Source organism: Actinocrinis puniceicyclus (genome assembly GCF_018283645.1).
GTDB lineage: Bacteria > Actinomycetota > Actinomycetes > Streptomycetales > Catenulisporaceae > Actinocrinis > Actinocrinis puniceicyclus.
Genome location: NZ_JAGSXH010000026.1, coordinates 1 through 57,671, shown reverse-complemented (window position 1 = coordinate 57,671; position 57,671 = coordinate 1). Strand labels below are relative to the sequence as shown.

Here is a 57,671-nt window from a genome sequence, read left to right as displayed (position 1 = left end):
GCGCCCACCCGCTGGCCGCGGTGATGCCGGTGCTGCGCGACCTGCTGGGAGCAGTTGCCGACGACGGCGAACACGTGCTCGCCGTGTGCGACGCCGAGGGCCGGCTGCTGTGGGTCGAGGGCCACTGCGGGGTGCTGCGCAAGGCCGAGACGATGAACTTCGTACCCGGCGCGAGCTGGGACGAGGCACACGCGGGCACGAACGCCCCCGGCGTGGCCACCGCCGTCGACCACGCGGTTCAGATCTTCGCGGCCGAACACTACAGCAGCCTGGTGCAGCGGTGGACCTGCGCGGCCGCCCCGATCCACGACCCGCGCACGGGGATCCTGCTCGGCGCGGTCGACATCACCGGCGGCGACCACCTGGCCAGCCCGCAGAGCCTGGCGCTGGTGCGGGCCACGGCGCGCGCGGCGGAAGCGCACCTGGCCGGGCTGCTGCCGCCGCAGTCCGCGCGGGCGAACCCCGGCGCAGGCCGCACCGAGGGCAGGCGAGCCTTCCTGCGCGCCTTGGGCCGTGACGAGGCGCTGCTCGACGCCGGACGGTGCTCGCTTCGGCTCGGACGACGACACAGCGAGATCGTCGTGCTGCTGGCCGGGCGGGGCGACCTGTCGGCTCGCGAGGGCCTGACGGGCGACCGGCTCAGCCTTGAGCTCTACGGAGAACGCACAGTCAACCCGGTTACGCTGCGCGCCGAACTTTCGCGGCTGCGGCATCTGCTGGGTCCGGAACTGCTGGACTCGCGGCCTTACCGCCTGCGGATGCCCGTCGAGGCCGACTACCTCGACGTGGCGCGAGCGCTCGACCGCGCAGCGGTGGCCGAGGCGGTGCGTGCCTATCGCGGTCCGCTGCTGCCGGAGTCCGACGCTCCCGGGGTTGCCCGGCTGCGGGACCGGCTGGAGGCGCAGTTACGCGCCGCGTTGCTGGCGCAGCGGGAAGCTGGACCGCTGGACGCCTGGACCAGGACGCCTTGGGGCGAGGACGACCTACAGGCGTGGGAGGCGCTGCTTGCCGCGCTGCCCGACTCCTCGCCTCGCCGGGCGCTGGCAGCCGTGCGCGTGGCCGAACTGCGCCACGAGTACGGTCTACCGGCGCCGGGTGTGCCCGTACGGCAGGACCCGCCGCGTGCAACGTGGTTGCAACGTCGCCGGTTCTAGCGTGCCGTTACCGTGTCCGCCCACGAAGGAGTGGGCGGCGAAGCCTGTGCGGAAGGCAGTGCGATGACCCGGTACGTCTCCCCGGGGCAACCCGGAGCGAAAATGAACTACCAGCCCCGCTACGACCACTGGATCGGCGGCGAGTTCGTCAAGCCGCACGGCGGGCAGTACTTCGAGAACCCGAGCCCGGTGACCGGCCGGACCTTCACCGAGGTCGCCCGCGGCACCGCCGAGGACGTGGAGCGCGCGCTGGACGCCGCGCACGGCGCCGCGCCCGCGTGGGGCCGCACGTCCGTGGCGCAGCGCGCGGAGGTCCTCAACAAGGTCGCCGACCGGATGCAGCAGCACCTGGAGCAGTTGGCCGTCGCGGAGAGCTGGGAGAACGGCAAGCCGATCCGCGAGACGCTGGCCGCGGACCTGCCGCTGGCGATCGACCACTTCCGCTACTTCGCCGGGGCGATCCGGGCGCAGGAGGGCGGGCTGGCGCAACTCGACGAGGACACGGTCGCCTACCACTTCCACGAGCCGCTCGGCGTGGTCGGGCAGATCATCCCGTGGAACTTCCCGATCCTGATGGCGACGTGGAAGCTGGCCCCGGCACTGGCCGCCGGCAACGCGGTGGTGCTCAAGCCGGCGGAGCAGACCCCGGTCTCGATGCACTATCTCATGAGCCTGATCGCGGACCTGCTGCCGCCGGGCGTGGTCAACATCGTCAACGGTTTCGGCTTCGAGGCGGGGAAACCGCTGGCGTCCAGCCCGCGGGTGGCGAAGGTCGCGTTCACCGGCGAGACCACCACCGGCCGGCTGATCATGCAGTACGCCAGCGAGAACCTCAAGCCGGTGACGCTGGAGCTGGGCGGCAAGAGCCCGAACATCTTCTTCGACGACGTCAGCGTCGCGGACGACGAGTTCTACGACAAGGCCCTTGAGGGCTTCACCATGTTCGCGCTCAACCAGGGCGAGGTGTGCACGTGCCCGTCGCGGGCGCTGATCCAGACCGGACACTACCGGCGCTTCCTGGACGCGGCGATCGCGCGCACCGAGAAGATCGTGCAGGGCCACCCGCTCGACACCGACACGATGATCGGCGCCCAGGCGTCCAACGACCAGTTGGAGAAGATCCTGGCCTACCTGGAGATCGGCCGCCAGGAGGGCGCCAAGGTGCTCACCGGCGGGCAACGGTCCGACATGGAGGGCGAACTGGCCGGCGGCTACTACGTGCAGCCGACGATCTTCGAGGGCTCGAACAACATGCGCGTGTTCCAGGAGGAGATCTTCGGCCCCGTGGTCTCGGTCGCCCCGTTCAGCGACTTCGACGACGCGGTCAAGATCGCCAACGACACCCTGTACGGCCTGGGCGCCGGAGTGTGGACCCGCGACATCAACACCGCTTACCGCGCCGGGCGGGCGATCCAGGCGGGGCGGGTGTGGACGAACTGCTACCACGCCTATCCGGCGCACGCGGCGTTCGGCGGCTACAAGCAGTCCGGGATCGGCCGCGAGAACCACAAGATGATGCTGGACCACTATCAGCAGACGAAGAACCTGCTGGTCAGCTACTCGCCGAAGAAGCTCGGCTTCTTCTAGACCCGGGCGGAGGCGCGAGAGTCCATGGGCGAGCCCGCATACGCGCGGGTGGACGTCACCGAGGCCGCTGCGCGGGTCCTGCGGGACCTGCGCGCGGCCCACGGGCCGCTGATGTTCCACCAGTCAGGGGGCTGCTGCGACGGCAGTTCCCCGATGTGTTTTCCGCTCGGCGAGTTCCGCACCGGCGCCTCGGACGCGCTGCTGGCCGAACTGCGGGTCGAGGGCGTGCCGGAGCCGATCGGCTTCTGGATGTCGGCGGCGCAGTTCGAGCTGTGGCGGCACACGCATCTGACCGTGGACGTGGTGCCGGGGCGCGGCAGCGGCTTCTCGCTCGAAGCGCCGTCCGGAGTACGTTTCCTGACACGCTCGCGGTTGCTGACCGACGAGGAGGACACTGCGCTCAACACGGCCACGGGCCGGATCGTGAGTTGACATCCTCCGCCGCCCCGAGGGGCAGGGACACCGCCCCGGCGACGCGCTCTCTCGCAGGCAACGCACACCGACGTACCACGCCGGTTGCTATAGTCGAGGCCCGGCTCCGCAGCCGCCCCGGTCCGTGAGGTGAGTCGTGCACGCTCCCCCCGGGATGTTCGATCCCATGCGCGATCAGGATCCCGTGCAGGTCGGCGGCTACCGGCTGCGCGCCCGGCTCGGTGCGGGCGGCATGGGAGAGGTCTTCCTCTCCTTCGGCGCGTCCGGGCAGCCCGTCGCCGTCAAGGTTCTGCGTCGCGAGTTCGCCGACGATCGCACCTTCAGATCCCGGTTCGGGCATGAGGTGCGGGCCGCCCGGCAGGTGGCCGGGCCGGGAATCGCGCCACTGCTGGACGCCGACCCGGATGCCGAGACGCCGTGGCTGGCCACCGAGTACGTCGCGGGACCGACGCTCGACGACGCGGTCTCGCTGTACGGGCCGCTGCCCGTGTCCGCTGTCATCGTGCTGATGTCCGCGATCGCCGCGTCTCTCGCGACGATACACGGGGCCGGGATCGTGCACCGGGATCTCAAGCCCGCGAACGTCGTGCTCGGCGCGGACGGACTGCGCGTGATCGACTTCGGTATCGCGCGCGCGGCCGACGCCACGCCGTTGACGCTGACCGGGATGATGGTCGGCTCCCCGCAGTACGTGGCGCCCGAGCAGGTCCTCGGCGAGCCGCCGGCCGCCCCCGGGGACGTCTTCTCCCTCGGCGCGCTCGCACACTACGCGGCGACCGGCCGCGCCGCGTTCGGCGAGGGGCCGAAGTACGGGGTCGTATACCGCATCGTCAACGAGCGGCCCGACCTGGCCGGCTGCCCGCGGCAGATACGCTCCCTGATCGAGTCCTGCCTGGCGAAGAACCCGCACGAGCGGCCCACGATCGCGGAGATCCTGGAAACCTGCACACCCGACGAGCCGCCGCGCGGCGCCGCGGATTGGCTGCCGGAGCCCGTCGTCTTCGCGATCGGGTCGTACCAGGACGCGCTGAAGCGCCTGGTGCCGACCGGCCGTGACGAAGGCGGCCGGGGCACCGACACCGACCGCCGGGGCGGAGGCGATCGCGTATCGCAGAACTCGGCGTCGCGATCGTCGCGATCGCGCGCGGTCGCGGCGCTGGCGCGTCGTCCCACGCCGCGCACGGCCGTGGTCCTGACCGCCGCGCTCGCCGCCGCCGCAGCGACGGCGGGCATGGTCATCACGCTGGCGCCGGGCGGCGCCACGGCCGTCGGCGCCGCCGGATCGTCGTCCACGGCGACGCGGGACCCCGCCGGCCGGCCCGCGGCTGGTCAGGCTACTGACACGCAGGGCGCGCTGCCTCCGGACGGCACTCCCCCGCCGCTCGGCGCGGCACCGGGCGACGGAGCGCCGCCGGACGCACCGGGCGGCCCGCCGCCCCCCGCGCCGACCGCGGTGATCTGGTCGGGGCAGATCCGGTTCACCGCCGCGGGCCTGTGGTTCGACCCCAAGCAGCCCGTCGCGGCGCAGGGGCAGGTGCACGGGGACATCCGGTTGGCCGCGCCCGCGGTGCCGGCGCAGGTCTCCAGCAACGGCCCGCGGGTTCGCAACCTCGCGCTGTGGACCGCGCCCGGCGCACCGGACGGCGTGCAGTGCCGGGATCTCGCGCGAACAAGCGGAACCTGGCAGGTGCACGTCACCGCGGGCGATGTGGTCTGCGTGCTGACGGCCTACCGGCAGGTCGCCGTCGTGCGCATCGAGTCCGTCCCGGCGGACGGCTCCGGCGTCACCGCGGCCGCGACCATCTGGGGTGCCGCGGCGCGGTGACGCGCGCAGCCGCTACCGACCGGTCAGCTGGCCGGGAAGTTGAAGTAGTGCAGGCTGACGTAAGGCGGGTTACCGCCGGCCCCGGACTGGAACTCCAGGTAGACGTTGTGCGTGCCCGTGGTTCTGGCGATGTTCGCCGGGATCGTCCTCCAGGCCGACCAGCCGCCGGTGTTGCCCACCGCGAAGCTGCCGATCGGCGCGTTGCCCGGGTTGTCCAGCACCACGTTCACCAGGCCACTGACTCCGCCCGCGGCCCCGGAGGCGACCCGCGCGTCGAACTGGGTCGATCCGGTGCTGCCGAAGTTCACGCCCTTGTATTCCAGGTACTCGCCGTTGGTCAGCTGCGGGACCTGGTTGCCGTCGACGCCGGACGGATTCGTGTCGCCACTCGCGGCGGTCACCGTCACCGCGCCCTGCGACGCGTTGTAGCAGTCCGCTGAGATGTCCGAGGTGGCGGTCGTCGTGCAGGACTTGCCGCCCCCGCCGCCGGTGGACGTCGGGCTCGCCGACGCGGAAGCGGAGGGTGAAGTCGAAGCCGAGGCGGACGGGGAGGATCCGGTGGTCTGGTACACCGCGACGTAGTCCACGCTCATGCCCGCGCCGGATGTGGTCGCCGAGCTGGGCGAGGAGCAGCCGCAGATCGCGTTCGGGTATGCGCCGCCCATCGCGACGTTCAGGATGACGAAGAACCCGTGGTCGACCGCGTTCGCCCAGGTGGTGGCGTCCATCTGGTTCTGGTTCACGGTCAGCTGGAGCGCGCCGTCGGTGTAGAAGCGCAGTTGTTCGGCGCCCGCGGTCCTGCGGTCCACGATGACCGAGTACGTGTGGTAACCCGTCTGGCAGCCGCCGCATGCCAGCAGGCCGCTGCCGATGCCGGTGGTCTCGTTGCACGGGCCGCCGGGGTCGGTGCCGCAGTGCAGCGTGTGCGAAACCTCGCTCAGGGCATTGACGTCCTCCATGACGTCCAGTTCCCCGATGCTCGGCCAGTTGGTCGCGCCGACCGGTCGGGCCGCCGCGCCGAGCGCCCAGAACGCCGGCCAGTAGCCCAGGCCGCTGGCCGGGTTCGGCTGCTCGATGGAGGCGGCGATCTCCATCTCGCCGCCGGCCGGGGCGGCGAAGTCGGTGCGCTGGGTCTCCACCCGGCCGGAAGTCCACGAACCGCCGCTCTTGATCGGCTTGATGACCAGGTGGCCGGCGCCGTCCTGGTAGACGTTCGCGGTGGAGTTCGTCACGGTCTCCACCTCGCCGGTGCCCCAGTTCCCCGCCCCGCCGGGGTAGCCGGTGCCGGTGTCGTAGAGCCAGTTGGAGGTGTTCAGGCCGCTGCCGGCGGCCCCGTTGAAGTCGTCGCTGAAGACGGTGGTCCAGCCGGGGGGCGCGGCGGGGACGGCTGCGGAGGCCGCGCCGGGCAGCGCCAGGACGGCGCCGGTCGCGGCGACCGGAACGAGCGCGGCCGTCAGCGCGAGCGCCAGGCGGCGACGACGCGAGACGCCTGGCCGGCCCGACCGATGGAAGAGTGCGGATCGAAGCATCATTGCTCCTACGCGAGGAAACGTGGGTGAGGACGCAGGTCGCGACCTGACTGCCGTCAGGCCGTGACTTCGTTACCGTAAACGTTTACGGCACGGTCAGCAGGAGTATGCGACGCGCGGCGGCGCGCGTCAACGGGAAGCCTTGGCGGGGAGCGTTCAACAGCGTGCGTCACGACGGGGCCGCGGCGGCACGCGTCGACGGGAAGGCGGTGCTTGCGCGGAGACGACCGATCAGCCGTGGTGCTTCTTCTTGTCGTGCCCCGGGCCGCCGTTGCCCGCAGCCGGACCTGCGCCCTTCCCGTCCGTCACCCCCTGCACCGATGCCGCATGCGCCGCGGGGGTCGTCACGCCGGGCTTCGGGGAGTGCGTCGTCGGCACGACCGCGGAGACGACGTGCGCGGGATTCGAAGACGCGGAGGCGGGCGCAGTGCTCGGCGCACTGGTCGTGTTCTGCCGCGCGGCGCCCGCCGCGGCCTGCGTGTCGAACCCGGTCACCAGCCACGCCGTGCCCCCGGCCGCCGCCATCGTGGCCAGCGATACCGCCGCGACGAGAGCCTTGATCTGCCGGCCGCCGGAACGCTCGCGCAGGGCGAGCGCCGGCCCGGACGCCGCGAGCGTCGTGCGCGCGTGCCTGCCGGCCGGGTAGCCGCTCGACCAGAGCCGTTCCGGATGGTCCAGATCCAGCGCGCGCAGCTGCGCCGCGGCGAACGCGCCCGACGGCGGCCGGTCGGCCGGGTCGCGGGCCAGCAGCCGGAAGCACAGCTCGGCCACGGCCGGCGGTATGTGCGCGGGAAGCGGCTCGACCCGGCCGTCCGCGTGCGCGCACAGCATCGCGATCGGCTCGGTGGCCTCGATCGGCAGCCGCCCGCTGAGCAGCTGGTAGAACACGACCCCGAGCGAGTACAGATCTCCGGCCGGGCTGTCCGGGGCACCCGTGATCCGCTCGGGTGCGAGGTAGGCGATGGTGCCGACGATGTTGCCCGTCATCGTCTCGGTTTCCGCCTCCAGCTGCTCGTACGCGCGGGCGCCGCAACCAGCGGCGGGACGGGTCCTGGCGGCTATGCCGAAATCGACGATCTTCACATCTCGGCCGGACGGCCCGGTGAGCATGATGTTGGACGGCTTCACGTCCCGGTGCACGACCCCCGCCCGGTGCGCCGCGTGCAGCGCCTCCGCGCATTCGGCGACGATCCCGACGGCGTCCGCCAGCGGCAGCGGGCCCTCGCGTTTCACCCGGGCGGACAGGCTTTCACCCTGTACCAGCTCCATGACGATGAACGAGCCCTCGCCGGTCTCGAAGTAGTCGAAAACCCGGGCCAGCCGCCGTTCCGTCAAGCCGCTGATCACCATGGCCTCGCGGTGCAGCCTGCGCTCGGCGGGGCCGCGGGCCGCGCCCGCGAGGTCGGTCAGCTTGATCGCGACCTGTCGGCCGAGCAGCAGGTCGCGGGCTCGCCACACGCAACCCATGCCGCCCTGCCCCAGCCGCTCCTCGAGCACATACCGACCGATCAGGGTCACACCGTCTGTAGCCAACACCGTTTCTCACCAACTCCGGCCCTCGTCACGGCCCTCCTGCTTTGCCGCTCGCGCCGGTTCCATTCGCGCAATCGCACGCCGAATTACGGCGCGCACCGCGGAATTCATGTCAACGGGCGTACAGGGTCCTGATTCGCCGGCGGTTCTCGCGGGGCCGTGCCGCGAGCGTGAAACTGCCACGGCTGCGCGACGTCGGCACACAGCGCCACCTGCCCCGGAACCGGGGATCCGGGCGCGCGCGGCCACCGCGGTTGACAGCGGCCGCGCCGCTTTCGACCCTGCTCGTGACCGTCAGGCCGTCGGGAGGGCGTCACGTGTTCGGCATCAGCGGTTCCCGGTTTCGTCGCGTGCTCTTCGTCCCGCTGCTGGTCGCCGTCGGCGCCGTCCTCGCGGTTCTCGTCCGCTCGGCGCTGCCCGCGCGGCCGGTCGACTCCACGGTCGACATGCGGCCGGCCGCCGCGGGCCCGGCGCGGATCATGCCGCTGGGCGACTCGATCACCGGTTCGCCCGGCTGCTGGCGGGCGCTGCTGTGGAACACGTTGCAGAGCAACGGTTACGCGAACATCGACTTCGTAGGCACGCAGCCGCCGCAAGGCTGCGCCATCCCGTACGACGGCGACAACGAAGGGCACGGCGGCGCGCTGGCCACCAACATCGTCAGCCTCGACGAGCTGCCCGGCTGGCTGTCCGCGACCAGCCCGGACATCGTGTTGATGCACCTGGGCACCAACGACGTGTGGAGCGGCCTGTCGACCCAGACGATCCTGAACGCCTACAGCACGCTCGTGCAGCAGATGCGCGCGGACAACCCGTCGATGGTGGTCCTGGTCGCGCAGATCATCCCGATGAACCCGGGCAGTTGCGCGAGCTGCGCGCAGGGCGTCGTGAACCTCGACGCGGCGATCCCGGCGTGGGCGGCCTCGGTGAGCACCGCGCGGTCCCCGGTCGTCGTGGTGGACCAGTGGTCCGGTTTCGACGACGCGACGGACACCGTGGACGGTGTGCACCCGAACGACTCGGGCAACCAGAAGATCGCGAGCCGCTGGTACCCAGCGCTGATCAAGTACCTGACGCAGACCTCGACGCCTTCGGCATCGGCATCGGCGTCCGCGGCCGCGTCGGCTTCACCCTCGGCATCGCCCGCACAGTCCGCGTCGCCCTCGGCCTCGGCCTCGGCCTCGGCGACGCATGGCGCCCCGGGATGTACGGCCACGTATTCGATCACGAATCAATGGCAGGGCGGATTCCAGGGCGCGGTCACCGTCACCGCGGGTACGAGCCCGATCTCCGGCTGGAGCGTGAGTTTCCGCTTCGCCGACGGCCAGAGCGTCACGCAGAGCTGGAGCGCCGCACTGACCCAGTCCGCAACCGCGGTCACCGCGGACAACCTCAGCTGGGATGGCAGCCTAGCGCCCGGTACGTCAGCGTCCTTCGGTTTCCTCGCCAGCCTGTCGGGCGCCGCCAACACCGTGCCGACCGTCACCTGCACGCCGCGCTGAGCCGCTGATCGCGGGTGTAACTTTCGGTGCGCACGGGGCCGCCGCGCCGAGGCCGACCGGGGAGCGGCTGGTCGCGCGGCGGGTGGCGCGCACGCCGCCGAGACCCGATGATCCACGGTTGACTCGCCGCAGCGGATGCGTAGTTTCAGGCCGCCATCGGTTCGAACGCCGTTCGATGCGCACCCCGCGCGACTGCGCGGTCTCCCGCCGCACAGCCGCGTCCATTCACACAGTCCCGAGAACGCAAGGGAGTCGACTTGTTCCCACGAACTGGCCGCCGCGCGACGCGAGGGCTGGCCGCCCTCACGCTGGGCGCCGCGAGCGTGGCCGCCGCGCCCGCCGCGGCGCTGGCCGCGGACGCCCCCGGCGCCCCCGGCCACAGCCTGGCGTCGAACACGCGGTTCTTCGTCCCGCCGCCCTCCTCCGGCGCGATCGCGCAGATCAAGCAACTGGTTCGCGGCGGGGACGGCCGGGACGCCGCGCTGCTGGCACGGATGGCGGCCACACCGCAGGCCGTGTGGTTCACCGGCGGCACACCCGCACAGGTCCGCCAACAGGCGCACGACACGATCCGGCAGGCCGCGTTCGAACGCGCGGCCCCGGTGATGGTCGCCTACGACATCCCCGGCCGCGACTGCTCGCAGTACTCCGCGGGCGGCGCGCTGGATCAGAGCGCTTACGAGGCGTGGATCGACGCGCTGGCCGCCGGGATCGGCCGCGCGAAGACCGTGGTGATCCTGGAGCCGGACGCACTGGGCAACATGCCGTCCAACTGCGGCCAGACCTCGTCCGCCTACCCCTTCACCGACGCCGAGCGCATCTCCGAGATCGACTATGCGGTGAGCGCGCTGGAGAAGGACCCCGGCGCGGCGGTCTACCTCGACGGCACGCACAGCGGCTGGCAGTCGGTGGGCACCATGACCCAGCGGCTGCTCGCCGGCGACGTGCGGCAGGCGCAGGGGTTCTTCCTCAACGTCTCGAACTACCAGGCCGACCCGCAGCTGATCGACTACGGCACCTGGATCTCCGACTGCATCGCGATGGTCACCGACCCGAACAACTGGGCCTACAACCAGCCGTCCGACTGCGCGAGCCAGTACTACCCGGCCTCTCCCGGCGACTTCAGCACGTGGGGCCTGACCACCCAGTGGTACGCGCAGAACATGGGCGACGCGGTCGCCGACACGCACTTCGTGATCGACACCAGCCGCAACGGTCAGGGTCCGAACAACATGCAGGCGTACGCCGCGGCGCCGTACAACCAGCCGGCGAGCGTGATCTCCAAGCTGGTTTCGGGCAACTGGTGCAATCCCCCGGCGTCGGGGCTCGGACTGCGCCCCACCGCGAAGACCGGCGTACCGCTGCTCGACGCGTATCTGTGGGTGAAGATCCCGGGCCAGTCGGACGGGCAGTGTGACGCCGCGGGAGGGGTGCGGGCCTGGGACTACAGCGCGTACACGCAGCCCGGCTGGCCGGTGGACGCGGCGAGCCGGCAGCTGTTCGACCCGCTGTGGGGCCTGAACGACCCCGCGGCCGGGGCGTGGTTCCCGCAGCAGGCGCTGCAACTGGCGCAGGAGGCCCAGCCGTCGCTGTTCTCGTTCGGGCGCGGTTGGTGAGGCGCGGCCCGATTCGGGCGCGTCCGAATCAGGCAACGTTCTGATTCAGGCAGGGTTCTGATTCAGTCGCGCAGGACCCGAGTACGCGCAGCCGCCCCCGGCGTTGCGCCGGGGGCGGCTGTGTTGCCGTGTGCGCCGCAAGCCGGCGCCTACAAGCCGGTGCGGGTCTGATCAAGGAGCATCGGTGGGTGTATATCGGTGTTCGTCGTTAGGCCGTCGGCAGCGCGCCGGCCGGGGGCCCGGGCCGCTCAGCGGCGGCGCGAGTACCAGCCGGTGCCCACGCCGAGCAGGTGCAGGGCCAGACAGGTCAGGCCGGCCAGCATCAGGCTGGTGGGACTGAACCAGGCGTTGGTCGAAGTCCCACTGCCGTTGATGAAGAAGGCTACGGCGAACAAGACTGCGGCAATGGCTCCCATACGGACATCCCTTCGGTCGTTATCGCAGGTCGCGGATAGCGCCAGGTGCCCGTTTTCCCGATATTCATGCGCCTGCCCGCCACGCCGTCGCGACAGCGGCGGGCCTTTACCGCCCGAATCGAGACTTTCCGGTCGCCCAAGCCGGCCGGACCACCGGCCGGCCCGGCCATACGCACCCTCGTCGAACCCTGCCTGCGGCGCGCCGCCGGGTTTTCAGTACGTCTCGCTCACCGAGACCCGGCTCTCGATCCGGCAACCGGCCGGCAGCGTGGAAGGCGGATTGTTGTCGAAGTCGATCTTGCTGAGCGCGCTGCTGCAGGCGGAGTCGGCAAGGACGAGGGTCAGCGTCACCTCCTGATCGACATCGCCCGTCTCGCCGACCGGGGTGTCCACGAAGGGGATCGTCCCGTTCGCCGTGACGACCGGGCCGCCGTTGTCGAGACCGTAGGTGCCGCCCTGATAATCGAAAAGCCAGCCCGTCTCGTCGGCGGTGAGGCCGCAGGCCGCGATCGTGAGCGCGACGCCGGCATGACCGACGATCTTCGCGCCGTCCGCCGGCGAAGTGATGGTCAATGGCTTGATGCACGGCCCGGTGGAAGCCGAGGCCGATGCCGAGGCGACCGCTGATGTCGAAGTGGCGGTCGGCGCGGTGGAGACGGAGCCGACCGGCGTCTGCGAGGCGGAGGGCGGCCCCGCGTGACCGCCCGAGTTCGACGGCCGCAGGAGGAATCCGATCGTGCCGCCGAGCGCCAGGGCCACCGCCACGACCCCCGCCAACACTCCGATCGAGCCGGTGATCCTGATGTGAACCACTCTGGCCAGCGCCAGCACCCCGGCCACGAGCAGGACCAGCACGGCCATCAGGACCACCGTCATGACGGTCGCCGTCTTCCCGCCGTCCGCGAACGGCCCCACCAGCGCGGCCGCGCCGCCGAACGCGGCCACCACGCCGGTCACCGCGACATAGGCAGTCATCAAGAGCCTGCTGATCGCCATCGGCGGGTGCGTTGCGTCACCGGCGCCGCTCGTCGATCCCGCCGCGGTGGAGGCAGCCTCGTCTCCGTTCGCCACCAATGTCCCCTCCCATGTCGCGCGATTTCTCAACGCGCACACTGAACTGACGATGCGTCAGATCATAAGCGGGATAGACACCGCCACTGACTTAGAGTATCCAGAATGTAACTGATCAACACGGTAGGTAGTCGGAATCGCTCCGCCGACGCGCCGAAGAGGGCGGGCCGGCGCCGCACCGGCGCGCGAGGGCCGCCCCCGGCACGATGCCGGGGACGGCCCATTTCCTGCGCGAGTGGCTTGTTACGGGCAGGCGGCGCCGTTCACGGTGAACGAGGTCGGCGAGGCGTCGCTGTTGGCGTACGTCCCGGTGAAGCCGAAGTTCACCGAGCCTCCCGGGGCGATCGTGGCGTTGTAGGACAGGTTCGTCGCGGTTACCTGCTCACCGCTTTGGGTGTAGCCCGCGTTCCACAGCTGGGTGATCTTCTGATCGCCGGGGAACGTCCACTTGATCGTCCAGCCGTTGATGGCGCTCGTCCCGTTGTTGGCGATCGTGACCGAACCCTGGAAACCACCGGACCAGCTGTTGACCAGGCTGTAGGTCGCCACGCAGCCGCCGGCGCCGGTGCCGCTCGACGAGGGCGAGGGCGAGGACGACGGGGACTGCGACGGCGAGGCGGACGGGCTCGCGCTCGGGCTCGGGCTCGCGGACGGCGAGGCGCTCGGCGACGCGGACGGCGAGGACGAGGCCGACGCGCTCGGCGACGGGCTCACCCCGGACGCCAGCGTGGTGAACGCGGCGGCCTGCAACACCGGGGAGGTCCGACCCGCCGCGTCGAGCGCCGCGACTTCGTACGCGTACTCGGTGCCCGCGGACAGGCCGGTGAGCGCGTACGAGGTCGCGCTCGCCGCCGTGGTCGCGATCAGCTTCGGCGTCGGTGAGAGCTGATACACCTGGTAGCCGGACACCGCGGCGCTACCCGGGGTCGAGGCCGACCAGCTCAGCGTCGCGCCGCCGCCGGTCACCGCGGAGGCCAGCAGCGTGCCCGGCGTCGACGGCGCGGTACTCGCCGAGGCCGCCTGCGAGGTGTAGCCGGAGGTGATGAACTGCGCGACGTTCGAGGCCGCGGAACTCTCGCCCTGCGTGTCGACCGCGGTGACGAAGTACCCGTATGGCGCGGTGCGGTTGGGGTTGAGCCCGGCGACCTTGTACGAGGTCGTCGACGCTCCCACGGTCGCGACCAGCGTGCCGGAGGAGGTGTACACGTCGTATCCGGCCAACGGGTTGCCGCCGGGCGTCGCCGCCGTCCAGCTCAGCGTCGCACCGGTCGGGGTGACGACGCCCGCGGTCAGCGTCCCGGGCGTGCCCGGCCGCGCCACGCTGCCGGGCGCGCTGCCCCACACCAGCGTGTTGCCCGAATAGAGCGTGATGTCGCCCACGGTCACCGGGGTCGCGTTCACCGTGGTCGGGATGCCCTGGAACGACCAGTCCTCGGCCGGGTTGTGCGCCGCCGGGAAGGTGATCCGGAACTGCACCTGCGCCTGGTAGTCGATGTTGGTGTAGTCCGCCTCGCCGTCGGGTTCGAGGTTCAGGTTCGAGCAGGAGATCGTGATGTAGTACGTGCTGCCCGAGTACTGCGTCGGTGCGCTGGGCGCCTGGCACTGGTTGTACGAGGACTGGAGGGTGACCTGCGAGGCCGTCTCGCCCGGGTCGAGGGTGAAGTAGTAGCGGAAACTCGCGTTCGGCATCGCGCGCGCCGGCCAGGCCGACTGGTTGTTGATCAGGGCCTTGATCTCGATGAAGTTCGAGCCCTGATTGTTGATCGCGGCCTGCACGTACTGCTGCGGGCCGTCGGGCAGCTCGGCCTTCGGGAATTTCGACACCGCGGTGCCGCCGTACTGCTCGGTCAGCCGGGCCAGCGCGCCGGAGAACAGCGCGTTGTAGTCCAGTGCTCCTTCAGTGTACTGATACTGTGTCCGGTCGTCCGTGAACGCGTCGTTCGCGCTGGTCGGGCCGCCCACGAGCAGGCCGTAGGCCAGGTGCCGGGTCTGCGCCGGGGTGCTCAGGTTGTTCGACCACGGGTCGTGCGCGGTGGAGTGGTGCGGGTTCTTCGGCCAGGCGGTGTTGGCGCCGCCGTTGGTGAAGCCGACCTCGTAGCTCTCGTGGTTGGGATTGTCGCCGAGAATGTAGTTGATCTGCCCCACCGCGAAGCTGTGATAGGTCGCGGCGCGGGTCGGGTCCAGGGACTTGGCGGTCAGGTAGTCGCTGAATTCGAGCGCTGCGAACGCGGTGTCCGCGGCGTAGCGCAGCGAGCCCCACTGGTCGAGGAATGCCTCACCGCCCGGCGAATAGGCGACCTTCGAGCCGCCGACGCCGGTGGTCCACCAGTCCAGGAAGCGCTCCGCGTCCGCGACGTACTGGGACTGGCCGGTGATCTGCGCCATCAGGATGTAGTCGGCGTAGCTCACGTCGTCCCAGTTGATCGTCCAGCTGTACTCGTGCAGCGTCGACTGGCTGGCCAGCGGCAGGTTCGCGTAGTCGCTCTGCGCGGTGGTCAGCCAACTGGCGGTGCCGGTGGCGCGGTAGAGCCAGATGGCGCCCTGCACCAACTCGTCCCAGTAGCCGCTGTACGAGGTGTAGTAGCTCTGCGCGCCGGTGATGCAGTCGCTGTACTTGCCGCGGTAGCTGTTCGCGAAGTTCCACAGGCTCTGCGCCTGGGCGACCAGTTGCGCGGAGTACTTCGGATCCGCCGTCTTGAACGCGACCGAGGACGCGGCGAGCGCGGAGGCGGCCTGACCCGCCAGGTCCGAGCCCGCGCACGACGAGGTGACCGCGTACGAGGGTCGGGTGTTCGGGTTCGTCTCGGCCGGACCCCAGTACGCGTGGTCGGTGCTCGCGTCGCCGACCTGGCCGTAGAACGTCGTCGGGCCGGTGAACGCGGACAGGATGTAGTCGTCGCCCCAGCGCAGGTTCGCCAGCGCGGACTGGGTCTGGCCGGCCGCGGAATAGCCCTGGGCGTAGTCGACCAGGCCCCAGGCCAGCATCGTCATCGAATACGCCTCGGGCAGGCCGAACTTCACCAGGTCGCCGGCGTCGTGGTAGCCGCCGGTGAGGTTGGCCCCGTGGTCGGCGCCGTCGGACAGGTCCGAGTCCCCGCGCCAGTCCACCGGGTTGTCCGGCGGCAACTGCCCGGAGCGCTGGATGTCGTAGAAGAGCATCGAGTCCTGGAGAGCCTCGGCGTAGTTGTACTCGCCGTTGGTGGACAGCGCGTGCGCCGAGGGCACCAGCGCCAGCGCCGTGGCCGCGGCAGTGGCGCAAGCGCACGCGCCGGCGACCAGCATCCGCAGCGCGGGGGTACGCCGCACGCGGGCGGCCGCGCGCGGTATTCGAACTCGCATGACTCCTCCGGACGTTATCGGCCGCGTCTGCTGCGCGCGGCTGTGACGCCGTGAGAGTACGAACGCGGTTTCGTACGTCAACGGCGGTATGCGCCCGCCGTGCGGCCGGAACGCGGCGGCATGCCTGCTCATCAGCGGGATCGGGCGCCGCGGCGTAGGGGGCCGGGCCGGCGGGGACGGAAAGTTGCACGCCACCGGGACCGTTTCCGTTAGGCCGATCGGGGTAGCCGAGATCACTCACACGGCGCAGTAGCCGTTCGGCAGGACGGAGTAGACGAGCGCATGTCAGGCAGCACGCGGAAGGACACCCTGGTCCTCACCACGACGAACGAACCACCCGGCCTGAGCGTGTCCGGCGTGCTGGACATCCCCGACGTGGACGCGTTCAGCCTGGCCCTGCACGAGGCGGCCACGCGGGTCGAGGGCAATGTGTCGGTGGATCTCAGCGGCCTGCGCGCCGCGTGCGCCGAGGGGCTGCTGGCGATGGTCAACGCGGCCCGGCGGCTGGCGAGCGAGGACCGCCAGCTGATCGCCCGCTCGCTGTCCACCCCGCAACGCCAACTGCTCAAACTCGCCGGCTGGGATCGCGCGCCCGGCCTGGTCGTCGCCGAATAGCCCGGTGCTTCACGACCGTCCGAACGAACGAAAGGGGGGCTCGGGCGCATGACGCAGGTATGGCCCGGGTTCGGTTATCCGCTCGGCGCCGTGTACGACGGCGCCGGCACGAATTTCGCCATCTTCTCCGAGGCTGCCGATCGCGTCGAGTTGTGCCTGTTCGACGACAGCGGCGTGAAAGAGGAACGGGTGCGGCTGCGCGAGGTGGACGCCTTCGTGCACCACGCGTACCTTCCCGGGGTCGGCCCGGGCCAGCTGTACGGCTACCGGGTGCACGGGCCGAACCGGCCGCGGTCCGGGGTGCGCTGCAACCCGCACAAGCTGCTGCTCGATCCGTATGCGCGCGCGATCGACGGTGAGGTGCGGTGGAACGAGTCGCTGTACGGTTACCGCTTCGGGCACCCGGAGTCGCGCAACGACGCCGACTCGGCGCAGTACACGCCGCGGTCGGTCGTGGTGAACCCGTACTTCGACTGGGACGGCGGCATGGGCTACGAGCGGCGCCCGCGCACGCCGTATCACGAGACGGTGATCTACGAGGCGCACGTCAAGGGTCTGACCATGCGCCACCCGGACCTGCCGGAGGAACTGCGCGGCACCTACGCCGGGCTCGGACACCCGGTGATCATCGATCACCTGCTCGCGCTCGGAGTCACCGCCGTGGAACTGATGCCGGTGCACCAGTTCGTGCACGACGAACGGCTGGTGTCGGCCGGACTGCGCAACTACTGGGGCTACAACACCATCGGCTTCTTCGCCCCGCACAACGGCTACGCGGCCACCGGGCGGCGCGGCGAGCAGGTGCAGGAGTTCAAGGCGATGGTGCGCGCGCTGCACCAGGCGGGCATCGAGGTCATCCTCGACGTGGTCTACAACCACACCGCCGAGGGCAACCACCTCGGTCCGACGCTCTCCTTCCGCGGCATCGACAACGCCGCCTACTACCGGCTGGTGGAGAACGACCGGCGCTACTACATGGACACCACCGGCACCGGCAACAGTCTGCTGATGCGGCACCCGCACGTGCTCCAGCTGATCATGGACTCGCTGCGGTACTGGGTCACCGAGATGCACGTGGACGGCTTCCGCTTCGACCTGGCCGCGACCCTGGCCCGGCAGTTCCACGAGGTGGACCGGCTCTCCGTGTTCTTCGACCTGGTGCAGCAGGACCCTGTGGTCTCCCGGGTCAAGCTGATCGCCGAGCCGTGGGACCTGGGCGAGGGCGGCTACCAGGTGGGCGGCTTCCCTCCGCTGTGGACCGAGTGGAACGGGCGCTACCGGGACACCGTGCGCGACTTCTGGCGCGGTGAGCACGCGACGATGGCGGAGTTCGCCTCCCGGCTGACCGGTTCCTCCGACCTGTACCAGGACGACGGGCGCCGCCCGATCGCCTCGATCAACTTCGTCACCGCGCACGACGGCTTCACGCTCAACGACCTGGTCTCCTACAACGACAAGCACAATGAGGCCAACGGCGAGGAGAACCGGGACGGCGAGTCGCACAACCGCTCCTGGAACTGCGGGACCGAGGGCGAGAGCGACGACCTGGACGTGCTGGCGCTGCGGGAACGGCAGAAGCGCAACTTCATCGCCACCCTGCTGCTGTCCCAGGGCGTGCCGATGCTCCTGCACGGCGACGAACTGGGCCGCTCCCAGCGCGGCAACAACAACGCGTACTGCCAGGACGACGAACTGAGCTGGGTGGACTGGGAGGGCGCGCGCGAGCACGAGACGCTGCTGGAGTTCACCCGGCGGGTGGCCAGGCTGCGCGCCGAGCATCCGGTGTTCCGCCGCCGCCGCTTCTTCCAAGGCAAGGTCCTGCCGCACACCGGCAGCCCGCTGCCGGACATCCGCTGGTTTACTCCGGACGGAGCAGTCATGGCCCGGCAGGACTGGGAGGCCGGCTTCGCCAAGTCTCTGACGGTGTTCCTCAACGGGCAGGCCATCGCCGAGCCGGACTCCCGCGGCGAGCAGGTGCGCGACGACTCGTTCCTGCTGCTGTTCAACGCGCATCACGAGCCGCTGGCGTTTACGCTGCCGTCTGTGGACTACGGGGAGCTTTGGGAGAGCGAACTGGACACCGCGATGCCGTTGTTCAGCGACCGCCCGACGCTCAAGCCCTCGGCCACGACCATCGTGGAGGCCCGTTCACTGATCGTGCTGCGCCGTGTCGGCTGAGAATCCGGCAGGCACGTACCGTCTGCAGCTCTCTCCCGCGTTCACGTTCGACGACGCGGTGGCCGTCGTGCCGTACCTGGAGAAGCTCGGGGTGACGCACGCCTATCTCTCGCCGATCCTGCAGGCGGCCCCGGGCTCCACGCACGGCTACGACGTCGTCGACCACGGCAAGATCAACGTCGAGCTCGGCGGCGAGGAGGGGCTGCGGCGGCTGGTCGGCGAACTGCGCCGGCACGGGATGGGCGCCATCGCGGACATCGTGCCCAACCACATGGGCATGCCGGTGCCCGAGTCGGGCAACCGCGCGCTGTGGTCGGTGCTGCGCGACGGCCCCGACTCGCCCTTCGCGGCCTGGTTCGACATCGACTGGTCGGCGCAGGGCGGCGCGGTGCTGCTGCCGGTGCTCGGCCGCCGGATCGGCGAATGCCTGCGCGACGGCGAACTGCGGATCGACCCCGGCGGCGACCCGGCCGTGCCAGAGTGCGCGCCGGTGCTGCGGTACTTCGACCACGTATTCCCGCTGCGTCCGGGCACTGAGAAGCTGCCGCTGCCCGAACTGGTGGCGGCGCAGCATTACCGGCTCGCGCACTGGCGGGTCGCGGTGGAGGAACCGGGATACCGGCGCTTCTTCGACATCAGCACCCTGATCGCGCTGCGGGTGGAGGACCCGGCGGTCTTCGACGCGACCCACCGGCTGCTGCTGGACCTGCTGGAGCACGGCGTGCTCGACGGGCTGCGGATCGACCACGTCGACGGGCTCGCCGACCCGCGCGGCTACCTGCGCCGGCTGAACCTGGCCGCGCCCGGGGCGTGGATCGTCGCGGAGAAGATCCTCGCGCCGGACGAGACGATGCCCGAGGACTGGCCGTGCGCCGGCAGCACCGGGTACGACGCGCTGCGCGCGCTGACGGCCGTGCTCACCGACCCGGCCGGCGCGTCGCGGCTGACGGCGCTGCACGCCGGCCTGACCGGCATGCCCGAGGACTTCTGCACCGTGGTGAGCCAGTCCAAGATGTTCGTGCTCGAACAGGTACTGCACGCCGAGGTCGACCGGCTCACGGACCTGCTCGCCGCGATCTGCCGCACCGATGTCGACCTGCACGACCACACGCACACCGGGCTGCGTGACGCGACCAAGGCCCTGCTCACCGCGCTGCCGGTCTACCGCGCGTACGTGATCCCGGGTGAGCCGCCGCCGGCCGAGTCGGTCAAGCTGCTGGAGGCGGCCACGTCGCAGGCTGCTGTGATGCTGCCCGAGGACCGGTACGACACGCTCGCGGTGGTGCGGGATCTGGCGTTGGGCCGCATCGGGCCGCGCGACCGGTTGCGCGACGAGTTCCAGGTCCGGTTCCAGCAGGTGTCCGGCGCGGTCGCGGCCAAGGGGGTGGAGGACACGGCCACGTACCGGTGGAGCGCGCTGCCGATGGCCGGGGACGTGGGCGGCGACCCCGCCAGCCCCGCGCTCTCCCCCGCCGACTTCCACCTGTTCTGCGCGCTGCGGCACGCGCGCCAACCGGACGCGATGACGACGCTGACCACGCACGACACGAAGCGCTCCGAAGACGTGCGGGCGCGGCTCGCCGTCCTCGCGGAGCTGCCCGACGAGTGGGCCGCGGCGGTGGCCGGCTGGCAGGCCCGCGCGGGCGAGCTGGCGCGGGCCCGTCCGGACACCGACGAACAGTATCCTGACACGGAGTTCAAGTACCTGCTGTGGCAGACCCTGGTGTCGTGCTGGCCGATCGGGCCGGACCGGCTGATGCCGTATCTGACCAAGGCCGTGCGCGAGGCGAAGACGCACACCTCGTGGACGGCGCCGGACGAGGCGTACGAGGCGGCCGCGCTCGGCTTCGCCGGGCTGGTGCTCGGCGACGACGCGCTGTGCGGCGAGATCGAGCGCTTCGCCGCGCGAGTGACGCAGTACGCTGCGACGAACTGCCTCTCCCAGAAGCTGCTTCAGCTCACCATGACCGGCGTCCCCGATGTGTATCAGGGATCAGAAACCGACTTCCAGGCACTGGTCGACCCGGACAACCGGCGGCCGGTCGACTTCCCCGGCCTCGCCGCCGCGCTCGACCGGCTCGACCGGCTCGACGCGCGCGGCGCGCTCACGCCCGACCAGCCGATGTCGTTGCCCGAGGCGAAGCTGCTGGTCGTCAGCCGGGCGCTGCGGCTGCGCCGGGAGCAGCCCGGCTGGTTCGGCGCCCGGGCGAATCAGACCCCGCTGTTCTCCAGCGGGCCGGCCGCCGAGCACGTGCTGGCGTTCCTGCGCGGCGAGCGCGTGGCCGCCGTGGCCACCCGGCTGCCGGCGACGCTGGAGCGCTCCGGCGGCTGGCGCGGCACCACGCTCGCGCTGCCCGCCGGGACCTGGCGGTGCGCGCTGACGGGCCGGGTGTTCGAGATGGGCAGCGCACTCGGCGACGACCTGCCGCTGGAACGGCTCACCGCCGCGCTGCCGGTCGCGCTGCTGGTGAGGCAGGACGGGCAGGACGGGCAGTGACCTTCTTCGAGGTCTGGGCGCCCGAGGCCAAGCAGGTCGAGCTGGTGCTCGGCGAGCGGCGCGTGCCGATGGAGCGCTCGGCGCGCGGCGGCTGGTGGGAGCTGGACGAGCCGTCCGCGGGCGCGGGCACCGACTACGTGTTCTCACTCGACGGCGGCCCGGCGCGGCCGGATCCGCGCTCCAGGCGACAGCCGCACGGCGTGCACGGCCCGAGCCGCGTGGTCGAACCCGGCCGGTTGCCCTGGTCGGACGCGGCCTGGAGTGGCCGGGTCGCGCCCGGCGGCGTGATCTACGAGCTGCACGTCGGCACGTTCACGGCGCAGGGCACCTTCGACGCGGCGATCGCGAAGCTCGATCATCTCGCGCAGCTCGGTGTGGACCTGGTCGAGCTGATGCCGGTGGCCGCGTTCCCCGGGCGGCACGGCTGGGGTTACGACGGCGTCGCGCTGTGGGCGGTACACGAGCCGTACGGAGGTCCCGCCGGGCTGGCGCGCTTCATCGACGCCTGTCACGCCCGCGGCATCGGCGTCCTGCTGGACGTGGTGTACAACCATCTCGGGCCGAGCGGCAACTATCTGGGCGAGTTCGGACCCTACTTCACCGGGAAACACCACACACCCTGGGGCGCCGCGGTCAACCTCGACGACGCGGGCTCGGACGAGGTGCGGGCGTTCGTCGTCGGCAACGCGCTGCACTGGCTGCGCGACTTCCATCTCGACGGCCTGCGTCTCGACGCGGTGCATGCGTTGGCTGATACGCGCGCGGTGCACATCCTCGAAGAACTGGCCGCCGCCGTGGACGCGCTGGCGGCCCAGCTGGGGCGCCCTCTTCTCCTCATCGCCGAGACGGACCTGAACGACCCGCGCATCATCACGCCGCGGCAGCACAACGGCTACGGTGTGCACGCGCAGTGGGATGACGACTTCCACCACGCGTTGCACGCCCTGCTGACCGGGGAACGGCACGGTTACTACGCGGACTTCGGGTCGATCGCGGCGCTGGCCAAGACCCTCACCGGGGCCTACTTCCACGACGGAACCCGGTCCTCGTTCCGGGGACGCAGCCACGGGCGCCCGGTGGACACGGCCCTGCTGGGCGCGGACCGTTTCGTGGTCTTCCTCCAGGACCACGACCAGGTCGGCAACCGGGCCGGCGGCGACCGGATCGCCGCGGCGCTCTCCCCGGGCCTGCTGCGGGTGGGCGCCGCGCTGCTGCTGACCTCGCCGTTCACGCCGATGCTGTTCATGGGCGAGGAGTGGGGCGCCGGCACACCGTGGCAGTACTTCACGGATCATCAGGAGCCTGATCTCGCGGCGGCGGTGCGCGACGGGCGGCGGCGCGAGTTCGCCCGGCACGGATGGGAGGCCGGCTCGGTTCCCGATCCGCAGGACCCGGCGACCTTCGCGCGCTCGAAGCTGGACTGGGCCGAGATCGCCGAGGCGCCGCACCGGGCGCTGCTGGACTGGCACCGGCGGCTGATCGCGCTGCGCCACAGCGAGCCGGATCTGTACGACCCGGGCCTGGCGCGGGTGCGTGTCGCGTTCGACGAAGCAGAGCGCTGGCTCGTTCTGACGCGCGGCCGGATTCGGGTCGCGGTGAACCTGGCGGACGCGGCGCGCAGCGTGCCGCTGGACCGACCGGTCGAATCCGTGCTGCTCGCCTCCGACGAGGGCGCCGGCGCGCAGCAGCCGCACGAAGAGCGGACCGCGGCCGTGCGGTCGTCCGGCGACAGCGTGCGGCTACCCGCGGAGTCGGTCGCCATCGTGCGCGTCACGGCGCAATGACATCATGCCCGGATGGCTATTCCGCGTGCAGTCGCCGTGGTCGTCGACGGACCCAGAGTTCTGATCATTAAGCGGTTCCTTCAGCATGAAACGTCGTCGCAGTGCGCGATCTGCGGGGATCGCGGGTGGACGGGACCGCGCTGTCCCGGACATCACTACGCCGTTCTGCCCGGCGGTCACGTCGAGGAGGGCGAGAGCCACGAAGAGGCGGCGCTGCGCGAATTGCGCGAGGAGACGACGCTTGAGGCGACCATCGGCCGCCTATTGTGGACCGGTACACACAACAGCCGTCCGGCCTCGTACTTCCTCATGACCGACGTCCGTGGCGAAGCCGAACTGTCGGGGGATGAGGCGAAGGCCGACGGGCCGAGGAACAGCTACAAGCTCATGTGGGTGACGGCGGCGGATATCGACGCGCTGAACCTGCACCCGGCCGCGATCAGAGAGCCACTCGCCCGGCTCCTGCAGCCGTAGTCCACCTGGCCGCTCCAACGCCGCGAACCTCGTCGTGCAGCAGCGACCCGTAGACGTGCTGCATCGGCCGCCTCGACCGACGCAGCCGGCCGACCTGCCTGTGCGGCCGCGGGCCTAGCGGGAGATAATCGTCGTCGTGACCGCGCATCTCTCCGTCAGCGTCCTCGTCAACGCTCCCGTGCAGGAGGTCTGGGATGCCACGACCGACTGGGAGCGGCAGAGCGAGTGGATGCTCGGCACCCGCGTTCGCGGGACTTTGCACGGTGGGCGCCACGTGGGCGGCGGCATCGAGGCGTGGACCGGGATCGGACCGGTCGGCTTCCTCGACACGATGGTGATCACCGTCTGGGATCCGCCGCACCGCTGCCTGGTCGATCACACCGGCAGACTGCTCAAGGGCACCGGCGCCTTCGAGGTCGCGGATGCGGGAGCCGGCGTGAGCCGATTGACCTGGACGGAAGACATCGAGCTGCCGCTGGGCCTGCTCGGCCGCCTCGGCTGGCCCCTGACGCGCCCGCTGGTCCGGCTCGGCATCGCGCGCTCCCTGGAGAAGCTCGCCGCGGCGGTTTCACACACCGACTGAGCGTCGGCACCGCTCGGGCCCCGGGCGCGCGGCCGGACATTGACGCGGACTCAGTGCTCTTCTACGCTCCCCGCTGACGATCCGCGTGTGTCCGTGCATCACCCCGGCACAGGCACCCGACACCCCGACTCGTCGCCACGCGCTCACTCATGCACGTCCGCACGTCCGGTTGGCACAACTTCAACGCTGAAGGAGTCGTCTCATGACCGCACGTCTACGCGCGCTCTCCACCACCGTCGCCGCGCTCGCGTTCGCCGGACTCGCGGCGCCCGCCGCCTCCGCCGCCCCGATCCAGGATCCGATCGCGGTCGGTCCGAACATGTACTTCACCGCCGCAGTCAACCCCGGCAGCCCCACTTCGGGCACCACGCCGACCATCGAGGTCGTCTGCCCGGGACCGGTCGCCCTGGGCCAGACGGGGCACCCGGTCTCCGGCCAGTACCTCGAGGCGTACACCGTGCTGCCGCCCACCAGCACCGCCGTCGGATTCACCGGTTCGGCCGCCGACCAGATCGACGCGCTGTTCACCGGCACGTCCGTGGCCACGACGGCGAACCCTCCCGTCGTCATCACCTCGTTCTTCGTCAAGGTGCCGATCCCGACCTCGCTGAACCTGCCGTGCGGCGGATCCGGCATCGTCTCCTTCGTGCCGATCCCGACCAGTTCGACCGCGCGCGGGTACCCGGTGAAGGTGCAGTACCTGAACATCGCCGTCTGACCGCGGCGCCCGGCTCGCGGCCAGGGGGCCGGCGGGCGCAGAATCGCTCTGCGCGCCAATCTCGCGGCGCAGCGTTTGTCGATTCGGGCGCGGGCCGTTCGTATAGAGGGTGAAGGCCCGCTCGCAAGACGGGCCGCCGACCCCAGAACAGCCCGCGACCCGAGAACATGGAGCGCCCGCGATGAACAAGTACCTGCTAAGCATCTACACCCCGCACGGCCCGGTGCCGCCGCCGGAGGTCCTCGGCCCGATCATGAAGGGCGTCGCCGACCTGGTCCAGGAGGCCAAGGACGCCGGCGCCTGGGTCTTCAACGGCGGGCTGCACGCCCCCAGCACCGCCACCGTGCTGCGGTACAAGGAGGGCGAGGTGCTGATGACCGACGGGCCGTACGTCGAGGGCAAGGAGTACCTCGGCGGCTTCACCATCATCCAGGCGCCGGATCTTGACGCGGCGCTGGAATGGGGCCGCAAGCTCGCCCGGGTCATCACGCTGCCGATCGAGGTGCGGCCGTTCGTGGCGGAATCCGCGCCCGCCGAGCCCGGGGCAGCGGGCGCGCCGGCGCGGCGCTGAGCGTCGTGGCCGCGCCGGCCGCCGCGCCCAGGACTCTGGTCGAACAGGTCTTCCGGGAGCAGTACGGGCGGGCCGTGGCCGTGCTGGTGCGCGCTTTCGGCGATATCGACCTGGCCGAGGAGGCGGTGCAGGACGCCTTCACCGTCGCGGCGGAGCGCTGGCCACAGCACGGCGCTCCGCCGAGCCCGGCCGCCTGGATCATCACCACCGCCCGCAACCGCGCGATCGACCGGCTGCGCCGCGAGGCCTCGCGCGAGGACCGGCAGGCCGCGGCGGCGCTCGAGCACGCCCGCACCCGAGATCAGGCGCCACACGACGAGCAGGAGGGACCCGTGCAGGACGACCGGCTGCGCCTGATATTCACCTGTTGCCATCCAGCTCTGGCCCCCGAGGCGCGCGTGGCGCTGACGCTGCGCCTGCTCGGCGGGCTGAGCACGGCGCAGATCGCGCACGCGTTCCTCGTCCCGGAGCCCACCATGGCCCAGCGGCTGGTGCGGGCGAAGGGCAAGATCCGCGACGCCCACATCCCGTACCGCGTTCCCGGCGAGGCGGACCTGCCGGACCGGATGCGGGCGGTGCTCGCGGTGATCTACCTGGTTTTCAACGAGGGATACACGGCCAGCAGCGGCGAACTGCTCCTGCGCGAGGACCTGTGCGCGGAGGCGATTCGACTCGGACGGCTGCTGGCCGAGCTGATGCCGGACGAACCCGAGGCCCTGGGCCTGCTCGCGCTGATGCTGCTCACCGACGCGCGCCGGGCCGCGCGCACCGGACCGGACGGTGCGCTGGTGCCACTCGCCGAGCAGGACCGCGGGCGCTGGGACAGAGAACTGATAGCCGAGGGGCACGACCTGGTGCGCCGCTGCCTGAGGCGCGGCCGGCCCGGGCCGTACCAGCTCCAGGCCGCCATCAATGCAGTGCACTGCGACGCGGCCTCGGCCGCCGAGACCGACTGGGGCCAGATCCTGCGGCTCTACGACCAGCTCCTGGAGTTCGCGCCGAACCCGGTGGTCGCGCTCAACCGCGCGGTGGCGGTGGCCGAACTCGGCGGTCCGCGCAGCGCGCTCGCGCTGGTCGAGGCGCTGCCGCTGACTGGCTACCACGTCTACCACGTCGTGCGCGCGGACCTGTTGCGGCGGCTGGGCCGCACCGGCGAGGCCGCCGCGGCGTATCAGGCCGCGATCGGGCTGACGCAGAACGCTGCGGAACAGCGATTCCTGCGCGAAAGGCTGCGCGAGCTGGGATAAGCCGGCCGGTCTCCTGGACCGCGCGGCCCGAACCGGGCTCGCGCGTCGCGGTGCGTATTCAGGCGCTCGACGTCGAGAATCGTCGCATGAGCCTGATTCTCGCGCAACACTCAGCCGCACCCGGTGCGGGGCCGGTCGCGTAGCCGGCCCCGCACTGCGCGGCGCGTCACGCGGCCCACGGCTCCAGTTGCGTGGTGACCCGCTCCCCCGTCTCGGCGGCGCGGTCGATCGCCAGCGCCAGCAGGTGGTCCTGGCAGGCCTCTGCCAGCGGGTACGGCTGCGGTCCCTCGTCGCGTGCCCAGTCGGCCGTCGCGGTCAGGATGCTCGCGATCGCGATCTCCTCGTCCATAAGGCGCAGGCCGAGGAACGGGTTGCGGTACACCACCTCGCCGTCGAACGAGAGATGCTCGGTGTCGTGCCCGTCGAGGTTGAGGTCGTGGCCCAGTTGGGAGCGCAAGAGTTGCGAGCGCAGCACCGTACGCGGGCCGCCCCAGCGCACCACCGTGTCGTCCGTGATCTCGCCGTGGCTGGCGCGGATCACGATGCGCCGGGCCCGCAACCGGTTGTGCCACTGGTTGCTGGTGAAGTCGTAGAGCCCTGATCTGCCGTCGCCGAAGTCCAGCGTGGCGAGCGTGGTCTCGGCGTCCTTGGGCGTCTCGTCCCCGCTCCAGCCGTCCCGGGTCAGCGGGTCGAGCAGCGGCGCGGAGAAACGGGACGCGCTCACGCTCGTCGGCTCGAAACCGGCGCCGAGCAGGCCTCGCATCATGGACACCGCGTGGTAGCCGTGCGTAGAGGAGACCTGAACCGAGGTGGGCCGTCCGATCACGCCGCGGCGGACGATCTCGCGGCGGGCCGCGTGCCCGGGCAGCAACAGGTACTGCTCGGCGATCTGCACCATGCGCCGGGCGCCGACCCGCTGCCACAGCGCGCGCAGGCCGTCCGCGTCGGGCGCGGGCGGGGTTTCCGCCAGGACCCTGATACCGGCCTCGACGGCGGCCTCGGTGACGACCGGCGTGGACGGCCAGCTCACGCTGGCGACCACGAACTCGGGACGCTGCTTGGCGAACAGCTCCTGCGGCGAGAGGTACGCGGGCACGTGCCAGTTCGCCGCCACGTGCTGCGCGGTCTGCTCGCGGCGCACGGCAGCCCCGACGAGCGTGAGCCGCTGGGGCAGCAGCGCGGCGAGCCGTACGAAGAACTCGGCGCGCCAGCCGCTGCCGATGATGCCGAAGGTGGTGGGGGACGTCGTCGTCACGCGCCGATCCTCTCGTGCTCGAAACCCGGCGGCAAGGAACCGATTTCACTGCTCGGCGCCTCACTGCGCGGCGCCGCGGGGACCACCGCGCCGCCGCCGCGTTCGACGCGCACCGCGGCCACCGCGAGCGCGAGGCCGGCGACGGCGAGCAGCGCGGCGACGGCGTTGGGCGAACCGAAGCCGAAGCCGGCCGCGATCGCCAGGCCGCCCAGGTAGGCGCCGAGCGAGTTGGCGATGTTGAAGGCCGCCTGGATGGAGGCGGCGGCCAGGTTGGGCGCGCCGCCGGCCAGCGCGATGATCCGCCCCTGGAGGGTGGGCAGCCCGGCCAGGGAGCACAGCGGGAACAGGAAGATCGCCGCGGCGGCGGTGACCCGGTTGTGGTCCGCGGCCAGGAAGGCGATGGACACCGCGATCTGCGCGCCCAGCGAGAACAGCAGCGTGCGGGCGGGGAAGCGGTCCGACAGCTGCGCGCCGACCAGGTTGCCGACCGTCATGCCGAGGCCGAACAGCGCGAGCAGCCAGGTCATACTGGAGTCGGCGTAGTGGGTGATGCCGGTCATCATCGGGGTGATGTAGCTGAAGGTCGCGAACAGCCCGCCGCCGCCGATCATCGCGACGCCGAGCACCAGCCAGACCTCGGGTTTGGCGAACGCGCGCAGCTCGCCGCGCAGCGAGGGACGCGTGCCGGGGACCACGTCAGGATGCTGCGGACGCACGGCCGCGTCGGCGGGCACGGCCAGCGCGACGGCGAGCACCGCGAGGCCCGCGATCAGCCCGACGATCGCGTAGACCAGCCGCCAGCCGGCGTGCTGGCCGAGGATCGTGGTCAGCGGCACCCCGACGATGTTCGCGACGGTCAGGCCCGCGAACATCACCGCCATGGCGCTGTTGCTGCGGGTCCGCTCCACCAGCGATCCGGCGACCACCGCCCCGGCGCCGAAAAAGGCGCCGTGCGGCAGACCGGTTGCGAACCGCGCCAGCAGCACCAGGCCGAAGCTCGGGGCGAGCGCGGAGAGCACGTTGCCGAGGGCGAACCAGCCCATCAGCACCAGCAGCACGGGTTTGCGCCGGTAGCGCACGGTGGCCGCGGTCAGCAGCGGCGCGCCGACGACGACGCCGAGTGCGTACGCGGAGATCAGTTCGCCGGCGCGCGGGATCGAGACGGACAGGTCGGAGGCGACCTGCGGCAGCAGGCCCATCACGACGAACTCGCCCGTGCCGATGGCGAAGCCGCCGACGGCCAGGGCGAGCAGGGCGCGGCGTACGGCGCCGGAGAGCATGGGATACGTCAACTCTCTTATATCGTGTTCCGGATGGCGGGACCACGACAGCGCTGTCAGGCCAACCTGTTGAGTTCGTGCCGGGTTCGGATCTTGCCATGTGCCGACGCATACGGGAACAGGCGGCCGCGCCGGACCGTCGCGCGGCCGCCTGTGCGTCTGTGCGTCTGTGCGTCTGTGCGTCTGTGCGTCTGTGCGTCTGTGCGTCTGTGCGTCTGTGCGTCTGTGCGTCTGTCAGAAGCTCACGCGGCGTCGAGACGCGCCAGTTCCTCGTCCGAGAGCTTCAGATCCACGGCACGTACCGAGTCCTGGATGGTCTCGGGCCGCGAGGAGCCGGGGATCGGGACGACCTGTGGCGCCTTGGCCAGCATCCAGGCCAGGCACACCTGCTGCGGGCTGACCCCGTGCGCCCGGCCGACCTCGGCGAAGGCGGCGAAGCGCGAGCCGAGGCCGCCCGCGTTCGAGATTCCGCCCAGCGGGCTCCACGGCAGGAACGCGATGTCCATCTGCGCGCACAGTTCCAGCTCCGGCTCACTGGAGCGGAACGCCGGGGAGAACTGGTTCTGCACGCTGACCAGCCGGCCGCCGAGGATCTCGTCGGCCTGCCGGATCTGCTGCGGGTCGGCGTTGGAGACGCCGGCCATGCGGATCTTGCCCGCGTCGAGCAGGTCGCGGATCGCGCCGACCGAGTCCGCGTAGGGCACGCGCGGGTCCGGGCGGTGGAACTGGTAGAGGCCGATCGCCTCGACACCCAGGCGCTTGAGTGAGGCGTCGCAGGCCTGCTTCAGGTACTCCGGAGAGCCGTTCTGCGTCCAAGTGCCGTCTCCGGGCCGCAGGTGACCGCCCTTGGTCGCGATCAGCAGGTCCGAGGTGTCCCCGCCGTAGCTCGCCACCGCCCGGGCGATCAGTGACTCGTTGTGACCCACCTCGTTCGCGTGCAGGTGGTAGGCGTCCGCGGTGTCGATCAAGGTGACGCCCGCGTCGAGCGCGGCGTGAATCGTGGCGATGGAACGCTGCTCGTCCGGCCGGCCCTCGATGGACATCGGCATGCCGCCGAGTCCGATGGCGCCGACCTGGACGTCGCCGATGCGGCGAGTCTGCATGGGACTTCCTCCTGGTCTTTCACGGTACGGTTCCAGCCTCCCTGCCCAGGATTAAGCTGTCCAACAGAAAAAACTGATGCCGTCCATCACATCGGCTGCTCAATGCGGGCGGCCGGGCGGACGCGCCGGCGGAAAGGGCGATGGCCATGGAACTGCGCCAGCTGGAGCACTTCGTCGCGGTCGCGCAGGAGTGCCACTTCACCCGCGCCGCCAAGCGCCTGCACATCGCGCAGTCGGGCCTTTCCGCCTCGATCCGCTCGCTGGAGCGGGAACTGGGCGCGCCGCTGTTCCTGCGCAACACCCGGCAGGTCCAGCTCACCCCCGCCGGGCAGGCGCTGCTCGGCGAGGCGCTGCGCGCGCTGTCGGCCAGCAACGCGGCGAAGGACGCGGTCGCGGCGGTACAGGGCCTGCTGCGTGGCCGGCTTTCGATCGGCTCGCTGCAGTGCCTGCACGCGGTACACCTGCCGACGCTGCTGGCCGGATTCCTCTCCGCGCATCCGGGCCTGGAGATCCGGCTGCGCCAGGGCGGCTCGGACGAGCTGATCGAACTGGTGCGCACCGGGCGGCTGGACATCGCGTTCGTCTCCCGGCCCGGGACGGCCCGCTGCCCGGACGACGTGGTCGTCAACGCGCTCGAGAGCGAGCCGCTGGTGCTGGCCTGCGCGCTTGAGCACAGGTTCGCCGGATTCACGCAGGTCAAGCTCGCGGACCTGGACGAGGAACGCTTCGTGGACTTCCCGCAGGACTGGGGCACCCGCGACCTGGCGGACCGGGTGCTGGCCTCGGCCGGGGTGGAGCGGCGCGTCGCGCTGGAGGTCACCGACGTCCACTCGCTGCTCGATCTGGTCGCCTGCGATCTCGGTGTGGCGCTCGTTCCGCGGTCGTACGAGGTGAAGACCGACAGGGTGCGGTTCATCGAGTTGGCCGGGGAGGTGCCGGCGTGGGAGACGGTGACCGTGACGAGCGATCCCACCAGCGCTGCCGCTGCGGCGCTGCTGGGCGAGGTGAACCGGGTGAAGGCGCGCACAGCGGCCGGCTCGGCGCGGTGAGGCGCGGGTCGCGCGGTACGCCGGCTCCACCGCGAGAACGGAAGTTCACGCGGAGTTTTCCCCGATACATCCGAGTAACAGCTTGAAACGCTCACGATGAGCGGGTGTCACACGAAATCGGGGTTCTCTCCCTCTACGAAGGCTTCTTCCGCGGCGGCGCGCGCATTCTGCACACCGACGTGCTCGCGGGTCTGCACGACCGCGGCCAACAGCACCGTGTGCTGAGCATCCTCGGCCAGGTATACCGCGAGGCCACGTTCCAGTGGATGCAGGATGATCCCTGCTATCGCCGGCTGGTGGCGGCGGGCATCCCGGTCACCGCGTTACGCGACGGCGACCGGGGACCGGCGGCGTTCGACGAACGGGAACTGGCGCTGTTCCGGCAGCAGGCGGCGGCCGCGCACGTCGTGCTCACGCTCAAGGAGCAACCGCTGCGCCTCGTCAACCAGGCGGGGTGGGGCGGACCGGTCGTCACCTGCCTGCACCGCTCGGATCCGGAGAATCAGGGCTCGGCGCTGACGCAGCTGCGCACGGCCGTGGACGCGGGTCGCATCGCGGCGCTGGTGTGCTGCGCCGAGTCGACGAGGTCCGCCTACCGCGCGGTGGGCCTGCCGGACGGCCTGTTGCACGTGATTCCCAACGGGGTGGACCTGCGCCGGTTCCGCCCGGACGGGCAGGCTCGCACGCGCATGCGCGGCGCGCTCGGCATAACGCACGATGCTCTGGTCGTGGCGTTCGCGGCACGCTACGACGCAATGAAGAACGTGTCGCTGTTCCTCGCCGCCGCGGCGCTTTTCCTGGCGGAGCATCCGTCCGCGCACGTCCTGATGTGCGGCACGGGTATGACACCCGGCAACGAGTGGCTGCTGGCCGATCTGCGTGTCGCGGGGCTCGAAGGCTGCGACCGGATTCATCTGCTCGGCGTGCGCGACGACCCCCAGGCGCTGTACGCGACCGCGGACGTGGTCGCACTCACCTCGGCGTTCGGCGAGGCGGCCCCGTTGTGCCTGATCGAGGGGCTGCTGTGCGGGGCGGTCCCGGTGGCCACGGACGTGGGCGACTGCGCGTCGATCACCGCCGGGCTCGGCCTGCTCACCCCGCCGGACGCCGGCGCGATCGCGGCGGCCTGGTCCGAGGCCGCCGCCCGGCGCGGCGAACTGACCCCGGCGCTGCTGGCCGCCCGCGCGCGGTTCGGCCGACGCCGGATGCTCACCTCGTACGCGGCACTGATCCGGCGCGCCGCCGGGGTCGGTGCGCGCCGCCGCGCCGTGCAGGCGCTCGAACCGGTCGGCTGAGCCAAGCGCGAGGCCCGCCTGCCGCGCGGCAGGCGGGCCTCGCCCATGATCAGGATGCGCTGATCAGGACGCGCTGATCAGGACGCGCTGATCAGAGCACGGTGATCGGATTTCTTTCAGGGGGCCGCTACCGCAGGATCGGCACCGACCGGGTCGCGACGTCCTGGTTCGGGTCGTTCACGCCGGGGTTGCCGCGGAAGTCGGTCCACACCGGGTGAGCGTCGAGGTCCGCGCCCATCGCGATCGCCGTGTAGTCGCCGATGAACGCGCCCTGCAGCACGTTGCCGGTCAGCAGGCCGAGCGAGACGAACTGCACCTGCGGGTTCTCGGTCTGGCGAGTCAGCCGCCGCTGCGGGTCGTGCGCGATCGACCAGCGGTTGCCGGAGGTCATCGCGAAGTCCACGCCGATGCCGGCCGGGTCGTAGTAGCGGGTGTAGTAGCTCACGGCGATGTGCCCGCCGTACGCGGCCACGGCCGGGAACACCTCGTCGCTCCCGGCTCCCACGGACACGGCCGCGGACCAGGACGGCGCGGCGGACCGGCGCGCGTCGGCGGAGATCAGGAAGCTGTTCCCGTCGGTGCGCACGGACGCGCCGGACGAGTCGTAGGCTCCGTTGCGGTCGTCGGCCCAGGTCGCGTACAGCCGGTTCTCCACCCGGTCGTAGGCGAGCTGCGGGAAGGAGTTGATCCGGAAGTTCTCCCCGGTCAGCGCGTTGTTGCCGATGTCGGCGTTGACCGGGAAGTCGAAGTCCCTCGCCGCCTCCTGGTTGGTGAAGGTCCGCCCGCCGTCCCGGGAGGCCGCGACGATCACCGCGTCGTGGTCGGCCGGCGCGTTGCACGCCGCGCTCTGGCAGACCGAGTCCTCGTAGGCGACGTACAGGGTGCCGTCGTTCGCGACGACCGGGTTGGTGCCGGTGCCGAACGGGCTGATGCCGGTGGTGAAGCCCGCCAGCGTGGGCGAGATGTGCACGGGGGCGGAGAAGTGCCTGCCCGCGTCCGTGGACTTCGCCTCGACGACCGGCGACTCGAGGTAGTTGCCGGAGGAGTCGAAGGTGAACTGAGTCCACGTCACGTAGACCGCGCCGCTGTGCGGGTCGACTGCGATCCATTCCTTGTCGTTGAAGATGTTCGTGGCGCCCTCGGTGCCGTCGGCGTTGAAGCCGTCCAGGTGCACGATGCTCGGCTGGCCCCAGGTCCGCCCGCCGTCGTGGGAGACCGACACGGTCACGCCGCTGGCGGACTGCGAGCCGCCGTTCGCGGGGGCCGAACGCGAGAAGACCAGGTTCGCGTAGTACACGGTGTTGCCGGGGCCGAAGGCGAGCGCGGGGTCTCCGGCCGCGTCCGAGAGCGAGAGCGGGGCGGTCGCTCCGGTCTGGTAGGTCAGGTGCGGCGCGAGCACGTTCTTCCAGCTCTTACCGCCGTCGAAGCTGGTGTACGCCCAGCCGGAGGCGTCGTTGCGCTGCTCGCGGGTGTTGAACACCCGGTAGTCGTTGGAGGCGGCGACCAGGTTGCGCGGGTTCCACGGGTTCTGCGCCACGCTGGTCTCGTTCTGCGCCGCGTCGCAACCGGCCTGGCTGCCGGTCGGCACGACCGTGTCGCCCTTGATGACGTCGACGTCGGGCGCGAGCGGAGCATAAGGGTTCGGTCCGCCGAGGAAGGACTGGCAGAGCGCTGAAACGGCCGGCGCCTGCGGCATGTCCTCGACGCCGGAGACGAACAGCTCCTTGAGCAGCGCGTTGGGCGTGCTGTGCGTGCGGGTCGCGGCGACGGCGTGGGCGCGCGTGGCCACCTTCGATGCTTCGAGCGGGGCCGGATGGTCTCCGGCCGGCGAGCCCGTGGCCGCCGCGACGGCCGTGCCGGGGCCGGTCGCGACGAGCGCGGCGCAGGCCGCGGCCGCGAGCAGGCCCTGGATCAGGCGTGGTCGGTGCATGTGTGTTCCTACCCTCCCGGAACGCCGCTGTCGGTGGGCGCGGCGCATTGGAGCCGCGGCGTACGCATGTGTTGCGCACCCGGCGACTGACGCGAACGCTATGCGCGGGCTCGTGCGATGGCAATACCCTGCGGAAGCCGCAACGTATCAGGCTGCGCATTCATCGCTTTACGCGCCAACCGGGCGCGAATCAGCCCATGAAGCATATTGAGCTGCGCCTGTCTGCGGCCGCATCCCGGTGATCTACGGCGTGTCGGACGATCGCGGGTGTCGCATCACGGGCCGTCCGGCCGCGAATCGGCGAATGCCGCCGCGAGGGGTTCAGGTTTCTGCCACCATCGGTAGTGATCTGATTTTCCGGCGGTGGGGGGACCGATGACTGTCGATGAGGCTGAATCCGAGGCCGTCTGCGGTGCGCCGGAGGGCACGAGCGGACCGGCGCCCGGGGTCGAGCGGCGCCGTCTGCTCACCGCGGCGGGCGGCTCGCTCGTCTCCGTGGCCGGCGCCCTGGCTTCCTGTTCCGTCGCCGCGGAGGCGGTGTTCAACCCGGCTACCGTCAACTGGCTCGCGCAACTGGGCAGCGCGGTCGCGGCCAGCCTCGTCGAGGACGCGCTGAAAGTCGGTCTGACCGACGCGTGGAAGTCCTGGACGAAGAACGTCAACGACCGTGTGGACGAGCAGAACGACTTCCCCTACTACTATGCGTCCGTCTGGTTGCACGCCGTGCCGCCGACCGTACTGGTAAAGCTGAGCAAGGGCACCCAGAGCGATCCGATGAGCGACTGTCTGCTCGCCTGCGTCGACGGCGGCCAGCAGGCGATCCGCTTCGACGCCTGGGCCTGGCAGACGCTGATGATGTTCGTCCACGAACTCACCGGCGGCAAGAGCGGCGACGACCTGAGCGGGTTTCAGGCGCTGTGCCTGATCAGCCTGATCCCATCCGGACCGCCCAAGGCCGGGCAGAGCCCGAGCGGAAAGGTCGGGTGGATGAGTTACCAGGCACGCAACGGCAGCGTGGAAATCGACCGCCAGACCGAACCGGACGGCTCGGTCGTCGGGGTGATCACGGCGACCGGCATTCCCGCCGCGGACGGCAAGCCGACGAGCAAGAAATACACGCTGCCCGCCCAGGCCGCGTAGCGGACGGCTCCCGGAAAAAGCTAAGGCAGCTCGCGGGTTCGCCGCGGGTCGGCCGATCGCGGCCTGCCGCGCCGCGCCCGCCGGGTGCGGGACTGGAACGCCGCCGGGTCCAATACTCATCGCCGGCGACTCCGTGGAATAGCGCGAGCAAGCGCAAGCAAGCGCCGGCGCCGGGCGCAACGAGCCCCGGGATTCGGCGAAATTCACCCGCATGGATCTCGCGCGGCCGGGTATGCGCGCCGTTCGCGTTGTGGTCGCGAGCGGCGAGAGGGATGGGACGCATACATGGCCGGCAGGTCTGGTGGCGACACGGTCACGAGGGTCCGGGGCTCCGCCTCGAACTCGGCGAAGATCGCGGAGGGGGCCGAGGCGGCGGGGCTACGCCAACTGCTGGCGGGACTCACCGCGGTGCGTGACGGGGACTTCGGCACCCAGCTGCCGGAGAACGGCGAGGGGGTGATGGGCGAGATCGCCACCGTCTTCAACGGCATGGTGGCCCAGCTTTCCCTGTTCACCTCCGAGGTCACCCGGGTCGCCCGCGAGGTCGGCACGGAAGGACGGCTGGGCGGCCAGGCGGAGGTGCCCGGGGTCTCCGGCACGTGGAAGGACCTGACCGACTCGGTCAACGCGATGGCGGGCAACCTGACCACCCAGGTGCGCGACATCGCGCAGGTGGCGACCGCGGTGGCCAAGGGCGACCTGACCCAGAAGATCGACGTCGCGGCCCGCGGCGAGATCCTGGAACTGAAGAACACCCTCAACACCATGGTCGACCAGCTCTCCTCCTTCGCCGCCGAGGTCACCCGCGTCGCCCGCGAGGTCGGCACCGAGGGCAACCTCGGCGGCCAGGCACAGGTGCCCGGGGTCGCCGGCACCTGGCGCGACCTGACCGACTCGGTGAACTTCATGGCGGGCAACCTGACCGCACAGGTGCGCTCCATCGCCGCGGTCGCCACCGCGGTGGCCAAGGGCGACCTGACCCAGAAGATCGACGTGACCGCGCGCGGCGAGATCCTGGAACTGAAGAACACCCTCAACACCATGGTCGACCAGCTCTCCTCCTTCGCCGCCGAGGTCACCCGCGTCGCCCGCGAGGTCGGCACCGAGGGCAGGCTCGGCGGCCAGGCCGACGTCAAGGGCGTCTCGGGCACCTGGAAGGACCTGACCGAGTCGGTCAACGTCATGGCCGACAACCTCACCGCGCAGGTGCGCTCCATCGCGGAGGTCACCACCGCGGTGGCCAAGGGCGACCTGTCCCAGAAGATCCGGGTGGACGCGCGCGGGGAGATCCTGGAGCTGAAGGAGACCATGAACACCATGGTCGACCAGCTCTCCGCGTTCGCGGACGAGGTCACCCGGGTCGCCCGCGAGGTAGGCACCGAGGGCAACCTCGGCGGCCAGGCCACCGTGCGCGGCGTCTCGGGCACCTGGAAGGACCTGACCGACAACGTCAACGTGATGGCCTCGAATCTGACCAACCAGGTGCGGTCGATCGCCCAGGTCGCGGAGGCGGTGGCCAAGGGCGACCTGACCCGCAAGATCACCGTCGAGGCCAAGGGCGAGGTCGCCGCGCTGGCCGACGTCATCAACACCATGGTGGACACGCTCTCGGCCTTCGCGGACGAGGTCACCCGCGTCGCGCGCGAGGTCGGCACCGAGGGCAACCTCGGCGGCCAGGCCACCGTGCGCGGCGTCTCGGGCACCTGGAAGGACCTGACCGACAACGTCAACGTGATGGCGAACAACCTCACCAGCCAGGTGCGGTCCATCGCGCAGGTCACCACGGCCGTCGCGCAGGGCGACCTGACCAAGAAGATCGACGTCGACGCGCGCGGGGAGATCCTGGCGCTCAAGACCACCATCAACACGATGGTCGACCAGCTCTCCTCCTTCGCCGCCGAGGTCACCCGCGTCGCCCGCGAGGTCGGCAGCGAGGGGCGGCTGGGCGGCCAGGCCGAGGTGGAGGGCGTCTCGGGCACCTGGAAGCGGCTGACCGAGAACGTCAACGAGCTGGCCGGGAACCTGACCCGGCAGGTGCGCGCGATCGCCGAGGTGACCAGCGCGGTGGCCGAGGGCGACCTGACCCGCTCCATCACGGTCGAGGCCCGCGGCGAGGTCTCCGAGCTCAAGGACAACATCAACGCGATGGTCGAGTCGCTGCGCGAGACCACGCGGGCCAACCGGGACCAGGACTGGCTCAAGTCCAACCTCGCCCGCATCAGTGGCCTGATGCAGGGGCAGCGGGACCTGGCCGTGGTGGCCGAGCTGATCATGGACGAGCTGACCCCGCTGGTCGGCGCCCAGTACGGCGCCTTCTTCCTGGCCGAGGAGTCCGCGGCGGGCACCGAGCTGCGGCTGATCGGTTCCTACGGCGACCCGGGCGGCCCCGACCGGCCGACCAGGTTCCGGCTCGGCCAGGGCCTGGTCGGGCAGTCGGCGCGCAGCCGGCGCATCATCGCCGTCGACGACGTGCCGCCCGGGTACGTGGCGATCAGCTCCGGGCTCGGGCACCGCTCCCCCTCCAGCCTGGTCGTGCTGCCGATCGTGGTCGACGAGCAGGTCCTCGGCGTGATCGAACTGGCCTCTGTGCGCGCGTTCACCCCGGTGCACCGCGCGTTCCTGGAACAGCTGATGGAGAACGTCGGCGTCAACGTCAACACCATCGTGGCGAACGGGCGCACCGACGAACTGCTGGCCGAGTCCCAGCGCCTGGCCTCCGAGCTGCGGGCGCGCTCCGAGGAACTCCAGGTGCGCCAGGAGGAGTTGCAGAGCTCGAACGCCGAGCTGGAGGAGAAGGCGGCGCTGCTGGCCCGGCAGAACAAGGACATCGAGGCGAAGAACCTGGAGATCGAGCAGGCCCGCCAGGAACTGGAGGCGCGCGCGCAGCAGCTGGCGCTGGCCTCGAAGTACAAGTCGGAGTTCCTGGCGAACATGAGCCACGAGCTGCGCACGCCGCTCAACAGCCTGCTGATCCTCGCGCAGCTGCTCGCGCAGAACCCGACCCGGAACCTGACGCCGAAACAGGTGGAGTACGCCGGGGTCATCCACTCGGCCGGTTCCGACCTGCTGCAGCTGATCAACGACATCCTGGACCTGTCCAAGGTCGAGGCCGGGAAGATGAACGTGGACCCGGAGCGGGTCTCGCTGCGCCGGCTGCTGGACTACGTCGAGGCTACCTTCCATCCGCTGACCACGCAGAAGGGCCTGGAGTTCCGGGTGCGCACCGCCCTGGACGTGCCCGGCGAGCTGTTGACCGACGACTCGCGGCTGCGGCAGGTGCTGCGCAATCTGCTGTCCAACGCGGTGAAGTTCACCGAGACCGGCAGCGTTCAGCTGAGCATCGAGGTGGCCGCCGAGGACGAGCTGCCGCCGAACGCCAGGCGCAACGGCCCGGCGCTGGCCTTCCGGGTGCGCGACACCGGCATCGGCATCCCCGATCAGCAGCTTGAGACGATCTTCGGGGCCTTCCAGCAGGCCGACGGCACCACCAGCCGCAAGTACGGCGGCACCGGGCTCGGGCTGTCGATCAGCCGGGAGATCGCGCAGCTGCTCGGCGGCGCGATCACCGCGCACAGCGCTGTCGGCGAGGGCAGTACCTTCACCCTCTACCTGCCGATCGCGCACCCGGACTGGGCGGCCCTGCCGTTACCGACCGCCGCCGCCGAACCCGCAGTCGCGACGGTGACCTTGTCGGGCGCACCCGCAGGCTCGCCCGACCGCGGGCGGGGCGGCGCGGATCAGGCCGCCGTACCCGCCGTACCCGCCGTACCCGCCGTACCCGCCGTACCCGCCGCCGCGCTCACCGAGCCGCCGGGCCCGCAGAGCGCGGCCACCACGCCGCGCCGCCTGCTGGTGATCGAGGACCGTCCCCGCGGCCTGCTCTCACTGGTCGCCGAGAGCGCGGTGGCCGACCTGGCCGAGAGCCGTCCGCTGCTGGACACGCGCGGCCCGGTCCAGATCCGCACCGCGGCCGGCGCGCAGGAAGCCGCCGCCGCGCTGGCCGCCGAGCCGTACCACTGCGTGGTGCTGGAACTGGACATGGCGCAGGACGGCGCGGCGCGTTTCCTGCAGGCGCGCAGCGACGATCCGGCGCTGCACGCGATCCCGGTGCTGGCGCACCACAACCGGCGTCTCGCCGCGGCGCAGGAGCAGCTGATCCAGGCGCACGCCCGGGAGTACCCGCTGGAACTGCTGCCGAGCCTCGACGAGTTGCGCGAGCGCATCGCCCTGCACCTGACCGCCGAGCGGCCCGACGACGTGGTGCCGCTGGCCCGCCCGGACAGCCGGCAGCCGGCCGCGGTGCCGGTGGGCGACAGCAGGCTGGCCGGTCGCACCGTCCTGGTCGTCGACGACGACGCGCGCAACGTCTTCGCGCTGACCGGCATGCTCGAATTCCACGGGATGCGCGTGCTGAACGCGGAGAACGGCGTCAAGGGCATCGATGCGCTCAGGAGCGACCCGAGCATCGAACTGGTCCTGATGGACGTGATGATGCCGGAGATGGACGGGTACGAGGCCACGGCCCGGATCCGGTCCATGCCGCAGTACACCGATCTTCCGATCATCGCGGTCACCGCCAAGGCGATGCAGGGCGACCGGGAGAAGAGCCTGGCCGCCGGCGCCGGCGACTACGTGACCAAGCCGGTGGACGCCTCCGCGCTCATCGACTGCATCCGTCGCGCGCTCAAGCTGTGAACCGGCCCGTGCGCACCCCAGACCCAGCCCGCCGTCCCCGACCGGAATCCTTCTGCGCCTCATGACCTCCCTCAATCAGAACACGGACAGCGACGCGGCCGCGAGCGGACCGAGTCCGTTCGCGGCGATCAGCGCACCAGTGGGCGGCGAGAGGGCGGCGTTCCCGCCCGCCGCCGGGCCGGCCGAGCGCGGCATCGGCAGGCTCGCCGCCACGGTCGACCGGTTGCGCACGCAGTTGAACGACGCCGAGACCACCGCGGACGCGCGCGCCCTGGTCGAGTTGGCCAAGGGCATCCTGATGGAGCGGCTGCGCTGCGGCCAGACCGAGGCGGCGCGGCAGTTGGAGACGCTGGCCGGGCGCAGCGGCCTGCCCGCGCTGGAGCTGGCCGCCGACCTGGTCAACGAGATCTCCAACGATCCGCTCACCCGCATCGCCCGCGAACACGCCGAGTTCGACGGCGTACACACGCCGTACCAGGAGCCCGGGCCCGACGCCGCGTCCGGGCCGGGGCGCGACGGCGCGGCGGACCGTGAGCCGCCGCCAGCCGACGCAGACCTCGATGACATTGCACCCGCCGACGCAGACGTCGACGACACAGCTTTCGACGACACAGCTCTCGGCGGCGCGCGCTCCGAGGTATCAGACGTCGATGCGGCGGGACGGGCGAGCGCCGGAGTGCGTTTGCGCACCGCCGAATCCGGGGTGCTCGGCGCCGCCGACACGCAGGCCGCGGCGCAGTCGCTCAAGCAGCACGCGCTCGGTCCGCTCGGCGCGACCGCCGTCGCGATCTGGGCGCTCGGCACGGACGGATCGCTGATGCTCGCCGGTCACGCCGGTTTCAGCGCGGCCGAGGCGCGCCGGTGGCGGCACGTGCCGCCGTACGTGGCCACCCTCGCCCGCCGGGCGCTGGTCGAGCGCCGGCCGCAGTGGGTGAACGACGCCTCGGACCAGGCGCTGCCGAGCATCGGGCTGGGCCGGCGCGGCGGCTCGGGCGGACGGGCCGCGCTGGCCGCTGCCCTGGGCGGCCGCGTGCTCGGCGTGCTGGAGGTGTGCTGGCCCCGGCCGGTGGACGAACCGTCGCCCCCGGTCGCCCGGCAACTGGAGGCCTTGGCCGAACTGTGCGCCTACACGCTCGACAGCGGTGTGGCCGGCGAAGACGCACCCGGCGCCGCCACTGCCGCCGGACGCGCCGGCGACGTGCGGCTGACCGACCTGGCGGACACTCTGCTGGACGCGGCGATCATCCTCAGGCCCCTGCACGACGAGGGGCGACTGGTCGACTTCGTCATCGAATACACCAACGAGCACTTCGTCGATCCGGCCGGGCGGCCGCGCTCGGCGGTCACCGGGCTGCCGCTGCTTGAGGCTTATCCGCTGGCCGCCGAACCGGGCGCGATGTTCGACAAGGTCGAGCACGTATACGCCACCGGCGAGCCGTTCAGCAGCGAGCAGGTGGTGATCAACGCCCGGATCGACCAGGTTCCGGTCTCCTCGGTGGCCGCGGTGGGCATCAGCCGGCTCGGCGACCGGGTGCTGCTGACCTGGCGGCTTCAGGACGAGGCGGCGCGGCTGGCGACGCTGCTGCAGCATGCGCAGCGGCTGGGCCGGATCGGGGGTTTCGAGGAGAACCTGGTCACCGGCGAGACGACGTGGAACGCGCAGTTGTTCAGCCTCTACGGCCTGCCGCCGACCGCGCAGCCGGTCCCGCTCAGCCGGCTGGAGGCGTATGCCCATCCCGACGACGCGACCGCCATCGGCCGGTTCCTGCGTTCCCTGATCCATCACCGGTCCGCGGCCTCCACGGCGTTCCGGCTCCAGCGGACCGACGGTGTGCTGCGCTACATCCGGATCGTGGCCGAACCGGTGCTCGACGACGCGGGGCTGCTGGTCTCGGTGCGCGGTGCGTGTCAGGACATCTCCTCGCAGCACTGGACCGAGATAGCGCTGGCCGCCACCCGCGACCAGTTGGCCCACACCGAGCAGGAGGCGGCCGAGCGCAATCGCCTGGCGCTGCGCCTGCAACGCGCCATCATGCCGCCGGCACCGCGCCCGATCGACGCCGCGGGGCTGGAGATCGCGGTGCGTTATCGCCCCGCCGAGACGGACCACCTGGTCGGCGGCGACTGGTATGACGCGGTGGTGCTGCCGACCCGGCAGATACTGCTCGTGGTCGGGGATGTTGCCGGTCACGGCATCGACGCGGCCACGGACATGGTGGCGCTGCGCAACGCACTGCGCGGCCTGGCGGCGACCGGGGCCGGGCCCGCGCAGTTGCTCAGCTGGCTCAACACGGTCGCGCACCACCTCAACGACCAGGTCACCGCGACCGCGGTGTGCGGCCTGTACGACCCGGACAGCCGCACGCTGCGCTGGGCGCGTGCCGGCCATCCGCCACCGCTGCTGGTGCGCGACGGCCGCGCGACGGCGCTGCCGCTGCCGACCGGGATGCTGCTCGGCGTGGTCGGCGACGCGCAGTACGGCGAGCAGGAGTTGACGCTGCGCCACGGCGACACGCTGATGATGTACACGGACGGCCTGATCGAGCGGAAGGACTCGTCGCTCGACCAGTCGCTTGAGCATCTGCGCACCGCCGCGCAGGTCAGCGTCTCAGCCCTCAGCGAGCAGCTGGACTACATGCTGATGCACAGCAACGCGGACACCGACGACGACACCTGCCTGATCGGCGTCCACGTTCGGTAATGCACAGGCGGTAATGCAAAGGCAGTAATGCAAAGGCGGGCCGGGCCCTGTCCTGTCGTGTCCTGTCGTGTCCTGTCCGCCTTACACCGCCGATGCCCGCCTTTTCTCGCGTATCGGCGGCTAGTCGCCGCTGGATGCGCTAATGCTTGAATCTTTCAAGCATTCAAGTATCCTGGCGCCATGCTGTACGAGACCCCGAGGCTCTCCGCAGATGACGAGCGAGTCCTCACCGAGCTGGCCGCCATGCGCGAAGGACTGAAACATCAGATCGCCGGGCCGCGGAAGTGGACCGGCCTGCTGAGCCGCAGTCTGACCGCAGCCGCCATCGCCGGTTCCAACTCGATCGAGGGCATCATCGTCGGCCAGTCCGATGCCGAAGCGGCGGTCGCCGGCGAGGAGCCAACCGACACCGACGAGGACACCTGGCACGATGTCCTCGGTTATCGCGACGCCCTCACCTATGTCCAGCAACTGGCTGATGCCCCCGAATTCTCCTGGCACCCGATGTTCTTCAACGGGCTGCATCACGTCATGCTCAAGCATCGGCCCGACAAATGGCCGGGCCGCTTCCGCCCCGGCGAAATCCGCGTGATCGACGGCGCCACTGAATCGGCCGTCTACACCGGACCCGATGCCGCGCAGGTGCCGGCGCTCATGACCGAACTTTCGGATCGGCTCAACGGCGGCGACCTCGACGCCCCCGCATATGTCCGCGCCGCGATGGCGCACCTCAATCTGGTCTCCATCCACCCATGGCGCGACGGCAACGGCCGCATGTCCCGATGCGTGCACACGCTTGTGCTGGCCCGCTGCGGAGAGCTCGCACCGGAGTTCTCGTCAATCGAGGAATGGCTCGGCCGCGGACGCAACACGTACGACTACTACGACGCGCTCGCCGCCGTCCAACGCGGCCGATTCGCCCCTGGCGACGGCGACACGTCGGCGTGGGTGCGCTTCAACCTGCGCGCCCATCACCTTCAGGCGCAATTGGTGCAGCGCCGCGCCGATCAAGCGTCCAAGCTGTGGTCGGCCCTGGCCGACGTGGCCGCCGCCGAGAGGCTGCCAGAGCGCACGGTCACCGCGCTGTACGAAGCGGTCCGCGGCGGCGCAGTGCGCCGAACCTTGTATCAGCGCGATGAGGGACTGTCCACGGATCAATCCGCCAGGGACCTTCGAATGCTGACCGAACGTGGCTTACTGGAGGCCAAGGGAGGGACCAAGGGCCGTCGTTATGCGGCGACCCCGGCGCTGACCGAGAAGGCCTACCCGAGGTACCGGGCGCAAGGCGAGCCACCGCCGCTGACGGAACCGTACGGCGTTCGTCGGGTCGCGCAGTAGAGCGGTTCGCGCCGCGCTCGCAGGCTGCTGCGATCCCTGGTGGCGGAAAAGTCCGTTGGCATCGATGCTCAACGCGTGGCATGCTCCGGCCGTGGTCATGCATGCAGGCCAACTCACGATCACCGCCGAGACGGCAGGTGAACTGGTTCGCGACCAGTTCCCCGAGTGGAGTGCGCTCCCGGTCCGGGCGGTGGCGTCGCAGGGCACGGTCAACGCCGTCTTCCGCGTGGGCGAGGAGTTGGCGGCCCGCTTTCCGCTGCAACCCGCGGACGTGAAAGTGACCCGGCGCCGGCTTGAGCGCGAGGCGCAAGCCGCACGCGAGCTGGCCGGCTCTACGCGCTTTCCCACGCCAGAACCCGTCGCGCTCGGCGAGCCCGGCCGAGGCTATCCGCTGCCCTGGTCCGTACAGACCTGGATCCCCGGCGAGGTCGCCACCCCGCGCGATCTGGCCGGTTCCGTCGAGTTCGCCGAGGACCTGGCCGAGTTCATCGGGCAGGTGCGCGCTCTCGACACGCAAGGCCGCACCTTCCGCGGAGGTGGACGCGGAGGCGAGCTGACGGCGCATGACGCGTGGATGGAGACCTGCTTCGAGAGGAGCCAGGGGCTGCTGGATGTCCGGCGGCTGCGGCGGATGTGGGCCGCGCTGCGTCAACTGCCTCGCGCACCGGCCGACACGATGACCCACGGCGACCTGATTCCAGGCAACGTGCTTGTCGCGCACGGCCGGCTGGCCGGGGTGCTGGACGTCGGTGGATTCGGCCCTGCGGATCCCGCACTGGACCTGGTCGCCGCGTGGCATCTGCTGGAGGACGGCCCGCGCCGGCGGTTGCGCGAGGTTCTGGGCTGTGACGACTCCGAGTGGCAGCGCGGAAAGGCGTGGGCGTTCGAGCAGGCTGTGGGAACGGTCTGGTATTACCGCGAGACCAACCCGGCGATGAGCGACATGGGTCGGGCCACCCTGGAACGCCTGCTCGCAGGCGAATCAACTGCCGCCGCGTGACAGGACCCTCGGCAGGGTGCGGCGCAGAATGCTGTGACAGGATCCTCGGCGCGCCACGCACGACGTGCTCCCGGCTGCGAGGGTGAGTTGCGCAGCCAGGAGCACCAGGCGCGGGCATGGGCACGAGGATCCAGCGCGATCGGGAACGCTCGTGCCTGCGCCGCGATCCGATACGGCCGTTATGCGACGCTCGCGCCTTCCGCTCGCACGCGCCGGATCGTGTCGCGGTACCAGTGCGCGCTCAGCTTCGGCGTGCGCTGCTGCGTCGTGTAGTCGACCCGGACGATGCCGAACCGCTTGTCGTACCCGTACGCCCACTCGAAGTTGTCCAGCAGCGACCAGACGAAATAGCCGCGGATGTCGGTGCCCGCGTCACGCGCCCGCGCCACCGCGGCGATGTGCGAGGCGAGATACTCGACGCGGTCGTGGTCGCGCACGAAGCCGGCCGCGTCGGGCTGGTCGCGGAACGCCGCGCCGTTCTCGGTGACGAAGATCGGCACGCCCGGGTAGTCGCGGCCGACCCGCGTGAGTAGCTCGGCGAAGTCGTCGGGCATGATCTCCCAGCCCATCGCCGTCTGCGGCAGACCCAGGAGCACGCCGCGGCCCACCGGGTTGCCGTCCGCGTCCGCCGCGCGGCCCTGCTCGTCGACGCCGGAACTCAACATGCTGAAATAGTAGTTGACCCCGAGCGTGTCCAGCTTCGCGTTGATGACTTCCAGGTCCCCGTCGCGCACCGGCAGCTCGACACCGCGGGCGGCCAGGTCCGCGACCACGTCCGCGGGATAGCGCCCGTACCAGAGCGGGTCCAGGTACACGCGGGTGCCCAGGCCGTCGGCGCGGCGGGCGGCCTCCCGGTCTGCGGGCGAGTCGGTGGCCGGCTTGGCGGTGCTCAGGTTCAGCGTGATGCCCAACTCCAGCGGATTGCCGCCGCTGTTGGCCGCGCGCAGGCGCTGCACCGCCAGACCGTGCCCCAGCAGCAGATGGTGGATCGCGTGCATACCCGCGCCGAAGTCCCGCCGGCCGGGCGCCTGCACGCCCTCGACATAGCCGAGCATCGCCGAGCACCACGGTTCGTTGAGCGTGGTCCAGTGCGCGACACGGTCGCCCAGCCGGTCGTATACGAGCTCTGCGTAGTCGGCGAAACGCAGTGCGGTGTCCCGGTTCGGCCAGCCGCCGGCGTCCTCAAGCTCCTGCGGCAGGTCCCAGTGGTACAGGGTGACCCAGGGCTCGATGTCGCTGGCGAGCAGCCGGTCGACCAGCCGGTCGTAGAACGCCAGTCCGGCCGGGTTCGCAGGGCCCTTGCCCCCCGGCTGCACCCGCGGCCAGCCGACCGAGAAGCGGTAGGCGTCCAGGCCCAGGTCCCGCATCAGCGCCACGTCCTGCGGCATCCGGTGGTAGTGGTCGCAGGCCAGGTCCCCGGTATCGCCGTTGTCGACCGCGCCCGGCACCCGGCAGTAGGTGTCCCAGATCGACGCGGTGCGCCCGTCCTCGTCGACGGCCCCCTCGATCTGGTACGCGGAGGTGGCCGCGCCCCAGCGGAAGGCGGCGGGCAGGCGGTCGACGACGCCGTCGTGACGGGTCGTCACGCGGGCTTCGGCCGTCGCGGCAGTGGTGTCCATGTCACTCCTGGTTCGGACAGTGCGGCACCGTCCCCCGTCGTCGGGCGCTGATGCTCGCTCGTGGAATTCCGCGGTCCCGCAGCGGTGCGGTGCGGTGCGGTGCGGTGCGGTCAGGCGGTGCTCCGGTCTGAGGTGTGCAGCCAGCAGGCCACGCTGCGGGCACCGCCGCCGGCCCCCTGCGCCGCCCCCGGTCCGGCTTCGCCCGGCGCGCCGAGGATCGGGACCTCGCGCGCGCACGGGTCGAACGCCTTCGGGCAGCGCGGATGGAACGCGCAACCAGAGGGCAGCGAGCGCGGGTCCGGCGGCGAGCCGGGGATCCCCGCCAGTTCGCGGCGCGGGCCGCGCAGCGCGGGGAAGGAGTGCAGCAGACCGTCGCTGTACGGGTGCAGCGGATCGCGGTAGATCTGCGCGGCAGGCGCCTCCTCGACGATGCGGCCGCCGTACATGATCGCGATCCGGTCCGCGAACTCGACCAGCAGCGACAGGTCGTGGGTGATGAAGACCACGGAGAAGTCCAGCCGCTTGCGCAGCCGGGTGAAGACCGCGAGGATCTGCCGCTGCATCACCACGTCGAGCGCGGTGGTCGGCTCGTCCATGATCACGATCCGCGGTTCCAGCGCCAGCGCCATGCCGATCATCACCCGCTGGCGCATCCCGCCGGAGAGCTGGTGCGGGTAGCTGTCGAGCCGGTCGGCCGGGATGCCGACCAGACCGAGCAGCTCCCGGGCGCGGGCGATGCGCGCCGCGCGGTCGAGGTCCGGCCGGTGCGCCTTGATCACGTCGGTCAGCTGGGCGGAGATCTTGTCCACCGGGTTGAGCGCGTTCATCGCGGCCTGGAACACGATCGAGGTCTGCGCCCAGCGGAACCTGCGCAGCCCCGCGTGGTCGAGCGCGAGCACGTCCACCGGTTCCGAGCCGTCGCCCGGGTGGTAGATCACCGTCCCGCAGGCCACCACCCCGGGCGGCGCCAGCAGCCGGGTCAGCCCGTAGGCGAGGGTCGACTTGCCGCTGCCGCTCTCCCCCGCCAGGCCCAGCACCTCGCCGCGGCGCAGCGTGAGGCTCACGTCGCTGACCGCGCGCACCGCCCGCTCGCCGACACCGTAGTCGACACTCAGCCCGCTGATCCGCAGCACCGCTTCGTCCGCGTCAGCATGCTGCGCGGCCGGCTCGTCCACGTGCAGGGTCACCGGGCACCGTCCTCGACCTGAATATCAGCGCTCTGAATTTCTGTGGCGTGCGCGGGAACCGGCCCGGCGCCGCGCGCGAGCACCGGGGTGAACCCGACCCGCAGGCGCACCCTGCGGCCCGAGTAGTCGCGCACCGCGGCGCTGCCGCTGCTGCGCAGCCTCGGGTTGACCAGTTCGTCGATGCCGAAGTTGAGCAGCGAGAGCGCGGTGCCCAGCAGCGCGATCGCCAGGCCCGCCGGGACGAACCACCACCAGGCGCCGATCGCCAGCGCCTCCTGGCTCTGCGCCCAGTACAGGATCGCGCCCCAGTTCCACTCGTAGAGCCCCTGCACGCCGATGAACGCGAGCGCGACCTCGGTCATGACCGCGTAGATCACGGTGCCGACGAAGGAGGAGGCGATGATCGCGGTCAGGTTCGGCAGGATCTCGAAGATGACGATCCGCCACACCGGTTCCCCGGTCGCGCGCGCCGCCTCGACGAAGTCTCTTCGTCGCAGCGAGAGCGTCTGGGCTCGCAGCACCCTGGCTCCCCACGCCCACGAGGTCAGGCCGATCACGAGCGCCACCACCCAGTCGCCGCCGGTCGGGATCGCCGTGGTGATGATGATGATCAGCGGCAGCGCCGGGATGACCAGGAACACGTTCGACACTGCGGAAAGGCCCTCGCCGCCGGCCCCGCCGAGATAACCGGAGGTCACGCCGAACAGCACCGCGACGATCGTGGCGACCACGCCGGCGAAGAAGCCCACGAACATCACGCTGCGGGTGCCGTCGAGCACCTGGCTGAAGATGTCCTGGCCGATGTGCGTGGTGCCGAACCAGTGCTTGGCCGAGGGCCCCTGCAGGATGTCGGCGCTGCGCCGCGAGGGGTCGTAGGGAGCGATCAGCGGGCCGATGATCGCGATCAGCAGGAACACCGCGAGGATCACCAGACCCACGGCGACCTTGCGGTTCGACAGCAGGCGCATGCGCAGCCGCCGCGGGGACGCCTCGGCCGAGCCGGCGACGGGGTCCTGCGGGGTGACGGCGTCCACGCCGGGCGCGGTGACGGCCATCGGTCAGCCCTCCCTTCGGGTACGCGGGTCCAGCGCCATGTAGGCGAGGTCGGCCAGGAAGTTGGCGGCCAGCACGGAGAGCGTGATGACCAGGAAGATGCCCTGCATCAGCGGGTAGTCCTTCTGCCCGATCGCGGAGACCAGTTCCAGGCCCACGCCGGGATAGGAGAACACGTACTCGACCAGGAAGGTGCCGCCGACCACCAGGCCCAGCGCCATGCCGAAGCCCGACACGCTCGGCAGCATCGCGTTGCGCGCGGCGTACCCGAGCATCACCCGGCGCTCCGAGAGGCCCTTGGCATGCGCGACGGTCACGTAATCCTCACTGCTGACCGTCACGACCATGTTGCGCATGCCCATCAGCCAGCCGGCGACCGAGGTGACGATGATCGTCGCGGCGGGCAGCAGGCTGTGTTTCAGGGCACTGGCGACGAACGCGCCGTTCCAGCCGGGCACCAGCCCCGGATCGTATCCACCGGCCGAGGGTAGGAAGCTGCCCACGCCGGTGAACGCGGCGATCGCCAGCAGCGCCAGCCAGAAGTACGGGATCGAGGCGAAGAAGGTGGTGATCGGCATCAGCATGTCGGCCAGGCTGCCGCGGCGCCACCCGACGATCACGCCGAGCAGGGTGCCGATGGCGAAGCTGAGCACCGTCGCCACGCCGACCAGGCACACGGTCCACGGCAGGCTCTGCGCCAGCACCGAGGAGACCGGGGTCGGGAAGGAGTGGAAGGAGATGCCCAGGTCGCCGCGGGCGAGCTGGCCCAGGTAGGAGATGTACTGCTGGAAGATACCCTGCTGCTTGTCCAGGCCGAACAGCACGGTCAGCGAGTGCACCGCCTGGGTGCTGATCTGGCCCTGGTACTCGGCGATCAGCGAGTCGACCGGGTTGCCCGGGGTCAGCCGCGGCACGAAGAAGTTGATGGTCACCGCGGCCCACGCGGTGAACACGTAGAACACGAGGCGCTGGGCGAAGTACCTCATGCCGCCGCCCCCGCTGCGTCGCCGGCGTGCTCGGGCGAGTACAGCCAGCAGGCCGCCCAGTGCGCGGGCCGCCCGGACTCGTCGGCGCCGCGGGATGTGACCCCGGCGACCTCGAAGCGCGGCGGGACCTGCGCGGTGCACACCTGCATCGCGTGCGGGCAGCGCGGATGGAACCGGCAGCCGCTCGGCGGGTGGATCAGGCTGGCGACCTCGCCGGTGCCCTCGTCCAGCGAAGCGGACTGGTCCGGGTCGGCGCCGCCGGCCTGCGCGGCGAGGCGGTCCGGGTCCGGGGCGGAGTCGATCAGCAGTCTGGTGTAGGGGTGCGCGGGCTGCTGGGTGACGCTTTCGCTGTCCCCGCCCTCGACCATCCGGCCCGCGTACATCACCTGCGTCTCGTCGGCGAAGTAGCGCGCCGAGGCGATGTCGTGGGTGATGTACAGGATCGCCAGGTCCATCTGCTCCTTGAGATCCCGCAGCAGGTTGAGGATGCCGAGCCGGATCGAGACGTCCAGCATGGACACCGGCTCGTCGGCCAGCAGCGCCTCGGGGCCGGCGGCCAGGGCGCGCGCGATGGCGACCCGCTGGCGCTGGCCCCCGGACAGTTCGTGCGGGAACTTGTCGATGTACCGCTGCGGCGGTGTCAGCTGCACCTTGGCCAGCAGGTCCGCCAGCGCGGCCTCGGTCTCGGCGCGGCCGCGCCCGACCCGGTCGTGCACCCGCAGCGCCCGGGTCAGGTGGTAGCGCACGGTGTGCACGGGGTTGAGCGACGCGAACGGGTCCTGGAAGATCATCTGGACCTTGCCGCTGTAGGCGCGGAACCTGCGCCCGCCGCGCACCGTCGTCTCCGCGCCGTGCAGCCGGATCGCCCCGCCGGTGCGCGGGTAGAGCTGGGCGAGCAGGCGCGCCACGGTCGACTTGCCCGAGCCGGACTCGCCGACCAGCGCGGTCACCCGGCCGCGGCGCAGCAGCAGGGCCACGTCGTCCACCGCGTGGACCGCGGGGCGCTCGCCGGAGAAGGCCGCGCGCAGGCGCCGGCGCACCGGGAAGTGCTTGGTCAGTTCCTCGGCTTCGAGGACTACGTCGGTAGCCCCGCCCGCCGGCGAGGCCGTCTCGCTCAGCGTCGTCATCTGTTGCATCTCCTCGAAGGTCTGCCGGCTGCGCGAACCGGTGTGCCGCGCCGCCCGGCCGTCCGGCCCTGCGCCTCGGGCGCCGCGAAGGGTGCGGCGCCCGAGGCGAGGGCGGCTTGCGGTCCGGCTCGCTGTGTTCGATCAGGCGCTGTGTTCGATCAGGAGCCGTCGCGGCCGGGTGCGGCCCGGCCGGGGCCTGCGGCCGGGCCGCGACGCCTGCGAACCGGTGGCGTCAGGACGTGGCCGGGGTCAGGTGCATGATCACGTCGAGCGACTGGGTCAGCGTCGGCTGGATCGGCATGTACGGGTTCGAGTCGTCCGGCCAGCCGGTCCAGTGCTTGGTGGAATACTCGGCGCCGTAGTTGCCGGCCGAGGTCGGGATCATCGGCGCCTGCTCGACCATGATCTGTTCCAGCGTGTTCAGCGCGGCGGTGCGGGTGGCCTCGTCGGTGGCGTTCGCGTAGTCCTTGAGCGCCTGCGTGGCCTGGGGGCTGTTGAAGCGCCCGTAGTTGCCGGAGTTGGCCGCGGTGCCGACCGGCTCCAGGTCCGCGCCGTTCATGATGTTCTCGTACATGTCGTACGGGGTCGCCCCGCCGTTGCTCCAGTGCATCGCGGCCTGGAACTTGCCGGAGGCGATGCTGCTGAACCAGGCGTCGGTGTCGGCCTTGTCGACGGTGGCGGAGATGCCGATGGACTTGAGGTTGTCGGAGATGATCGACAGGTCGGTCTGGTAGTCGCTCCAGCCGGCCGGGTCGGTCAGCGTCAGGGTCACCGGCTTGCCGGCCGGGTCCATCAGGGTGCTGCCGTTGTAGGTGAAGCCGTGCGCGGTCAGCAGCGCCTTGGCGTCGGCCGGGGTCTTCTGGCCCTTGACTCCCTTGTACTGCGCGGCCACGAAGCTGTCGCCGGCCGGCGAGGGCAGACCGGTGATGTTGTCGATCTCCGGCTTGAAGTAGCCGGCCTCGCCCTCGTTGAAGATGTCCGCGCGGTCGACCACCATGCCGACCGCCTGGCGCAGGTACTGGTTGTCCCACGGCTTGACCGTGGTGTTGAACCACAGTCCGTCCGCGCTCAGCGACGGCGGGAACCACAGCTTGTAGTGCGGGTCGCGCCCGGCGAAGACGGTCTTGGCGTCCGGGATGAAGACGTAGCTCCACTCGGTCGCGCCGGTCACCAGTGCCTGGGTCTCGGTGTCGTTGCCGGTGTAGGTGCTGTAGCGCAGCTCGGAGACCTTGGGCAGCGCCTGCCAGTAGCCGCTGGAGCGCGCGTCCAGGGTCACGGTCTGCGGGGTGAAGGTCTTGAGGACGTACGGCCCGGTGCCGACCGGGTGGGTCACGCTGTCCGTCGTCGGGTCCTTCATCGCCGACCATATCTTCTTCGGCACCACGAAGGTGGACAGGACCTTGGCCTGGATCACGAACGCGGACTGGGTGAAGGTGACCGTGACCTGGTTGCCGGAGGTGGTGACCTGGTCGATCGGCAGCGCGTTGGAGTTGAGCGCCGCGTACTGCTTGAGGATCTGGAAGGAGTAGGCGACGTCGTCGGGCGTCATCGCCGAGCCGTCGGAGAACGTGACCCCGTCGTGCACGGTGAAGGTGACGGACTTGTAGTCGGTGGACCATTTCCACGCGGTGGCCAGCCAGGGCGTCGGCTTGGAGTTCGGGTCGGCCAGGTTGACCATCGCCAGCGGTTCGTAGATCACGTACCGGTAGCCGAGGTGGGACGAGGCCGAAGTGGCCAGGTACGGGTTGTTGTTATCCTTCTCGGAGGCTCCGTCGGGCATGCTGATGTTCAGGACACCGGACGCGCTGGTTTTCCCGCCGTTCGCTGTACCCGACGAATTGCCGCCACAGGCGGTCAGCGTGGCCAAGGCCAGGCCGCCCGCCGCGACGGCGGTGATTGAGCGATTCACACGCATGGGTCCTCATTTCGACGTGGCTTGTCACTGTGGAGTGCGGCTCGCCGTACGGATGGGATCTGCCGCCTCGGCGCGTGGCATGCGCCGGGGCGGGGTGTGACGGGTCGGGCGGGGGCGTTGGCGCGTCCTCGCCTGATTTGTCATGCGTTGCTGTGCGGAGCAGTGGATTCGAGCACTTGGTGTCTCTTGGGTCCATCGGGTGGCGCTGTGGTGCGTGCTGGCGGTGCTGCCCTGCTGATGGCGCTGTGCTGGCGACGTCGGCGGAACGGCGCTACGGCTTTCGTCCCGTGGTCGAGCCCCGCACGATGAACGTGGTCGGCAGGACGATGGGACCCGCGGCGAGCGGAGTGCCGTCGAAGTGGCCCATGAGCGCGCGGGCCGCGGTCTCGCCCATCTCCCGCAGCGGCTGGTGCACGGTGGTCAGCGGCGGATCGGTGTACGAGGCCTGCGGTACGTCGTCGAACCCGACGACGGCCACGTCCCCCGGCACGCTCACCCCGGCCTCGCGCAGCGCCTGGATCGCTCCTGCCGCCGAGAGGTCGTTGTGCGCGAACACCGCGTCGAAACCGGGATCGCTCGCCTTGAGCAGCCTCCCGGCCTTCAGCAGCCTGCCGATCTCGGCGTATCCGCCTTCGAAGGTGAAGTCGCCGTCCACCACCCGCCAGGGTTCCAGCGGCATCCCCGCCCCGGCGTAGACCTCGGCGAAGCCGGCCAGGCGCTCCTGGGTGCAGCCCAGGTCCTGGGGCCCGCCGACCACGAGCGGCCGGGTGCGGCCGAGCGCGACCAGGTGGCGCGCGGCGTCTTGCGCCCCCAGCCGGTTCGTGGTGGCCACCGAGGGGAACTCCGGCTGGTGGCCGCGGTCGTCCACGAGCACGACCGGCAGCCCGCCGCGGTGCAGCCCGGCGATGAACTCCAGGGTGCCTTCGGGTTCGATCACCAGCAGCCCGTCGAAGGACTTGGCCGAAGCCTGCGAGGCGAAGCGCTGCAAGGACGCCTCGCCCTTGCTGCAACTGAACACCAGCAGGCCGTAGCCCTCCTCCTCGACCGCGTCGGCGACGCCCTGAAGCACCTCGCCGATCCACGGCCAGCTGAGCGAGGGCACCAGCATGCCCAGCACGCGGGTGCGGCCGCGTGCCAGGCTCACCGCTCCGGCGCTCGGCACGTAACCCAGTTCCCGGATGACCTGGCGCACCCGCGCCGCGGTCGACGGGTCGAGTTCACCCTTGCCGTTGAGCACCCGGGAGACCGTGGTCTTGCTGACGCCGGCGCGAGCGGCGACGTCGGCCATGGTGACGGGCACGGCCAGTCCCCTCCTCACATCGTTGTCAGGTCGCCGGGGCGAGCTCCCAGCTGCGGGAGAGCGCTCCACGGCCGATCCGGGCCGGAGCCGGAACCGATTCCGGAACCGGTTCCGTGGGAGGTATGAAACAGGGCTGCGGCGGCCGCGTCAAGACTGCGCAGAACACGGCGAGGTAACGGAATGCGAGTTCGTTAACGTTTTCGAACCCGGCCGGCCGGGGCGTCGGCCAGGGCTTGACAGCGGCCCGGGGCGACCGCGAACCTTCCGAGGGGAGAGCGCTCTCCAACGGGCTGGCGGGAGGGAAGGAACGCGATGCGGGACGCGCACGACGGCGGCCGACTCGACGGGAACGCGGCGGGGCCGCCGGCCCCGGGACGCGCGATCCCCGCCGGCCATGGCGGGGATCGCTTCGAGAAACGCATCGCCCGGCTGAGCCTGCCGGAGAAGATCAGGCTGCTGTCGGGCGGCTCGGTGTTCCGCACCGCCGCCGAACCCGCCGCCGGCCTGCGCGCGATGGTCACCTCGGACGGCCCGATCGGCGTGCGCGGGGAGCGCTGGGACGAGCGCGACACCGCGCTGGCGCTGCCCTCGGCGACCGCGATGGCGGCGACCTGGGACGAGGGGCTGGTCGAGCGGCTGGGCAGGATCCTGGCGGCGGAGGCGCGGCGCAAGGGCGTGCACGTGTTGCTCGCCCCGACCCTCAACCTGCACCGCTCCCCCGCCGGCGGCAGGCACTTCGAGTGCTTCTCCGAGGATCCGCTGCTGACCGGCCGCGTCGGCGCCGCGTACGTCAGCGGTGTGCAAAGCGGCGGCGTCAGCGCGACCGCGAAGCACTATGTCGCGAACGACTCCGAGACCGAGCGGCTGACGCTCGACGCGCGGGTGGACGAACGCACCTTGCGCGAGGTGTACCTCGCCCCGTTCGAAGCCGCCGTCAAAGCCGGGGTTTGGGCGGTGATGTCCGCGTACAACGCGGTCAACGGCGCCAGCATGTCGCACAGCGCGCTGCTGGCGGAGCCGCTGAAGGGCGAGTGGGGCTTCGACGGCCTCGTGGTCTCGGACTGGGGCGCGGTGCGTTCGACCGTCCCGTCCGCCCTGGCCGAGCAGGACCTCGCGATGCCCGGCCCGAACGAGCACTGGGGCGAGCCGCTGCTGGCCGCCGTGCGCGACGGCGTGGTGCCCGAGTCGGCGATCGACGCGAAGCTGCGCCGGATCTTCCGGCTGGCCGAACGGGTCGGCGCGCTGGACCCGCTCGACGCCGCGGACACCGGCGGCCTGGGCACCGACGGCCTGGGTACCGACGGCCTGGGTACCGACGCCGCGGACACCGGCGGCGCCGCCGCGGCCGACAACCCGGGCGCCCCAGGCCCGCCGGCCGAGGACCCGGACGTTCGTGCCCTGCTGCGCGACGCGGTGGCCCGTAGCAGCGTCCTGTTGCGCAACGAGGAGAACCTGCTTCCGCTGGAGCGCGCGAGCCTGCGGCGCGTGGCCGTGATCGGCCCGAACGCCGCGACGGCGCGCATTCAGGGCGGCGGCAGCGCGAGCGTCTTCCCGGCCACGGTCGTCGCGCCGCTGGACGGCATCCGCGCCGCGCTCGCCGATGCGGCAGAGGTCGAATACGCGGCCGGCGCGCACATCACCGTGCGGCCGACCCCGCTCACGCCCGGCAACGCCGTCGACCCCGTCACCGGCGAGCCCGGCGTCCGAGTGCGCTACCTCGACGCCGACGGCACCGAGGTGCACACCGAGCGCCGGCTCAGCGGCCGTATCCTCGAACCCTGTTTCGAGCCGGGCGGGCGGATGGACTTCGCGTCGCTGGGCGCCGAGTTCGTCGAGCTGAGCGCGCGGCTCTCGCCGCACGTCGGCGGCACCTGGAAGGTCGGCGTGGTGGGCCTCGGCGAGGTCCGTCTGAGCGCTGACGGCATGGTGCTGATCGACGAGGTCGTCGTGCCGGAATCCGACGACCCTACGTACGTACACGTCGCGCCGTCGTTCCGGCAGGCGGAACTGGAACTGCGGCCCGGCGCCGCGGTCGAGTTGACCGCGCGCCGCCGCATCCACCCGGCGCACGGCCTGGCCGTCGCGCTCACCGCGGACGCACCGCGTCGCGACGACGACGCGGAACTCGCCGCGGCGCTCGCCCTCGCCAAGCGCTCGGACGCGGCGATCGTGGTGGTGGGCACCACGGACGAGATCGAGAGCGAGGGTTTCGACCGCCCCGCGCTGGGCCTGCCGGGCCGCCAGGACGAACTGGTGGCGGCGGTCGCGGCGGTCAACCCGCGCACGGTCGTGCTGGTCAACTCCGGCGGGCCGGTGCTCATGCCGTGGCTGCGCGACGTGCCGGCGGTGCTGCTGACCTGGTTCCCCGGCCAGGAGGCAGGGGACGGGATCGCCGACGTGCTGTTCGGCGCGGCCGAACCGGGCGGGCGGCTGCCGACCACGTGGGCGGCCGCGGCGGCCGAGGTGCCCGTGCTGGACACCACACCGGTCGACGGGACGCTCCACTACGCCGAGGGTCTGCACATCGGTTACCGCGCTTGGCTTCGGTCACTGCGCAGCGAGCGGCAGGGCGCTGATGTCGGCGGCGCCGCGGTGCCCGGCGCCGATCCGATGTTCTGGTTCGGCCACGGCCTCGGCTACACCTCGTGGGAGTACGAGAGCGTCGCGTCTCCGGGCACGGTGGAGCACGGGGCGCCGTTCACGGTCGAGGTGACCGTGCGCAACACCGGCAGCCGGCCCGGCCGCGAGGTCGTGCAGGTGTACCTGAGCCGGCCGGACAGCGCGCTCGACCGGCCGGTGCGCTGGCTCGCCGGGTTCGCCGCCGTGGCCGCGCAGCCGGGGCAGAGCGTGACGGTGCCGGTCGAGATAGCGCCGCGGGCAGCCGAGCACTGGTCGGTCGCGGAAGGGCGCTGGGCCACCGAGCCGGGCGCGTTCACCGTGCTGGCCGGATCCAGCGCGGGCGACCTGCCGCTCACCTCCACTGTCATCGCGAGCTGATACCAACGGCCGCAGTCCCCTATACGAGGG

Annotated in this window: 39 protein-coding genes (1 of these 39 running past the window's edge); 23 read left to right on the top strand and 16 right to left on the bottom strand. The window is 71.2% G+C overall.

Going from position 1 to position 57,671, the window contains the following annotated elements; translation table 11 throughout:
* From KGA66_RS10260 to KGA66_RS10245, 4 genes are all read left to right on the top strand, one after another.
* Nucleotides 1–1,154 carry the 3' portion of a sigma-54-dependent transcriptional regulator family protein gene (locus tag KGA66_RS10260; protein ID WP_211467126.1) on the top strand. 220 nt of this gene lie to the left of the window's left edge, so only the last 1,154 of its 1,374 coding nucleotides appear in the window; its start codon lies off the left edge, out of view; its stop codon occupies nucleotides 1,152–1,154.
* A gap of 63 nt (nucleotides 1,155–1,217) precedes the next feature.
* The gene (gene exaC / locus KGA66_RS10255; RefSeq protein WP_211467124.1) at nucleotides 1,218–2,741 is read left to right on the top strand and encodes an acetaldehyde dehydrogenase ExaC; all 1,524 of its coding nucleotides are present in this window, start codon (nucleotides 1,218–1,220) and stop codon (nucleotides 2,739–2,741) included.
* 24 nt (nucleotides 2,742–2,765) lie between these two features.
* Nucleotides 2,766–3,173 carry a DUF779 domain-containing protein gene (locus KGA66_RS10250; RefSeq protein ID WP_211467122.1) on the top strand — a complete coding sequence of 136 codons (408 nt, stop codon included), beginning with the start codon at nucleotides 2,766–2,768 and terminating at the stop codon, nucleotides 3,171–3,173.
* A 166-nt stretch (nucleotides 3,174–3,339) separates the two neighbouring features.
* Nucleotides 3,340–4,998 carry a serine/threonine-protein kinase gene (locus KGA66_RS10245; protein WP_211467120.1) on the top strand — a complete coding sequence of 553 codons (1,659 nt, stop codon included), beginning with the start codon at nucleotides 3,340–3,342 and terminating at the stop codon, nucleotides 4,996–4,998.
* 23 nt (nucleotides 4,999–5,021) lie between these two features.
* On the opposite strand, the gene KGA66_RS10240 is transcribed toward KGA66_RS10245, so the two are convergent.
* Nucleotides 5,022–6,527: a glycoside hydrolase family 16 protein gene (locus KGA66_RS10240; RefSeq protein WP_211467118.1), complete on the bottom strand. Its 1,506-nt coding sequence runs from the start codon at nucleotides 6,525–6,527 to the stop codon at nucleotides 5,022–5,024.
* Nucleotides 6,528–6,758: 231 nt separating this feature from the next.
* Nucleotides 6,759–8,045: a serine/threonine-protein kinase gene (locus KGA66_RS10235; protein ID WP_211467116.1), complete on the bottom strand. Its 1,287-nt coding sequence runs from the start codon at nucleotides 8,043–8,045 to the stop codon at nucleotides 6,759–6,761.
* A gap of 332 nt (nucleotides 8,046–8,377) precedes the next feature.
* On the opposite strand from KGA66_RS10235, the gene KGA66_RS10230 reads away from it, so the two are divergent.
* Together KGA66_RS10230 and KGA66_RS10225 are read left to right on the top strand one after the other, a co-directional pair.
* The gene (locus KGA66_RS10230) at nucleotides 8,378–9,562 is read left to right on the top strand and encodes a cellulose binding domain-containing protein (protein WP_211467114.1); all 1,185 of its coding nucleotides are present in this window, start codon (nucleotides 8,378–8,380) and stop codon (nucleotides 9,560–9,562) included.
* A 257-nt stretch (nucleotides 9,563–9,819) separates the two neighbouring features.
* On the top strand, nucleotides 9,820–11,178 hold the full coding sequence (locus tag KGA66_RS10225) for a glycoside hydrolase family 6 protein (RefSeq protein WP_211467112.1): 1,359 nt from the start codon (nucleotides 9,820–9,822) through the stop codon (nucleotides 11,176–11,178).
* Nucleotides 11,179–11,426: 248 nt separating this feature from the next.
* On the opposite strand, the gene KGA66_RS10220 is transcribed toward KGA66_RS10225, so the two are convergent.
* The 3 genes from KGA66_RS10220 to KGA66_RS10210 form a co-directional block, all read right to left on the bottom strand.
* Nucleotides 11,427–11,594, bottom strand: coding sequence for a hypothetical protein (locus KGA66_RS10220; protein WP_211467110.1), 168 nt, complete (start codon nucleotides 11,592–11,594; stop codon nucleotides 11,427–11,429).
* Between the two features lie 213 nt (nucleotides 11,595–11,807).
* Entirely contained in the window at nucleotides 11,808–12,665 is an 858-nt protein-coding gene (locus KGA66_RS10215) for a hypothetical protein (RefSeq protein ID WP_211467108.1), read from the bottom strand.
* A 243-nt stretch (nucleotides 12,666–12,908) separates the two neighbouring features.
* Nucleotides 12,909–16,004, bottom strand: a complete 3,096-nt coding sequence (locus tag KGA66_RS10210; protein WP_211467106.1) for a glycoside hydrolase family 9 protein — start codon at nucleotides 16,002–16,004, stop codon at nucleotides 12,909–12,911.
* Nucleotides 16,005–16,286: 282 nt separating this feature from the next.
* Here KGA66_RS10210 and KGA66_RS10205 point away from each other — a divergent pair, with 282 nt between their 5' ends.
* The 9 genes from KGA66_RS10205 (at nucleotide 16,287) to KGA66_RS10165 (ending at nucleotide 26,671) form a co-directional block, all read left to right on the top strand.
* Nucleotides 16,287–16,619: an STAS domain-containing protein gene (locus KGA66_RS10205; protein ID WP_211467104.1), complete on the top strand. Its 333-nt coding sequence runs from the start codon at nucleotides 16,287–16,289 to the stop codon at nucleotides 16,617–16,619.
* Between the two features lie 48 nt (nucleotides 16,620–16,667).
* Nucleotides 16,668–18,797 (top strand): glycogen debranching protein GlgX, encoded by a 2,130-nt coding sequence (gene glgX / locus KGA66_RS10200; protein WP_211467102.1) that lies wholly within the window; start codon nucleotides 16,668–16,670, stop codon nucleotides 18,795–18,797.
* Nucleotides 18,787–21,294: a malto-oligosyltrehalose synthase gene (gene treY / locus KGA66_RS10195; protein ID WP_211467100.1), complete on the top strand. Its 2,508-nt coding sequence runs from the start codon at nucleotides 18,787–18,789 to the stop codon at nucleotides 21,292–21,294. Before glgX ends, treY begins: the two co-directional genes overlap by 11 nt.
* A complete protein-coding gene (gene treZ / locus KGA66_RS10190; protein ID WP_211467098.1) occupies nucleotides 21,291–23,078 on the top strand; it encodes a malto-oligosyltrehalose trehalohydrolase in 1,788 nt (595 codons plus the stop codon). Before treY ends, treZ begins: the two co-directional genes overlap by 4 nt.
* Before the next feature lie 12 nt (nucleotides 23,079–23,090).
* Nucleotides 23,091–23,552, top strand: coding sequence for an NUDIX domain-containing protein (locus KGA66_RS10185; protein ID WP_211467096.1), 462 nt, complete (start codon nucleotides 23,091–23,093; stop codon nucleotides 23,550–23,552).
* A 136-nt stretch (nucleotides 23,553–23,688) separates the two neighbouring features.
* Entirely contained in the window at nucleotides 23,689–24,135 is a 447-nt protein-coding gene (locus KGA66_RS10180; protein ID WP_211467094.1) for an SRPBCC family protein, read from the top strand.
* Nucleotides 24,136–24,337: 202 nt separating this feature from the next.
* Nucleotides 24,338–24,853 (top strand): hypothetical protein, encoded by a 516-nt coding sequence (locus KGA66_RS10175; protein ID WP_211467092.1) that lies wholly within the window; start codon nucleotides 24,338–24,340, stop codon nucleotides 24,851–24,853.
* 181 nt (nucleotides 24,854–25,034) lie between these two features.
* Nucleotides 25,035–25,424: a YciI family protein gene (locus tag KGA66_RS10170; protein ID WP_211467090.1), complete on the top strand. Its 390-nt coding sequence runs from the start codon at nucleotides 25,035–25,037 to the stop codon at nucleotides 25,422–25,424.
* 5 nt (nucleotides 25,425–25,429) lie between these two features.
* On the top strand, nucleotides 25,430–26,671 hold the full coding sequence (locus KGA66_RS10165) for an RNA polymerase sigma factor (RefSeq protein WP_312886844.1): 1,242 nt from the start codon (nucleotides 25,430–25,432) through the stop codon (nucleotides 26,669–26,671).
* A gap of 166 nt (nucleotides 26,672–26,837) precedes the next feature.
* On the opposite strand, the gene KGA66_RS10160 is transcribed toward KGA66_RS10165, so the two are convergent.
* From KGA66_RS10160 to KGA66_RS10150, 3 genes are all read right to left on the bottom strand, one after another.
* Nucleotides 26,838–27,926 carry a Gfo/Idh/MocA family protein gene (locus KGA66_RS10160; RefSeq protein ID WP_211467086.1) on the bottom strand — a complete coding sequence of 363 codons (1,089 nt, stop codon included), beginning with the start codon at nucleotides 27,924–27,926 and terminating at the stop codon, nucleotides 26,838–26,840.
* The gene (locus KGA66_RS10155; RefSeq protein ID WP_211467084.1) at nucleotides 27,923–29,218 is read right to left on the bottom strand and encodes an MFS transporter; all 1,296 of its coding nucleotides are present in this window, start codon (nucleotides 29,216–29,218) and stop codon (nucleotides 27,923–27,925) included. The genes KGA66_RS10160 and KGA66_RS10155 overlap by 4 nt, the downstream gene beginning before the upstream one ends.
* A gap of 230 nt (nucleotides 29,219–29,448) precedes the next feature.
* Complete coding sequence (locus KGA66_RS10150) at nucleotides 29,449–30,309, bottom strand: aldo/keto reductase (protein WP_211467082.1); 861 nt, start codon at nucleotides 30,307–30,309, stop codon at nucleotides 29,449–29,451.
* 146 nt (nucleotides 30,310–30,455) lie between these two features.
* On the opposite strand from KGA66_RS10150, the gene KGA66_RS10145 reads away from it, so the two are divergent.
* Together KGA66_RS10145 and KGA66_RS10140 are read left to right on the top strand one after the other, a co-directional pair.
* Nucleotides 30,456–31,358 (top strand): LysR family transcriptional regulator, encoded by a 903-nt coding sequence (locus KGA66_RS10145; RefSeq protein ID WP_211467080.1) that lies wholly within the window; start codon nucleotides 30,456–30,458, stop codon nucleotides 31,356–31,358.
* Between the two features lie 104 nt (nucleotides 31,359–31,462).
* Nucleotides 31,463–32,653 (top strand): glycosyltransferase, encoded by a 1,191-nt coding sequence (locus KGA66_RS10140; protein WP_211467078.1) that lies wholly within the window; start codon nucleotides 31,463–31,465, stop codon nucleotides 32,651–32,653.
* Nucleotides 32,654–32,780: 127 nt separating this feature from the next.
* On the opposite strand, the gene KGA66_RS10135 is transcribed toward KGA66_RS10140, so the two are convergent.
* A complete protein-coding gene (locus tag KGA66_RS10135; protein ID WP_211467076.1) occupies nucleotides 32,781–34,583 on the bottom strand; it encodes a sialidase family protein in 1,803 nt (600 codons plus the stop codon).
* 375 nt (nucleotides 34,584–34,958) lie between these two features.
* On the opposite strand from KGA66_RS10135, the gene KGA66_RS10130 reads away from it, so the two are divergent.
* From KGA66_RS10130 to KGA66_RS10110, 5 genes are all read left to right on the top strand, one after another.
* Nucleotides 34,959–35,723 carry a hypothetical protein gene (locus KGA66_RS10130; protein WP_211467074.1) on the top strand — a complete coding sequence of 255 codons (765 nt, stop codon included), beginning with the start codon at nucleotides 34,959–34,961 and terminating at the stop codon, nucleotides 35,721–35,723.
* Nucleotides 35,724–36,008: 285 nt separating this feature from the next.
* On the top strand, nucleotides 36,009–40,418 hold the full coding sequence (locus tag KGA66_RS10125) for a HAMP domain-containing protein (protein WP_211467072.1): 4,410 nt from the start codon (nucleotides 36,009–36,011) through the stop codon (nucleotides 40,416–40,418).
* A gap of 61 nt (nucleotides 40,419–40,479) precedes the next feature.
* A complete protein-coding gene (locus KGA66_RS10120) occupies nucleotides 40,480–43,119 on the top strand; it encodes a SpoIIE family protein phosphatase (protein ID WP_246507363.1) in 2,640 nt (879 codons plus the stop codon).
* Nucleotides 43,120–43,299: 180 nt separating this feature from the next.
* Nucleotides 43,300–44,457 (top strand): Fic family protein, encoded by a 1,158-nt coding sequence (locus KGA66_RS10115; protein WP_211467069.1) that lies wholly within the window; start codon nucleotides 43,300–43,302, stop codon nucleotides 44,455–44,457.
* A gap of 97 nt (nucleotides 44,458–44,554) precedes the next feature.
* A complete protein-coding gene (locus KGA66_RS10110) occupies nucleotides 44,555–45,457 on the top strand; it encodes an aminoglycoside phosphotransferase family protein (RefSeq protein WP_211467134.1) in 903 nt (300 codons plus the stop codon).
* A 179-nt stretch (nucleotides 45,458–45,636) separates the two neighbouring features.
* On the opposite strand, the gene KGA66_RS10105 is transcribed toward KGA66_RS10110, so the two are convergent.
* The 7 genes from KGA66_RS10105 to KGA66_RS10075 all read right to left on the bottom strand — a co-directional run bounded on the left by KGA66_RS10105 (nucleotide 45,637) and on the right by KGA66_RS10075 (nucleotide 54,644).
* Nucleotides 45,637–47,076: a GH1 family beta-glucosidase gene (locus tag KGA66_RS10105; RefSeq protein WP_211467067.1), complete on the bottom strand. Its 1,440-nt coding sequence runs from the start codon at nucleotides 47,074–47,076 to the stop codon at nucleotides 45,637–45,639.
* A gap of 110 nt (nucleotides 47,077–47,186) precedes the next feature.
* Nucleotides 47,187–48,263: an ABC transporter ATP-binding protein gene (locus tag KGA66_RS10100; RefSeq protein ID WP_312886843.1), complete on the bottom strand. Its 1,077-nt coding sequence runs from the start codon at nucleotides 48,261–48,263 to the stop codon at nucleotides 47,187–47,189.
* Nucleotides 48,260–49,318, bottom strand: coding sequence for an ABC transporter permease (locus KGA66_RS10095; protein WP_211467065.1), 1,059 nt, complete (start codon nucleotides 49,316–49,318; stop codon nucleotides 48,260–48,262). The genes KGA66_RS10100 and KGA66_RS10095 overlap by 4 nt, the downstream gene beginning before the upstream one ends.
* 3 nt (nucleotides 49,319–49,321) lie before the next feature.
* Nucleotides 49,322–50,302 (bottom strand): ABC transporter permease, encoded by a 981-nt coding sequence (locus KGA66_RS10090; RefSeq protein ID WP_211467063.1) that lies wholly within the window; start codon nucleotides 50,300–50,302, stop codon nucleotides 49,322–49,324.
* Nucleotides 50,299–51,429, bottom strand: coding sequence for an ABC transporter ATP-binding protein (locus tag KGA66_RS10085; RefSeq protein WP_211467060.1), 1,131 nt, complete (start codon nucleotides 51,427–51,429; stop codon nucleotides 50,299–50,301). The genes KGA66_RS10090 and KGA66_RS10085 overlap by 4 nt, the downstream gene beginning before the upstream one ends.
* A 232-nt stretch (nucleotides 51,430–51,661) precedes the next feature.
* Complete coding sequence (locus tag KGA66_RS10080) at nucleotides 51,662–53,344, bottom strand: ABC transporter substrate-binding protein (RefSeq protein WP_211467058.1); 1,683 nt, start codon at nucleotides 53,342–53,344, stop codon at nucleotides 51,662–51,664.
* A 271-nt stretch (nucleotides 53,345–53,615) separates the two neighbouring features.
* The gene (locus tag KGA66_RS10075) at nucleotides 53,616–54,644 is read right to left on the bottom strand and encodes a LacI family DNA-binding transcriptional regulator (RefSeq protein ID WP_211467056.1); all 1,029 of its coding nucleotides are present in this window, start codon (nucleotides 54,642–54,644) and stop codon (nucleotides 53,616–53,618) included.
* A gap of 312 nt (nucleotides 54,645–54,956) precedes the next feature.
* Here KGA66_RS10075 and KGA66_RS10070 point away from each other — a divergent pair, with 312 nt between their 5' ends.
* Nucleotides 54,957–57,641, top strand: coding sequence for a glycoside hydrolase family 3 C-terminal domain-containing protein (locus KGA66_RS10070; RefSeq protein WP_211467054.1), 2,685 nt, complete (start codon nucleotides 54,957–54,959; stop codon nucleotides 57,639–57,641).
* Nucleotides 57,642–57,671: the final 30 nt, after the last annotated feature.

Bases quoted from the DNA above. Each gene is read 5' to 3' on its own strand.
- KGA66_RS10170 (WP_211467090.1), top strand. From the start codon at position 25,035: ATGAACAAGTACCTGCTAAGCATCTACACCCCGCACGGCCCGGTGCCG.
- KGA66_RS10145 (WP_211467080.1), top strand. From the start codon at position 30,456: ATGGAACTGCGCCAGCTGGAGCACTTCGTCGCGGTCGCGCAGGAGTGC.
- KGA66_RS10185 (WP_211467096.1), top strand. From the start codon at position 23,091: ATGGCTATTCCGCGTGCAGTCGCCGTGGTCGTCGACGGACCCAGAGTT.
- KGA66_RS10240 (WP_211467118.1), bottom strand. From the start codon at position 6,527: ATGCTTCGATCCGCACTCTTCCATCGGTCGGGCCGGCCAGGCGTCTCG.
- KGA66_RS10105 (WP_211467067.1), bottom strand. From the start codon at position 47,076: ATGGACACCACTGCCGCGACGGCCGAAGCCCGCGTGACGACCCGTCAC.
- KGA66_RS10150 (WP_211467082.1), bottom strand. From the start codon at position 30,309: ATGCAGACTCGCCGCATCGGCGACGTCCAGGTCGGCGCCATCGGACTC.
- KGA66_RS10085 (WP_211467060.1), bottom strand. From the start codon at position 51,429: ATGACGACGCTGAGCGAGACGGCCTCGCCGGCGGGCGGGGCTACCGAC.
- KGA66_RS10120 (WP_246507363.1), top strand. From the start codon at position 40,480: ATGACCTCCCTCAATCAGAACACGGACAGCGACGCGGCCGCGAGCGGA.
- KGA66_RS10175 (WP_211467092.1), top strand. From the start codon at position 24,338: ATGACCGCACGTCTACGCGCGCTCTCCACCACCGTCGCCGCGCTCGCG.
- KGA66_RS10115 (WP_211467069.1), top strand. From the start codon at position 43,300: ATGCTGTACGAGACCCCGAGGCTCTCCGCAGATGACGAGCGAGTCCTC.
- KGA66_RS10220 (WP_211467110.1), bottom strand. From the start codon at position 11,594: ATGGGAGCCATTGCCGCAGTCTTGTTCGCCGTAGCCTTCTTCATCAAC.
- KGA66_RS10125 (WP_211467072.1), top strand. From the start codon at position 36,009: ATGGCCGGCAGGTCTGGTGGCGACACGGTCACGAGGGTCCGGGGCTCC.
- KGA66_RS10245 (WP_211467120.1), top strand. From the start codon at position 3,340: ATGCGCGATCAGGATCCCGTGCAGGTCGGCGGCTACCGGCTGCGCGCC.
- exaC (WP_211467124.1), top strand. From the start codon at position 1,218: ATGACCCGGTACGTCTCCCCGGGGCAACCCGGAGCGAAAATGAACTAC.
- KGA66_RS10210 (WP_211467106.1), bottom strand. From the start codon at position 16,004: ATGCGAGTTCGAATACCGCGCGCGGCCGCCCGCGTGCGGCGTACCCCC.
- KGA66_RS10110 (WP_211467134.1), top strand. From the start codon at position 44,555: ATGCATGCAGGCCAACTCACGATCACCGCCGAGACGGCAGGTGAACTG.
- KGA66_RS10095 (WP_211467065.1), bottom strand. From the start codon at position 49,318: ATGGCCGTCACCGCGCCCGGCGTGGACGCCGTCACCCCGCAGGACCCC.
- KGA66_RS10135 (WP_211467076.1), bottom strand. From the start codon at position 34,583: ATGCACCGACCACGCCTGATCCAGGGCCTGCTCGCGGCCGCGGCCTGC.
- KGA66_RS10080 (WP_211467058.1), bottom strand. From the start codon at position 53,344: ATGCGTGTGAATCGCTCAATCACCGCCGTCGCGGCGGGCGGCCTGGCC.
- KGA66_RS10070 (WP_211467054.1), top strand. From the start codon at position 54,957: ATGCGGGACGCGCACGACGGCGGCCGACTCGACGGGAACGCGGCGGGG.
- glgX (WP_211467102.1), top strand. From the start codon at position 16,668: ATGACGCAGGTATGGCCCGGGTTCGGTTATCCGCTCGGCGCCGTGTAC.
- KGA66_RS10250 (WP_211467122.1), top strand. From the start codon at position 2,766: ATGGGCGAGCCCGCATACGCGCGGGTGGACGTCACCGAGGCCGCTGCG.
- KGA66_RS10130 (WP_211467074.1), top strand. From the start codon at position 34,959: ATGACTGTCGATGAGGCTGAATCCGAGGCCGTCTGCGGTGCGCCGGAG.
- KGA66_RS10205 (WP_211467104.1), top strand. From the start codon at position 16,287: ATGTCAGGCAGCACGCGGAAGGACACCCTGGTCCTCACCACGACGAAC.
- KGA66_RS10090 (WP_211467063.1), bottom strand. From the start codon at position 50,302: ATGAGGTACTTCGCCCAGCGCCTCGTGTTCTACGTGTTCACCGCGTGG.